Origin of the sequence: Paenibacillus sp. CFBP13512 (assembly GCF_005233705.1) — a bacterium.
Lineage (GTDB): Bacteria > Bacillota > Bacilli > Paenibacillales > Paenibacillaceae > Saccharibacillus > Saccharibacillus nuruki.
Window position 1 is genome coordinate 288357 of record NZ_QGAD01000002.1, and the last position, 57671, is coordinate 346027.

The 57671-nt window shown below is 39.6% G+C and carries 45 protein-coding genes and 3 riboswitches (2 of these 48 cut by a window edge); of the genes, 16 read left to right on the forward strand and 29 right to left on the reverse strand.

What is annotated here, in order from left to right; translation table 11 throughout:
* The 6 genes from PaeCFBP13512_RS03590 to PaeCFBP13512_RS03615 all read right to left on the reverse strand — a co-directional run.
* A protein-coding gene (locus tag PaeCFBP13512_RS03590) for an RtcB family protein (RefSeq protein ID WP_137221195.1) crosses the window boundary here: on the reverse strand, nt 1–336 show its 5' portion. 894 nt of this gene lie to the left of the window's left edge; the window shows 336 of its 1230 coding nt (coding positions 1–336); its start codon is at nt 334–336; the stop codon falls past the left edge of the window.
* A gap of 69 nt (nt 337–405) precedes the next feature.
* On the reverse strand, nt 406–3045 hold the full coding sequence (locus tag PaeCFBP13512_RS03595) for a polynucleotide kinase-phosphatase (protein ID WP_241669261.1): 2640 nt from the start codon (nt 3043–3045) through the stop codon (nt 406–408).
* A 5-nt stretch (nt 3046–3050) separates the two neighbouring features.
* Complete coding sequence (locus PaeCFBP13512_RS03600) at nt 3051–4502, reverse strand: 3' terminal RNA ribose 2'-O-methyltransferase Hen1 (RefSeq protein ID WP_137221197.1); 1452 nt, start codon at nt 4500–4502, stop codon at nt 3051–3053.
* Nucleotides 4503–4969: 467 nt separating this feature from the next.
* On the reverse strand, nt 4970–5215 hold the full coding sequence (locus PaeCFBP13512_RS03605) for a hypothetical protein (RefSeq protein ID WP_137221199.1): 246 nt from the start codon (nt 5213–5215) through the stop codon (nt 4970–4972).
* A 77-nt stretch (nt 5216–5292) separates the two neighbouring features.
* On the reverse strand, nt 5293–6513 hold the full coding sequence (locus PaeCFBP13512_RS03610) for an acyl-CoA dehydrogenase family protein (protein WP_342671969.1): 1221 nt from the start codon (nt 6511–6513) through the stop codon (nt 5293–5295).
* 26 nt (nt 6514–6539) lie between these two features.
* Entirely contained in the window at nt 6540–7421 is an 882-nt protein-coding gene (locus PaeCFBP13512_RS03615) for an AraC family transcriptional regulator (protein WP_137221204.1), read from the reverse strand.
* 202 nt (nt 7422–7623) lie between these two features.
* Between PaeCFBP13512_RS03615 and PaeCFBP13512_RS03620 the strand changes: the two genes are divergently transcribed.
* From PaeCFBP13512_RS03620 to PaeCFBP13512_RS03630, 3 genes are read left to right on the forward strand one after another with little or no spacing between them, the layout of a single operon-like run.
* Nucleotides 7624–8685 (forward strand): Gfo/Idh/MocA family protein, encoded by a 1062-nt coding sequence (locus PaeCFBP13512_RS03620; protein ID WP_137221206.1) that lies wholly within the window; start codon nt 7624–7626, stop codon nt 8683–8685.
* On the forward strand, nt 8682–9539 hold the full coding sequence (locus PaeCFBP13512_RS03625; protein ID WP_137221208.1) for a sugar phosphate isomerase/epimerase family protein: 858 nt from the start codon (nt 8682–8684) through the stop codon (nt 9537–9539). The genes PaeCFBP13512_RS03620 and PaeCFBP13512_RS03625 overlap by 4 nt, the downstream gene beginning before the upstream one ends.
* A 4-nt stretch (nt 9540–9543) precedes the next feature.
* Nucleotides 9544–10416: a sugar phosphate isomerase/epimerase family protein gene (locus PaeCFBP13512_RS03630; protein WP_137221209.1), complete on the forward strand. Its 873-nt coding sequence runs from the start codon at nt 9544–9546 to the stop codon at nt 10414–10416.
* A gap of 82 nt (nt 10417–10498) precedes the next feature.
* Here PaeCFBP13512_RS03630 and PaeCFBP13512_RS03635 read toward each other — a convergent pair whose 3' ends face one another.
* On the reverse strand, nt 10499–11605 hold the full coding sequence (locus PaeCFBP13512_RS03635) for a GntR family transcriptional regulator (RefSeq protein WP_069326717.1): 1107 nt from the start codon (nt 11603–11605) through the stop codon (nt 10499–10501).
* A 223-nt stretch (nt 11606–11828) separates the two neighbouring features.
* Here PaeCFBP13512_RS03635 and PaeCFBP13512_RS03640 point away from each other — a divergent pair, with 223 nt between their 5' ends.
* From PaeCFBP13512_RS03640 to PaeCFBP13512_RS03655, 4 genes are read left to right on the forward strand one after another with little or no spacing between them, the layout of a single operon-like run.
* Complete coding sequence (locus PaeCFBP13512_RS03640; protein WP_069326718.1) at nt 11829–13127, forward strand: ABC transporter substrate-binding protein; 1299 nt, start codon at nt 11829–11831, stop codon at nt 13125–13127.
* A gap of 39 nt (nt 13128–13166) precedes the next feature.
* Nucleotides 13167–14024, forward strand: a complete 858-nt coding sequence (locus PaeCFBP13512_RS03645) for a carbohydrate ABC transporter permease (protein WP_069326719.1) — start codon at nt 13167–13169, stop codon at nt 14022–14024.
* The gene (locus PaeCFBP13512_RS03650) at nt 14021–14884 is read left to right on the forward strand and encodes a carbohydrate ABC transporter permease (protein WP_083243387.1); all 864 of its coding nucleotides are present in this window, start codon (nt 14021–14023) and stop codon (nt 14882–14884) included. Before PaeCFBP13512_RS03645 ends, PaeCFBP13512_RS03650 begins: the two co-directional genes overlap by 4 nt.
* Before the next feature lie 51 nt (nt 14885–14935).
* The gene (locus PaeCFBP13512_RS03655; protein WP_137221211.1) at nt 14936–15964 is read left to right on the forward strand and encodes a glycoside hydrolase family 43 protein; all 1029 of its coding nucleotides are present in this window, start codon (nt 14936–14938) and stop codon (nt 15962–15964) included.
* 125 nt (nt 15965–16089) lie between these two features.
* Here the strand turns inward: PaeCFBP13512_RS03655 and PaeCFBP13512_RS03660 are convergent, their stop codons facing one another.
* Complete coding sequence (locus PaeCFBP13512_RS03660) at nt 16090–16710, reverse strand: LysE/ArgO family amino acid transporter (protein ID WP_137221213.1); 621 nt, start codon at nt 16708–16710, stop codon at nt 16090–16092.
* Nucleotides 16711–16857: 147 nt separating this feature from the next.
* A riboswitch (cyclic di-GMP riboswitch) is annotated at nt 16858–16953 on the forward strand.
* A gap of 62 nt (nt 16954–17015) precedes the next feature.
* On the opposite strand from PaeCFBP13512_RS03660, the gene PaeCFBP13512_RS03665 reads away from it, so the two are divergent.
* Entirely contained in the window at nt 17016–17660 is a 645-nt protein-coding gene (locus PaeCFBP13512_RS03665; protein ID WP_137221215.1) for a sortase, read from the forward strand.
* 90 nt (nt 17661–17750) lie between these two features.
* Nucleotides 17751–17834: riboswitch (cyclic di-GMP riboswitch) on the forward strand.
* 68 nt (nt 17835–17902) lie between these two features.
* Nucleotides 17903–17980, forward strand: a riboswitch (cyclic di-GMP riboswitch).
* Between the two features lie 13 nt (nt 17981–17993).
* Entirely contained in the window at nt 17994–18806 is an 813-nt protein-coding gene (locus tag PaeCFBP13512_RS03670) for a transglutaminase-like domain-containing protein (protein ID WP_069326723.1), read from the forward strand.
* A 154-nt stretch (nt 18807–18960) separates the two neighbouring features.
* Here the strand turns inward: PaeCFBP13512_RS03670 and PaeCFBP13512_RS03675 are convergent, their stop codons facing one another.
* Together PaeCFBP13512_RS03675 and fdhF are read right to left on the reverse strand one after the other, a co-directional pair.
* Nucleotides 18961–19527 carry a DUF1641 domain-containing protein gene (locus tag PaeCFBP13512_RS03675; RefSeq protein WP_137221217.1) on the reverse strand — a complete coding sequence of 189 codons (567 nt, stop codon included), beginning with the start codon at nt 19525–19527 and terminating at the stop codon, nt 18961–18963.
* A complete protein-coding gene (gene fdhF / locus PaeCFBP13512_RS03680; RefSeq protein WP_137221219.1) occupies nt 19511–22504 on the reverse strand; it encodes a formate dehydrogenase subunit alpha in 2994 nt (997 codons plus the stop codon). The genes PaeCFBP13512_RS03675 and fdhF overlap by 17 nt, the downstream gene beginning before the upstream one ends.
* Before the next feature lie 346 nt (nt 22505–22850).
* Between fdhF and PaeCFBP13512_RS03685 the strand changes: the two genes are divergently transcribed.
* From PaeCFBP13512_RS03685 to PaeCFBP13512_RS03695, 3 genes are all read left to right on the forward strand, one after another.
* Entirely contained in the window at nt 22851–23531 is a 681-nt protein-coding gene (locus tag PaeCFBP13512_RS03685) for a futalosine hydrolase (protein ID WP_069326726.1), read from the forward strand.
* 1 nt (nt 23532) lies between these two features.
* Nucleotides 23533–24369 (forward strand): 1,4-dihydroxy-6-naphthoate synthase, encoded by an 837-nt coding sequence (locus PaeCFBP13512_RS03690; protein ID WP_069326727.1) that lies wholly within the window; start codon nt 23533–23535, stop codon nt 24367–24369.
* Nucleotides 24370–24648: 279 nt separating this feature from the next.
* Entirely contained in the window at nt 24649–24813 is a 165-nt protein-coding gene (locus PaeCFBP13512_RS03695; protein ID WP_083243389.1) for a DUF1540 domain-containing protein, read from the forward strand.
* 206 nt (nt 24814–25019) lie between these two features.
* Here the strand turns inward: PaeCFBP13512_RS03695 and PaeCFBP13512_RS03700 are convergent, their stop codons facing one another.
* The 13 genes from PaeCFBP13512_RS03700 to nrdI all read right to left on the reverse strand — a co-directional run bounded on the left by PaeCFBP13512_RS03700 (nt 25020) and on the right by nrdI (nt 41884).
* Nucleotides 25020–26771 (reverse strand): methyl-accepting chemotaxis protein, encoded by a 1752-nt coding sequence (locus PaeCFBP13512_RS03700; protein WP_137221221.1) that lies wholly within the window; start codon nt 26769–26771, stop codon nt 25020–25022.
* 252 nt (nt 26772–27023) lie between these two features.
* The gene (locus tag PaeCFBP13512_RS03705; protein WP_275094480.1) at nt 27024–29723 is read right to left on the reverse strand and encodes a rhamnogalacturonan lyase family protein; all 2700 of its coding nucleotides are present in this window, start codon (nt 29721–29723) and stop codon (nt 27024–27026) included.
* Between the two features lie 223 nt (nt 29724–29946).
* Nucleotides 29947–31716 carry a CotH kinase family protein gene (locus tag PaeCFBP13512_RS23415; protein WP_241669279.1) on the reverse strand — a complete coding sequence of 590 codons (1770 nt, stop codon included), beginning with the start codon at nt 31714–31716 and terminating at the stop codon, nt 29947–29949.
* Nucleotides 31717–31842: 126 nt separating this feature from the next.
* Complete coding sequence (locus tag PaeCFBP13512_RS03715; protein WP_137221223.1) at nt 31843–32574, reverse strand: DUF4956 domain-containing protein; 732 nt, start codon at nt 32572–32574, stop codon at nt 31843–31845.
* Between the two features lie 3 nt (nt 32575–32577).
* Entirely contained in the window at nt 32578–33300 is a 723-nt protein-coding gene (locus tag PaeCFBP13512_RS03720) for a polyphosphate polymerase domain-containing protein (RefSeq protein ID WP_137221225.1), read from the reverse strand.
* Nucleotides 33301–33490: 190 nt separating this feature from the next.
* Nucleotides 33491–35524, reverse strand: a complete 2034-nt coding sequence (locus PaeCFBP13512_RS03725) for a hypothetical protein (RefSeq protein WP_161594199.1) — start codon at nt 35522–35524, stop codon at nt 33491–33493.
* The gene (locus tag PaeCFBP13512_RS03730; protein ID WP_137221229.1) at nt 35499–36404 is read right to left on the reverse strand and encodes an ABC transporter ATP-binding protein; all 906 of its coding nucleotides are present in this window, start codon (nt 36402–36404) and stop codon (nt 35499–35501) included. The genes PaeCFBP13512_RS03725 and PaeCFBP13512_RS03730 overlap by 26 nt, the downstream gene beginning before the upstream one ends.
* Nucleotides 36397–36786, reverse strand: a complete 390-nt coding sequence (locus PaeCFBP13512_RS03735; protein WP_069326734.1) for a GntR family transcriptional regulator — start codon at nt 36784–36786, stop codon at nt 36397–36399. Before PaeCFBP13512_RS03735 ends, PaeCFBP13512_RS03730 begins: the two co-directional genes overlap by 8 nt.
* A gap of 200 nt (nt 36787–36986) precedes the next feature.
* Nucleotides 36987–37466, reverse strand: coding sequence for a hypothetical protein (locus tag PaeCFBP13512_RS03740; RefSeq protein WP_069326735.1), 480 nt, complete (start codon nt 37464–37466; stop codon nt 36987–36989).
* Nucleotides 37467–37507: 41 nt separating this feature from the next.
* Complete coding sequence (locus tag PaeCFBP13512_RS03745) at nt 37508–37834, reverse strand: thioredoxin family protein (protein ID WP_137221231.1); 327 nt, start codon at nt 37832–37834, stop codon at nt 37508–37510.
* A gap of 527 nt (nt 37835–38361) precedes the next feature.
* Nucleotides 38362–39330 (reverse strand): class 1b ribonucleoside-diphosphate reductase subunit beta, encoded by a 969-nt coding sequence (gene nrdF / locus PaeCFBP13512_RS03750; protein WP_069326737.1) that lies wholly within the window; start codon nt 39328–39330, stop codon nt 38362–38364.
* Nucleotides 39331–39444: 114 nt separating this feature from the next.
* On the reverse strand, nt 39445–41529 hold the full coding sequence (gene nrdE / locus PaeCFBP13512_RS03755; RefSeq protein ID WP_137221233.1) for a class 1b ribonucleoside-diphosphate reductase subunit alpha: 2085 nt from the start codon (nt 41527–41529) through the stop codon (nt 39445–39447).
* Complete coding sequence (gene nrdI / locus PaeCFBP13512_RS03760; protein ID WP_069326739.1) at nt 41516–41884, reverse strand: class Ib ribonucleoside-diphosphate reductase assembly flavoprotein NrdI; 369 nt, start codon at nt 41882–41884, stop codon at nt 41516–41518. The genes nrdE and nrdI overlap by 14 nt, the downstream gene beginning before the upstream one ends.
* Before the next feature lie 649 nt (nt 41885–42533).
* On the opposite strand from nrdI, the gene PaeCFBP13512_RS03765 reads away from it, so the two are divergent.
* Nucleotides 42534–43910 (forward strand): glycoside hydrolase family 64 protein, encoded by a 1377-nt coding sequence (locus tag PaeCFBP13512_RS03765; protein WP_137221235.1) that lies wholly within the window; start codon nt 42534–42536, stop codon nt 43908–43910.
* A 124-nt stretch (nt 43911–44034) separates the two neighbouring features.
* Here the strand turns inward: PaeCFBP13512_RS03765 and PaeCFBP13512_RS03770 are convergent, their stop codons facing one another.
* The 3 genes from PaeCFBP13512_RS03770 to PaeCFBP13512_RS03780 form a co-directional block, all read right to left on the reverse strand.
* Nucleotides 44035–45333, reverse strand: coding sequence for a galactokinase (locus PaeCFBP13512_RS03770; protein WP_137221237.1), 1299 nt, complete (start codon nt 45331–45333; stop codon nt 44035–44037).
* A gap of 167 nt (nt 45334–45500) precedes the next feature.
* On the reverse strand, nt 45501–47222 hold the full coding sequence (locus PaeCFBP13512_RS03775) for a helix-turn-helix domain-containing protein (protein ID WP_137221239.1): 1722 nt from the start codon (nt 47220–47222) through the stop codon (nt 45501–45503).
* 186 nt (nt 47223–47408) lie between these two features.
* Complete coding sequence (locus PaeCFBP13512_RS03780; protein WP_137221241.1) at nt 47409–49868, reverse strand: rhamnogalacturonan lyase; 2460 nt, start codon at nt 49866–49868, stop codon at nt 47409–47411.
* A gap of 485 nt (nt 49869–50353) precedes the next feature.
* On the opposite strand from PaeCFBP13512_RS03780, the gene PaeCFBP13512_RS03785 reads away from it, so the two are divergent.
* From PaeCFBP13512_RS03785 to PaeCFBP13512_RS03795, 3 genes are all read left to right on the forward strand, one after another.
* Nucleotides 50354–51676 carry a nucleobase:cation symporter-2 family protein gene (locus PaeCFBP13512_RS03785; protein WP_137221243.1) on the forward strand — a complete coding sequence of 441 codons (1323 nt, stop codon included), beginning with the start codon at nt 50354–50356 and terminating at the stop codon, nt 51674–51676.
* A gap of 203 nt (nt 51677–51879) precedes the next feature.
* A complete protein-coding gene (locus tag PaeCFBP13512_RS03790) occupies nt 51880–52665 on the forward strand; it encodes a Cof-type HAD-IIB family hydrolase (RefSeq protein WP_069326745.1) in 786 nt (261 codons plus the stop codon).
* A gap of 114 nt (nt 52666–52779) precedes the next feature.
* Nucleotides 52780–53862, forward strand: coding sequence for a hypothetical protein (locus PaeCFBP13512_RS03795; RefSeq protein ID WP_137221245.1), 1083 nt, complete (start codon nt 52780–52782; stop codon nt 53860–53862).
* Between the two features lie 87 nt (nt 53863–53949).
* Here the strand turns inward: PaeCFBP13512_RS03795 and PaeCFBP13512_RS03800 are convergent, their stop codons facing one another.
* From PaeCFBP13512_RS03800 to PaeCFBP13512_RS03810, 3 genes are all read right to left on the reverse strand, one after another.
* Nucleotides 53950–55509, reverse strand: coding sequence for a cellulase family glycosylhydrolase (locus tag PaeCFBP13512_RS03800; RefSeq protein WP_137221247.1), 1560 nt, complete (start codon nt 55507–55509; stop codon nt 53950–53952).
* Nucleotides 55510–55805: 296 nt separating this feature from the next.
* A complete protein-coding gene (locus PaeCFBP13512_RS03805) occupies nt 55806–57089 on the reverse strand; it encodes an MFS transporter (RefSeq protein WP_137221249.1) in 1284 nt (427 codons plus the stop codon).
* Nucleotides 57090–57328: 239 nt separating this feature from the next.
* A protein-coding gene (locus PaeCFBP13512_RS03810) for a restriction endonuclease-like protein (RefSeq protein ID WP_137221251.1) crosses the window boundary here: on the reverse strand, nt 57329–57671 show its end. It continues 2105 nt past the right edge of the window; 343 of the gene's 2448 nt are visible here — the last part of the coding sequence; its start codon lies off the right edge, out of view; the stop codon is at nt 57329–57331.

Below are 57671 nucleotides of genomic sequence, written 5' to 3' on the forward strand. Positions count from 1 at the left end.
ATCGACTTTGTTCTTATTGTTACGTCCGACTCCGAAAGAAATCGTGTTTGCGATGTGATCCATAATGTTGCTAATATTCGGTAAGACATCTGCCGCCATGAGATTGGTACGGACAGCTTTATTACCACAGGCGATATCATAACCTACACCCGATGGAGAGATTTGCCCATCATAAGCAACCACTCCACCAATCGGTTGACTGTATCCTTTATGATGATCCGCCATTAATAATGCTTGAACAACTTGACCCGTTTGCGCACAGGTTACCGCCTGACTCAGTGCACCTGCATCCGGTTCACCCCAGACTCGTACACCCTCTATCACTTGAAAAGCCATTGTATTCACTCTCCTTAAATAGTTCATTTGAGATGATTTCAATCTATAATTTATGACTACAAAAATCATCTATAATCGTGGATCAACTGCATCCGATTCTAACGATAATGCAGCCAATACACATTCATGGATCTGCTCCAGACGATCACGCCTTACAAAACGCTCTACCGATTCTATACTTAGCGCAAATTCCATCAAAGCATGACGTTCTTTTTTACGCGTTTTACGTTGTTTGAGACGACTTAAGTTATTCGGATGCAAATAATCGATGCCATAGATCATATGCAGATATTTCTGTCCTCGCACTTTGATCGCTGGTTGAATTAACTGTTTGCGATGATGCATTGTCATCTTCTCTGGCTTGATTACAATACCTTCATGTCCGTCTTCTGTTAATTCTTTCCACCATTGTATAACGTCTTGTTCACTATTCTCATCGGTAATCATTTTATACTCTGTCGCCATAAACCAGTTACTACATTGAGCTAATTCTTCAGCATGCTTCATATGCCACTCATGTGTCTGATCCATAAAAGCTCCTGTACTATGTGCCAAAATATGAAAAGGAGCGATCCGTATCCCTTCCATGCCGTCGGTATCCCAACAATACTGCTGGAATGTTTCTCGGAAAATAGTGGCATTTTGCTGTTTGACCGTCCATTCAGCAATCCAGTCACTCACTGTAGCACCAGTACTTTGAGCTTTGCGTAATTGATTAACGATATAATCTCGATCCATTGTAGCCGCTTCAGAGACATGTCCATATTGAGAAGCAATCAACTCACGAGCTTTCAGATTCCATGGCACAATCTCTGTATCCATAAGAACGAAATCGGTCTGATACTTTTCAAAATAACCGGCTTCTTGTAGTTGCTGTTGCAAAGTTAATAACACTTCACGTTCTAACTCCATCTGGAAAAATGCTCTGCCTGTCCGTGTATAAATCGTTCCCTGCAGAGGTCTACCTATATAAGGAATAGCCGCTTGTTCATCACGGAATAGTAATACAATCGCACGACTGCCCATATGCTTTTTCTCAGCGATCATCGTACTCACTTCTTGCGCACGATAATAAGCGATCGCTTCGGCTGGATGTTCCAGATAATTCTCTGCGACTGCCGCCAATGGAGGTGGTGTCATCGTTGGTGGAATATAGATTAATTCTTCTAACGGAATCGTATAATGTGAAATTGTATCTAAAGCTGTTTTGACAAATTCACTGCGTACTTTCACTTCTCCATAAACCTTAGTCTGAACGGTATATCCGTCAATTAAACGTGATAACGAAGGCGGAGCAAATCGTCCTTCTTCCCAGCGAACTAGCGGACTATTCGGGTCTTGTGCATAATCAGCATATGCTTTGACACTTATAAAAGTCTGCTCAGGATAACGATATCCTGTTAGCATGCCACCAAATACAGCACCTTGATCAATATTGATCGTCTGATTGACGGTTGTAGGCTGTGGACGAGGATCATGTCCCCATACAATCCATTCCCCTGATGTATGATCGGCAAACCAGTCTTTACGAATCGGTTTGCCAGCTTCATCTGTTCCATCGATATCACCATAACGGCAATAATCATCAATACGTTTGGAATCTTTACCGATAAAATCATCTCGAATCCCGGCATGAGCAACGACTAATCGTTGGACTCCATGTTGTGTAAAGACTAGATGCGAAGGTGTGGATAACAACATGTCTTTCAATTGTTCTTTTAATATCTTTGTATCCTCTATACCATGAATCGCTTCATATTGTTGGAATGCTTCAATAATCTGCTCATCTCCATGACTCATTGTTACCTGTCTACCTTCCAAATAACGAGCGATTTTCCAACCATGATTACTATCGACCATCCATGCTAACTTCGCGGTCAAATGATTATGCCAAAATATCATTGTCTCTAGCGACTTCGGTCCACGGCTCATAATATCGCCAACAGATACTAACTTGCGTCCTTCCGGATGACGATATAATCCTGCTGAATCGGCAATATATCCTAAGCGCTCGATCAATTCGATCATTTCATCATAACAACCATGAATATCGCCTATGATATCAATCCCTGTTGTCAGTTCGATCAGCATATGGTTAGCAGACCGTTTCCATTGTGAATCTGCATATTTATGCTCTTTGATAATATATACAGAGCTGAATCCTTCACTTCGCAATCCTTTGATACTTTTTCGGAATTGATGAGCTTGTTGCTTGACCCGTTGTCGCCCTCGTGGATGTTCACGATGTTGATCCCGTTCCATCAATGTCTGTTCAGAAATATCCAGTGCAATCAGTATCACAGGTACATGATATCGCTTGCCCAGCGTAATATAGACTGCTCGATCTTCAGGTTGTAAATGTGTAGCATCAACAATCGTTAATTTATTTAAGCGACAGCGCGCGATTAATAGATCTTGCATCACTTTAAAAGCTTGATCGGAAATGCGTTTATACTGCTGATACATCACTTCTCCTTCTTCACGAGAAGGTCGCCGCCAATCAATATAATCTGTATCGCCAACCATTTGCCTAAATTGATCAGAGGACAGACTTTCATGCTCTCCAATATATTGTTGTTGCTTGAGTTGCTCAATTAATGTACTTTTCCCACTGTTGGATGCACCCATTAAGAGCACAATCCCAGCATGAGGAATCATAATCGTGCTGGAAGATGAATCACTACGTTCTTCTGTCATTTGCGTGTTCATAGGTGCTATCCTCCTATTCTATGAAATACAACCATTTGGGTAGGTTGTCCATACTGTTCATGTTTTTCCCCAATACCTGAAAGGGTAAATGTATACGGTCTATCTTGAATCCACTGTGTGCAATATTGCTCCAATTCTGCTCGTGTCCATTCAAATCGGTGATCGGTATGACGAATCTCATCGTTGCCCATCTGATAGACTTCATTATATTCCCGATTCGGTGTCGTCATAATTAAGGTCTGTGGACGGTAATCTGTGAATAACGTGTGGATGACTTGTGGCAATCGGACTTCATTGATATGCTCGATCACTTCACATAAAATGATCACATCTTGATCGACCCAACGTTCATCACGATAAAATAAAGACCCTGTAGTTACCACCGGAATAACATAATCAGTACGTCCTTCTAATTTGGCAAATCGGTCAATCGCTCGTAATTGAGACTGCATCGAAGGCTCTACCGCCCAGATCTGCTCTACCCCTTCGATCTCTCCAAGACGAACAGACAACTTCCCTTCACCTGCACCAAAATCAACAATTTGCTTATGCTGTGGCAATTGGCTAACTTGTTCGACGATTGCCCGATAACGTAATTCATTCAACCGAATCACAGGAGGTTCTGTCTGATGTGGATCATATTGTTTGTCCTGATCTTCAGATAGTTCTGACTTCATTTCACTTGCTTCTGCTTGATTTGTGGACAATTCTGTTGATACATTGGTTATATCTTCATTTTTTGCTACTTTTTGCTCATATTCTTTAATTAACGGAGCAAATCGTAGACTGCGTTTGATAATGAGATCATGCTGTGGATGTGTGGATAACCAGCCTTCACCGTAACGTTGCAATCGCTCAATCTCATCATCACTAATATAATAATGTTTATAATTATCAAGAACTGGAATCAAAATATATAATTGGCGTAGCATGTGTTGTAATGTCTGTTGCCCGCTAATCTGGATATGACGTACAGTACTTCGATTTTTGAGATCAAATGAATAATCGATCTCACCACGCTCCATCTGCACTTCATAACCAAGCGGTTGAAATAACGATTCAATCACATGATCAGGCAAATCGGAAGCGACTGGACCCAGACTCATGTGTAAAGTAAAAAGATGTTCAACCCAATCTATATAATCCGCTTTGGGCTTACCGTTAAGTGCTGTACCTAATGCTGGACGTATATAACTACAAAATAAGCTACTCACTACCAATTCACGATCGTTAATATATTGAGTAATATCATAATGATCGGGGCTTCCTTTGACCAAATCAATCGGATCAGGAGTCACAAATAACAACACTTCGGTTTCTTCCGGCTGGAAAGACGTATACACCAGTCGTATTCTTGCACCTTTTTCGGTACGATCATAAAGATTGTTTGGATTTTTGGCTAATAAATGCGAGATCATACTTGCATGTGTTCCAGTAGCTTTGATTGTTAAATACATATGTATTCCCTCCTTCAAATTCAGCTTTGTGGTTGTCTGGCTACGATTTCTACATAAAAAAAGACCGCAGACTTATTCGTCTACGGTCTCGACAGTGCTATTTACACTGGAATCATTATACGGTAAGACACAACTTGATCCATCTGCCACGTATGAGCTGGCAAAAGGTACAAGCGGTAATCTATAAGCATATGTATTCAGCAAGAAAACAAATCTTGCGAGGTCCGATCAGAATGATAAGTCGTTATAATACGTATCCAATGATGCTGACTCTGATAACGTGGTTCGTCTGTATATAGATCTAATAGCGTCAAATTGGGATTATAACTCATCTTCTCGCGACCTCCTTTTCATGTATGGGTATTACCTTATTTTTGTGGTGTATAGAATACATTCAGGTCTTCCTGCCTGAATTGTGACCATCATATAACGTTTTTCCAGACAATGTCAACATGATCTTTATTACGTTATCCTACAGCGTAAATAATAAAAACCAAAATATAAAACACAACAGCTACGCCAAAACTTCGAATCGCCCACTGAATTCTTTTCCTTTTGCGCTCCATATATGCTTGTATTTCAGCATCATCATTACGCCTTCTAACACCAATTTCTCCAAATCCTCGACTGCTTAATATAACAGACAATACCATAAACAATGTGCCAATCCATGCCAGTGTGTTAATTAACAAAATATCTCGTCCTTTTCGCAATTACGCTTTATTTGGTATACATTATTTCAATTCCCTGTTTAACATACGTAGATACTATTCACTTGGTAACCATTTTTTTAAAGTTGTGTTCGAATCGCTCGTTGTGCCAGTTGAGTGATCGTTACATCATCCATCGGCGGGTTATGCAGTCCAAAACGTACATCGCGATATAATCGTTGCAATGGATGACTCATCGCTAGACTATGAGCGCCGACAATACGCATTGCTTGATCGGTTACAGAGATAGCGGCTTGAATCGCTACTGTTTTGACTGCTGCAAGATCAGGGCTAATCCAATTCTGGTAATCCGAAAATGATTCTTTTCCAGTTGATGCCGCATGCTCTTGTTCTCTATCCCAACGATTCGCTACAGCATACATAAAGTGACGTGCTGTGGTGAGCTCAAGCTCTAACTGCCCTAATTTCTGCTGGATATGAGGTAAATGAATAATCGGCTCATTGACACTATTCGGTTGATACGTCGATGCAAAATCAAGCGCATGTTGTCGTGCTGCTATCGCTATTCCTAGATAACTGGCTGGAATATTCATCATATATGCACTTAATTCCCATTTACGCGGTTGATTGGGATTCACATTCGGACGTATACCCACACAAGCTTTAGCAGGTAATATAACGTTTTCTAATACTAGATTGTGACTAGCCGTTCCTCGCATCCCTACCATATCCCAGACAGGATCTATCGATACACCTTCTACAGTACGTGGAATCAGAAAATCAGCTACATTACCATCCGGTTCAAGCGTGGCTGAGATCAGAAAATAATCAAGCATCGGTGACATCGTCGTAAACGATTTTCTGCCATTCAATACATAACTTTCTCCTGAACGATTCGCTTGGGTCTGGGGCTTACCTCCACGTGAAGGACTGCCTGTTGCCGCTTCCGAATCCGCTCGATTGATTAAAGCACCACGCTCAACCACATCACGGCATAGATCAGCAAAAACCTCTTCATCCCAAGCCCGACTTTGTGATAGATTAAACATCGAAATATGATGCCAGCCTATCGCAATCGCTGTCGGTGCATCCACCTGTGCGATCCGTTCCTGACAGAGCAAAAAGTCAGTCAGTGAAATGCTTTTCCCACCATACTCTGTAGGAACCGAATATGTATGATATCCTGCATCTTTGAGCGCTTGAATCAATTCTGTATTTAACTGATTATGTTCATCCGCTTCTACTGCTCCATCTGCATACTGATCTGCTATATCTCCGATCCATTGAACCAATTCCTGTTGCTCCGCAGTCACAGCAAAATAATTCTGTATATTCATCATCCTATGCACCTCATGTTCAGATTGTATTATTCCACATTTGCAAATGATGCACGTATTTCAGTAGGTGAACCGTTGCGATATTTTTTAAACGTACGACTGAAATAAGAAATATCGTTATATCCTGAAGCCATCGCGATCTCGGCTACCGTCATACTGCTATTGAGCAATAAATATTCGGCTCGATTAATACGTACACGATTGATATATTCAGTCACTGTCCGATTCGTTAATTCGTGAAAAAGACGGCTAAAATGAAAACGACTTAATCCTGCCATTTGAGCCAATAGTTCTACAGGAATCTCCTCTGCATAATGCTGTTCGATATGTTGCAAAATGGGTGTAAATCGTTCTAAATTCTTAATTCGACTGTGATGATTTTGCCAGTTTGAATCTTCAATTACATATTGACGTACAAGCATCGCAAGCAAGCGATACATATTGGATTTGATCGATAATTCATACCCCAAATGACGTGTTTTGAATTCATGTATAATCTCGGTCATACACTGATCAAGTGCAGGATCTTCTGTAATATAACTTTGAAAAAGCAAACGATTCTGCGTCATCGGTGTAATAAATTTGGTCTCTACCGCATCTTGAGAAAGACTTTGTAATGAAGACAGATCCGCAATAAGCGCATAATAAACCAGATGATTACATAGACTCATTCCATGATGCAGATCGTTACTATTCAGCACAATTATATCTCCTGCGTGTACATGAATGGGTACCGAATTACATTCTATAATCGCTTCGCCTTCTTCAAAATAAAGAAACTCCATATGAGGATGCCAGTGATGCGGGAAAAGAATCTGCCCGTATTCTGAAGAATGGCAAAAATTCATTTTGATTGGAAAATAAGGATCAGGCATATTCATCGGTTCTTGCAAATCTACAGGCCAGTTCATGTCCCTACTCCTTTACCAGCAAAATGCACATTCACATTGCTTTTCTTTCTTTATTGTATCATTTCAAATCGCACAATAGTACAAACAAACCGCACACCGCTTCATGACCACTGTGACGATCCATTATATAATTTCAACAAAGCATTATCTTTTACCAGAGAAATACATATTTCGTACTATTTCAACCTAAAGGAGACTATCTATGACAGCCAAAATTGGAATCGGTGTAATCGGTGTAGGCAGTATCTCAGAATTTCATTTAAAGCCTTATCACAAGCATCCAGATGTACAGATTATCGGTGTCTGTGATCTCAATGCAGAACGTGCAGAGACAGTCGCTAGACAATATGAAGGCGCTACCGCTTATACAAACTATCAGGATCTGCTGGATAACCCGGCTATAGATGCTGTCAGTATCTGTACATGGAATAACAGTCATGCCGAAATTAGTATCGCTGCTCTACAAGCAGGCAAACATGTACTGGTCGAAAAGCCTCTTTGTCGTACGGTCGAAGAAGCAGAACAAGTACAAGCTGCGGTAAAGGCATCAGGCAAATTACTACAAGTCGGATTTGTACGTCGCTATGATGCTAATGCACAGATGTTGAACCAATTTAGTCAACAAGGAGACTTCGGTACTATTTATTATGCCAAAGCTTCTTATATTCGTCGTCTTGGGAATCCGGGCGGTTGGTTTAGTGATATTGAACGTTCCGGTGGAGGCCCTTTGATCGATATTGGTGTACATGCCATCGATCTCTGCTGGTATCTCATGGGGCGACCTGAACCGTTATCGGTGAGTGGGAATACGTATTACGAACTCGGTAATCGAGCCAATGTAGAACATCTATCCCGTTATCAAGCTGCGGATTACGATGCTACTCAGAACAATGTTGAAGATATGGCAAATGCAATGATCCGCTTTACCAATGGCGCTTCATTAATAGTAGATGTAAGCTTCAGCCTGCATGCCAAGCAAAATGAAGGCATGATCAAATTGTATGGCACTAAAGGTGGTTTTGAAGTCGATCCTGCGGTTCATATCACCACTGAAAAATACAATACAGTTCTCAATATAGAACCTCAGACCGATCATAAAGATTTTCAATTTGAACAAGCTTTTGATAATGAAATCAAGCATTTTATCGACTGTATTCAGACAGGTAAGCAACCACTAAGCCCTGTTGAAGATGGTGTACAGATGATGCGGATGCTTACAGCTATCTACGAATCTGCCAAGCTTGGCAAGGAGGTACGATTATGAAACTTGGACTGAGCACCTATAGTCTACACGGGCAATTAAGTTCGGGCGCAATGAATGTAGTGGATGTGATCGATTTTGCCGCAGATCATGGAGCTGTTCATGTCGAGATTGTACCGCTAAGCTATAATTTGACCGAACAGCCTGAACTGATCGAACACATTGTTCAGCGAGCCAAAGAGCGAGATATCGAAATTTCTAATTATGCTGTTGGAGCTAACTTTCTAACCGATAGCGATGAAGCCTATGAGAAAGAAATACAGCGTGTGATGGATGAAGTCTATATCGCCCATCAATTAGGAGTCAAATTAATGCGTCATGATGTAGCTTCATCCACAGACGTATCGATTCAACACTTCAATCAACAGTTAGATCGTCTCGCTTCAGCTTGTCGACGTATCGCAGATCATGCACAGCAGTATGGCATCACGACCAGTGTCGAAAATCATGGTTTCTTTATTCAACAAGCTGATCGTGTACAAGCACTTATCCAAGCTGTTGATCGCCCCAATTACAAAACAACACTCGATATCGGCAACTTTTTATGTACCGATGAAAATCCAATCGCAGCTGTTCCTCAAAATTTGCCATATGCTTCGATGGTGCATGTGAAGGATTTCTATATTCGTCCTGCTTATCGTCATCCAGGTGAAGGTTGGTTTACCAGTACAGCCGGACAATATCTACGTGGAGCGATCATTGGTCAGGGTGATATTGATATGTGGGAAGTACTGCGGATTGTAAAGCAGTCTGGATATGATGGATATGTTTCTGTGGAATTTGAAGGATTAGAAAATGACTTGCTTGGCGCTCGAATCGGACTTGAGAATGTACAAAGAATATGGGACGAGGTGTAATGACATGGTCACAACATTAGGTAAGATTGGTGTTATCTCTGATAGCTTTAGTCTAGGACTCAAAGCCGATTTGCAAAAAGCAAAAGAAGTCGGTGCAGATGGTGTACAGATTTGGGCAACACAAGGTGAAATGGACCCTGATCACTTAGATGCACAAGCTCGTGTTGAACTCAAACAATATTTGGCTGAACTTGGACTGGAAGTGTCTGCTTTATGTGCAGATTATGGAGGCCACGGATTCCGCAATGAAGCAGATAATATCTGGAAAATCGAAAAATCCAAAAAAGTCATGACGCTGGCACTTGAGCTAGGCAGTCCGATCGTAACGACTCATATTGGGATTGTGCCTGAAGATGAGAACGATCCTATGTATAAAGTGATGCAATCGGCGTGTAATGAACTGGCTGCTTTTGCTTCTGATTTAGGCGGTTATTTTGCCATAGAGACTGGCCCTGAACCTGCATCACGTCTCAAATCTTTTCTCGATTCTTTAGAAAGTAAAGGCGTTGCAGTCAACTACGATCCAGCAAATATGGTGATGGTTACAGGCGATGATCCGGTGCAAGGTGTATATACATTACGTGACTATATCGTGCATACTCATGTCAAAGATGGGGTTCGTACACGTGAGGTCAATCCGCATGATGTGTATGGTGACCTGAGTCATGAACAGATCGCTGCGATGAATGATGGAAGTATTGGATTTAGCGAGGTTCCACTGGGTGAAGGAAGTGTTGATTTCCAAGCTTATTTTGCCGCCTTACAAGATATCGGGTATACCGGTTATCTGACGATCGAACGTGAAGTCGGTGACCAACCGGAGCAAGATATTCGTCAAGCCGTTTCGTTTATTCAACAATACAAATCAACTCAATAATTATGCTTGATTAGGATAAATATGAAAGCCTTTAAATGATCGATTAATGATCTTTTGAAGGCTTTTTTCACCTTTTAGACGTTTAGATCAATTGTTGCAAATTCAGACTCACTTGTACCACTTTATGCTGCGGTTCATGATTGCCTTTGATCTGTGCATGCACTAACTCTACAGCTAATCTCGCTATTGTTCGTTCATCTTGCTTCAAGTACCCGATACCCGGCAATTCTGGATTATCAAAAGAAATCAATTCTACATCCTCTGTCTTTCCCAGTTCTACCAGTGAAGCATATGTTAATTTGGCTGCTTCTGCACTTAAAGCCAGTACAGCAGTCACCTGTGAATGGTGATTCATGAAATGGGTAATATATTCTTTTCCCTGCTCATTACGCAAAATATCCAACGGAATATGACACCATAGATTTTTGTCGATTGAAATATGATGATCGATATATGCTTTTTCAAAACCCGATGTACGATCTTCAATGACGGTATTCGTTCGATCCGGTGAAATTAACGCGATATGACGATGCTTTTTGCTCAATAAATAAACAATCGCTTCATAAGCAGCACTCAAATTATCTGAAGTGATTCGGAACGTCTCTATATTGCGTAAATAGCGATCCATAAACACAAATGGAAATTTATCCAGTGATAACCTCAATAACGATTCATTGTATTTCTCATCCTCTGTTGGAAACACAATCATCCCTTGCGCTCCGATCGACAACAGCCGAACGATAGCTTCTGTCTCATTGCTCGACGATTCACGTGTAATATGGAGGATCAATTGATAACCCAATTGCCCTGCATAATATTCTGTATAATCAATCATTTTCTGGATGACACTGGTCTTCATTGTAGGAATAATCAGACCAATCAATGGTAAATGGGCAGTAGGTACACTGGATGATCCCTGTTGATGATGCCCGGAAAGATATTCTGATTGCGTATGATTACTCTCCTCTTGCTCATTCCAACATACAAATGTCCCCTTTCCTTGAATACGGGTCACCCATCCTTCTTCAGCCAGTCCAATCAACGCATTTTTCACTGTAATCTTACTCACTTGATATTCATCCATAATCTCTTGCTCGGAAGGCACACGATCTTTGTATCGTAATTCCCCTGAAATAATCTTATCTTTGATCTGCTGTTTGATCTGCTTATACAGTGGCATTTTCTTCATGTCTATTCTCACCTCCGCCATCAAATGTTTACATTTTTTATAGCATAGCACTTTTATTGTAAACGTATACATTTTTATTTGGAGCTGATTATAGCACATAAATATACTTTTTATATAAAACATATTTTTATTAAATTTATAACCAATTGAGTATATAAATTCTAAAATTTGAGCCGTATACTACAGGAATAAAGCGTTTACATTTTAAATTTGGAGGTCAATTATGAAAAAATCAGGTATCTTACTTTCTTCTTTGCTACTGGTGACGACCCTTTTATCTGCTTGTGGTAACTCTACTGATTCTTCTTCTGCTTCAGGTGGAAGCGGAGCCAATGACAAAGTAACGTTAACAGTTACCCACTATATGGTGGAGAAGCCCAAAGTCGATACATTTAAAAAATTAACCGACCGCTTTACGGAATTGAATCCTAATATTACGTTCGATGTGCAAGTCATGCCTGTAGATAAATACAATGACAATATCAAAATGAAAGTGGCTGCAAGCGATGTACCTGATATCATTTTTGGTCGTCCGCAAGGTATGGTCGATATTACCAAAGCAGGTGCTTTTCTAGACCTTACCAATGAACCTTTTATTCAAAAAGTAAATAAAGATTATCTCCCTAACGTTTCCTACGACGGCAAAGTATACGGATTACCTACTGACCTAATGACCAACGCTGTCATCTACAACAAAGATTTATTCAAAAAAGCAGGCGTAGAAGTTCCTAAAACATACTCTGAATTAGTGAAAGTAGCACAAACGTTACAATCCAAAGATATCACTCCTTTTGCCGCTTCATGGAAAGATGGCGCTTCATATATGAGCTTTATGTGGCCTGATATGTGGGGTAATTTGCTTAAAGACAATCCTGATTATGCAGGCAAAATGATGGCAGGCGAGACTACTTTTGCAGCGATTCCAGGTTACAAAGATTTCTTGACTCGTGTGAATACACTTAGTTCTTTTGCTAACAAAGATGCTGCTGATATTGATTACGATCGTTCGCTTCAGTATTTTGCTCAAGGTAAAGCGGCAATGGATATTATGGGTAGCTTTGCTATTGGAACGATTCGTAGCTATAACCCTGAAGGCAATTTCGGTGTCTTTATGTATCCAGCAACAGATACGCCTGAGAACAATGTCATGACTTACTCTACAGATGATACATGGATGATCGGTGCTCAATCCAAAAATCTAGATGCCGCTAAAAAATTCTTAGAATTTATGGCATCTGATGAAGGTGCTCAAATCTGGGCAGATGGCGTACAGACACTAAGCGCAATCTCAGCAGATATCAAACCAGCCAAACAAGATCCAATCTCTGAAGAATTTCAAACGATCTTCAAAACCGGCAAAGTTGTCAATAATCAGGTTAAACCTCTCTGGTACGGACAATATGATGATACGTGGCAAAAAGATTTAACATTCTTCCTTGTCTCTGATCCTGCAACACGTAGCGTCGATGAATTGCTACAAAAATTAGATGCTGATTTCGCTCGAATCAACAAAATGAATTAATCGTAAGTATCCTATTCTAACTAATCTGGTGGTGATCTCGTGACCCGTAAGTACAAAGACGAACTGCTCAAGTTCACCTTTATCGTTCCTGCTTTACTGTTCTTCTGCCTTGTAGTTGTGTTCCCTTTCTTTCGTGGAGTCAATATTGCTTTTACTAACTGGAACGGGATTGATATGTCTTACGATTATGTAGGTTTGCACAATCTCAAATTATTATTTACCGATACAGAGCTATTGAATCCGATTAAAAACACACTGTTTTTTGCGATCTTTACGACCGTATTTATCAATGTGATCGGACTTGGTCTGGCAGTTGCGCTAAATACTAAGTTCCCGGGCGTTAATTTGCTCAAAAGCTTTATATTTATGCCGATGGTGATCAGCCTGGTGCTAGCTGCTATTATCTGGCGTTATATTTACAGCGATATTTTCCCAACGATTTTCCATACCGATGGAGGATTATTGGGAAATCCGACTACCGTTATGCTAGGCATTTCGATTATTAGTGTCTGGAAAGAAGTCGGTCTGGCAATGGTCATCTATTACGCAGGACTACAGACCATTCCCAAAGATATGTACGAATCAGCGCATATTGATGGAGCTGGCAGTTGGATTCAATTTTCCAAAATTACAGTTCCTTTGTTAATGCCTGCTTTCACGTATTGTATTCCGCTCTGGATCGGTACAGGATTACGACAATTTGATTATCCGATGGTCGCTACGAAAGGCGGCCCGGGTACATCATCCGAGACACTGGCTATGTATGTGTATAATTATGAGTTTCCTTATTTCAAAGCCGGTTACGGGCAGATGGCAGCTCTTATGTTATTCTTCTTTATTTTGATCGTAACTGTGTTTGTCACTAACTATTTTCGGAGAAGAGAGGTGGAATATTGAATACTTCGGTTCCGATTGTACGAGTCAAAGAAACGTCAAAACGCCGTTTTCCCAAGTTAATCCGAATTATTATGTTGTATATTATCGCGATTTTGTTTTTATTTCCGTTTTATATCGCTATCGTGTATTCGATTAAGACACCCATCGAAACGGCTCAAAGTCCACTAGCTTTTCCAACACATATTGCATGGTCCAATTACAGCGATGCCATAGCCGCTTCTAACTTCTTTCTTGCTTTACGCAACAGTGTGCTGACGACTATTGGCACCGTATTATTAACGATCACCGTCTGTTCGATGGCGGCTTATATGATCGCACGTAACAACAATCGCTTTTATAACTTTTTCTACTATCTGTTTATGTCTAGTATTATGTTGCCTTTTCAAGTATTAATGTTTCCTCTGTACAAAACGTGGACAGAACTGCATTTATTGAACACGATTCCCGGTCTAATTATTGCATTAACCGGTGTACAGATAGGCTATTTCGCTTTCTTGTATGTAGGTTTTATTAAGACAGTTCCACGCGAATTAGAAGAATCAGCCATGTTAGATGGCGCATCCAGATATCGGACATTTTTCAGTATTATTTTCCCGCTACTGAAGCCGATTAATTCAACGATTCTGGTATTAAGCGCGCTTGGAGCTTGGAATGATTTTGTCGTCTCGATGATTATTGTGCAGAAAAAAGAAGCTTCCACTTTACCATTAGTTCAGTTCCAATTTTTCGGAGAATACACATCAGAGATTAATATGGCATTTGCAGCCATTATTTTATCTATGATCCCGATTATGGTGTTCTATCTTTTCGCACAGAAATACATTATCGGTGGCGTCACCGCTGGTGCAGTCAAAGGATAATCAGTGCATATCAGTCCCAACACACTATAGATTATATAAAGGAGTCTTGAGATGGATACTCAATCTTCACCTACTTCTTCATCCACAACCACTTACCGCAATCCGATTATTGAACAACGTGCTGATCCGTGGGTGTATCGACATACCGATGATTATTATTATTTTACCGGCTCTGTGCCTTCTTTTGATTATATAGAGCTTCGGCGGGCTACCCATATTCAAGGTCTTGCAGATGCAGAACCTGTTATCGTATGGCGTAAGCCGGATACAGGGCCGATGAGCCATTTAATCTGGGCTCCTGAAATTCATTATATTCATCAGAAATGGTATATCTATTTTGCCGCAGCCGCTACAGACGAGATTGTCGATGGGCTTTTCCAGCATCGTATGTTTGTACTGGAAAATGATCATCCTAATCCGCTGGAAGGTACTTGGGTAGAAAAAGGACAAATCATTACGCCTTGGGATACATTTGCTCTAGATGCGACTACATTTATACATCAAGAGCAGCAATATCTATTATGGGCGCAAAAAGAACCTGAAATCGATGGTAACTCTAATCTCTATCTATCTGTAATGGATAATCCTTGGACGTTAAAAGGTACGCCGACCAGACTCAGTATTCCCGAACTATCATGGGAATGTATCGGATTCAAAGTCAATGAAGGCCCTGCTTTTTTACGCAAACAAGATCAATTATTTATCAGTTATTCTGCCAGCGCTACTGATCATCATTATTGTATGGGACTACTTACTGCTGATATTCATAGCGATATTCTAAATGCAGCATCATGGATCAAAAGTGATCAACCCGTTTTTGGTACAGCCGAAGCCCATTCTCAGTATGGCCCCGGACATAATTGCTTCACAGTATCAGAAGATGGACAACAGGATGTCATGATCTATCATGCTCGTAATTACAAAGAAATTTCAGGTAATCCATTATACGATCCGAACCGTCATATGCGTGCTCAGATCATTCATTGGAATGCAGACCATACCCCGAATTTTGGTGTACCTGTAGCCGATCACATCTCTACAGATCAAACAGCATCTGTAGATCACGCTAAAGAAAGCTAAATAAATATCATTCTTGTATTCTAAGTAAAACCAGTCTCCTCTATATTACTGAGAGTATGCAGTGATATAGAGGTTTTTGGTGATTTATTGGCACGCCTTGAATCTTCGATAGTAGTATCTCTGATCTAAAATGCTCCGAATACATAACGATACAAAAGAAACAAAGCAATTCCCCAGATCATCAATGCTGAACATTTATTCAACAAAGGCAACCACTTCCCTGATTGATCCAATCGACCTACCCAATGCCCACTAACTGCTAAACCTACAAACCATACCCATGACACGATAATACATGTGATTGTAAAAATAAATTTATCGCTTCCTTCATAAGGTAGCGAGCTAATACCAATCACACCAATGGTATCTAACAACGCATGTGGATTGAGTAAAGACACTGATAAAGCAAAAACAATCTGTTTGCGGATGGATAAGGCATTACGATTCCCTTGTTCAGCCTGAATACTACTCCTCCATGTGATATACCCCATATATAGAAGAAACACGATTCCACCGATCATTAATACATGCTTAATCCACGGCAGACCAAGCACTAATAAGGAGACTCCACCTACAGCCAGACTGATCAGCAATGTGTCACATATCCCTGCTGTAATCACCGCTGGCAAAGCACTCCAGAATCGACGTTGCACCATTCCTTGTTGAAAAATAAAAATATTTTGTACACCTAAAGGCAAAATAAGCCCTAATGCTAATAACAAAGCATGCATGATAATCCCAACCATATTTAATCTCCTTTCGCTTGCCAATTGAAGTTTACCAATGAGTAAGAAATATTTTATTATATTAACCCTGTTATTATCTCACTTACTTATTTACTGTGCCTACCATCAATGATACTATTAGCAGTAACTTCAATTTTTAATGATATCTATGGAAAAAAGCAAACCATTCGAAAGAATGGGACGCAAAGTGTGGAGTCTAACGAGTATAGATCACTATACTTCTATGATTGTCCTACCGCCCCGAACATATATCGGGGCTTTTTCTGCGTTTTATTATATACAACTAGAGATACGGAGTGATGATAATGAAAAAGTGGTCTTATGTATTCATTTTGCTAGGGATTATAATACTTGCTTATCCACAAGTGAATGAATGGTATTCGGATTGGCAACAAAGTCGCTTATTAGATGAAGCTGAAAATGAAGCTATGGCACAATCGACTGCTCAACCTACTAATTTACAAAGTGGATATGCCAAAGTCAATCATCTGCTCAATGAAGAAAGCGAATCATCAACTACCGCTCCAGCACCGGTACAAGGAGAGATCCTCGGTATTATTACTATTGATAAGATTGATGTAAAATTACCGATAGTAGAAGGAGCAACTCGTGAGAATATGCGTAGTGCAGCTGTACACATTTCCGAAACCGATCAATTAGGTGAAAAAGGAAACTTCGCCATTGCAGCTCATCGTGCTCACAAATATGGACGATTATTTAACCGTTTAAATGAAATAAAAGTAGGCGATATTATAAAAATTGAGTCTAGGGGTACACTTTTCGAATATAAAACCGATAATATAAGTATAGTGGAACCTACTGACGTATCAGTATTAGAAAGTAATCCGAATCGTGAAGAAATCACGCTGGTCACTTGTGATCCTCTAGTCAATCCGACTCATAGACTTATTATCCATGCCGAGCGCATATCGACAAATATTTCTAGTTGATTTTTCTTGATTTAATGATATTATAGTAAATGTGAACCACAAGTAACTTTTAAGGTTTAGGATTTTTTAACACTAACCATAAAAGCTTCAGCACGATAATGGCAAACCTGTCGAAAGACTGGGACGCAAAGCTAAAGGGCCTTACCTCTTAGAGGTTGGCAGCCAGCCACCGAATGAAGAAGCTTTTTCTTATACTCTCAATATCCTTTTTATGTAATATATGCAAATTTAAACTAAAATTCAAACGATAACGGCAAACCTGTCGAAAGACTGGGACGCAAAGCTAAAGGGCCTTGTATACATGGCAGCCAGCTACCGAAAGGAATAATTCTCATGAAAAAACTTTTGCTAACTTGCTTGACAGCATTCACTCTTATCTCTTTCGCTCCGACGCATACTTATGCATCTACAACAACTACTACTGACTCTTGGTTAGACACTTCAACAGTAAGCGAAGGCTTTATCGCCGTTCACTATAATGCACCTTCTCACACTCGTACTAAATTAATGATCAGCAAAAACGATGTGAACTACACTTACGATCTTAATGCTTCTCAATCCGATTCTTCTTTCCCTTTACAACTAGGTAATGGAACATACAATGTAACGATCCTTGAGAACACATCAGGTAACAGCTACAAAAAAATCCAAGGTGATTCTCTTGAAATGAACCTTGACGACTCAAATGCTGTCTATCTTGCTTCCACTCAAAATGTAGATTGGAAAAATGCTCCTGCTTTAATCAGCAAAGCACAACAATTGACTAAAAACGCTACAACAGACGAGCAAAAAGCTCAAGCCATCTACAACTACATTACAACTAACGTAAAATATGATTATAAATTTGCTAGTGCATTACCTGCTGTATATGTACCTGATGCAGCAAATACATTAGTATCTAACACAGGCATCTGCTATGATTATGCTTCTCTAAATGCAGCAATGCTTCGTAGCGTAGGTGTTCCTACTAAATTGGTTATGGGTAATTCGACTAACGTTAAAGAATACCATGCTTGGAACGAAGTTTTCTTGAATGGTCAATGGGTAACAGTAGATACAACCATCGATGCAACACTTAAACAAAACGGTAAAACAACTACTTTGACTAAACCTGCTTCTCAATACAAAGCAGTTAAAACGTACTAATCCTACAAATACAATATTCATCCTAAATGAATATTCATACAGTATAAAAAAGAGGAACTGATCTCAACAATGATCAGTCCCTCTTTTTTTCTTGTGTTATTTACAGGTTTATTTGCATTTATTTAACGATTATTGATGGATGAAAATTTATCTATTATGAGCTTTGAGGCGGTTCTTTTTTACTGAGTTCTCCACCCATCGCTTTAAGAAACTGTAATCCCACTGATAATGACGATCGAACATCAGGATCACGCATCATTCCGAGTAATCCTAGCACCCCTGGTGGATGATCATCTGAATGACTGTTCTTTTTACCCACTTTAGAAGGTTTATCAGTCTCATAGATTTTTTGCGAAGGATCAGCTTGTAGGTCTCCAAGGTGATCTAATCCAGCCCCTAAAGCTTTGATCAGCTTCTCTAGTTCTTTTGGATCAAGCTTTCCTAATACTTGAACCAGTGTAAATGCATTTTTGATCAGTGGTGGTAAATTCATACCTTCAATCATATCGATACCTATAGCTCCAATAGGGACTCTATTTTTGAGTGCAGCATCTGCGATATCCAATACACCGGCTCGATCGAGTTCTTTGACAATCTCTAGCATTTTCAAGATTGATTCTGTATTTTCAGTTAATGCTTTGATCAGTAGACCTAGTGATTGGGCTTGAATTTCGGCTTCTGTTGGAATATGACGTTCGATCTGCTTAATAGGTCTCGCCATGGGACTCACGCTCCTTCTGGATCGTTGTAGCAATCGGTTCGTAGTCTGATCGATTCCACTTATCTTCTACGCGTACACTAATCTGTGGGCGCCGTGTAGCGAAGCGTGGATTCACCTGTGGTAAAGGCGACACCTGATGTTCCACTTGATCTGTCAGCACTTCCATCATCACATTAATTTCTTTATAACTTGGTGTATGGGTGACTTTATCTGTATAGCTACTGGTTAAACGGTTGATCGCTTCCTCTTCATTCGAAGTGTTCATAGGCAAATACAATTCTTTCCCTTTGACACGATCTGTAACCAGTACTGACAATTTCACTTTACCAAATGGAGAAATTAAGCGAACTTTACTGCCATCTTGTATGCCTCTTTCGGCAGCTAGTTCTGGTGACACTTCAAGCCAAGTTCCGGATACTTTATGGCGAATTCCTTCTGATTTGTACGTCATATTGCCTTCATGGAAATGTTCTAATAGTCGTCCATTATTTAAATGAAGATCATACATCGCTTCCGGCTCATACGGCTGTGTCCACTCTACCGGATACAATTTTGCTTTGCCATTAGGAAAATGAAAAGACTCTTCATACAATAAATGTGTGCTTGTTCCATTAGGATGTACAGGCCACAATTGACTATTCCAACCTTCCAATAGATCATAATGAACACCTGCAAATAAAGGTGCTAGACTGGCGGCTTCTGCCATAATTTCACTTGGATGAGTATAGTTCCAATTCGCACCCAGAGCATTCGCTACATCTTGAATAATACGCCAGTCTGGCTTGGAATCACCCAAAGGTGCGAGCACTTCATAGAATCGCTGAATACGGCGTTCTGTATTGGTAAATGTCCCGTCTTTTTCAAGACTTGGAGAAGCAGGCAAGATCACATCTGCATATTGAGCTGTATTGGAGAAGAAAATATCTTGCACTACGAAAAAGTCTAATTTACCTAACATATCCGCTACAAAGTTGGAATTAGAATCGACCAATGCCATATCTTCGCCAAACAGATACATCGCTTTCAGTTTACCTTCTTCAATTGCATCAACCATCTGATGATTATCGTATCCGGGTTCTGATGGAAGTTCTACTCCCCACGCTTGCTCATAACGATGACGAACATCATCATCCGATACTTTTTCATACCCGGGGAAGAAATTCGGCATTGTTCCAAAATCACAAGCTCCCTGTACATTATTATGACCACGCAAAGGATAAGCGCCTGTACCCGCCCGACCAAAATTCCCTGTCGTCAACAATAGATTACATAGAGCGGTTGACGTATCGGTTCCGCCGCGATGTTGAGTCACACCCATCGCCCACAACACACATACTGATTTGGCTTGATGAATCATTTCAGCGGTTGCAATCAATTCAGCTTGAGAGATGCCAGATACTTGTTCTGCGTACTCTAACGTATATTGATCTAGCGATTGACGGAACTCTTCATATCCATCTACACGTGCTGTTAAGAATCCATGGTCTTCCCAACCTTGATCAATAATATATTTGGTCACTGCCGATACCCAGACCAGATCAGAACCCGGACTTGGATGCAAATGAATATCCGCACGTTCAGCCATTTCATTTTTACGTAGATCAGATACGATTAATTTCTGCCCGTGAAGTTTATGTGCTCGTTTCACTCGTGTGGCTAATACAGGATGCGATTCCGCAGGATTAGCACCGACAATCATCACTAGATCGGCTTGCTGAATATCTTCGATTGTGCCGCTATCTCCACCCATACCGACAGTACGCATCAATCCCGAAGTCGCTGGAGACTGACAATAACGTGAACAGTTATCTACATTGTTCGTTCCCATAATCGAACGAACGAATTTTTGGAAAATGTAATTTTCCTCATTAGAACACTTCGATGAAGCGATATAACCGATCGAATCTGCACCATATTCTTCACGAATACTGCCTAATTTGCCAGCGATTAGGTTCAATGCTTCTTCCCAGCTTGATTCTACAAATCGATCCCCTTTACGAATCAAAGGCTTGGTTAGACGTTCTTCGCTATTGACGAAATCCCAACCCCATTTACCTTTGATACATGTCGAAATACCGTTCACTGGTGCATCGATAGACGGTTCGATTTTGAGAATATCACGTCCTTTGGTCCACACTTCAAAGCTACACCCAACTCCACAATACGTACAGACTGTTTTGGTGCGTTGAATTCGAGAGTGACGCATAGAAGCTTCGATCTCAGACACTTTGAAAATCTCTCGATAGCCTGGTTCGATTTCTTTGGTTAATTCAATCATTGGCTCCATCACTTGATTATCGATGCCTGTTAGGAATCCCGCTTCACCGACCATAGTGGTTTCCATCAACGCATTACAAGGACATACAGTGACACAATGACCACAAGATACGCAAGACGATTGATCGACAGGAACATCATCATCCCAGATCACACGGGGCTGATCACGACTCCAATCGATGGTTAACGTTTCATTGACCTGAAGATCCTGACAAGCTTCTACACAACGTCCACATAAGATACATTGATCAGGATCATATCTATAAAAAGGATTGGTATTATCGATTTGGTAAGGTTTCGGTTGGAAAGGATAATCCTGATGTTCAATTCCTAATTTTTCAGTAGTATTATGAACAACACAATTGCCGTTATTGTTATCACAGACCGTACAATATAATTCATGATTTTTAAGAATACGAGACATCGATTCTTGCTGAGCTGCTTTGACCAGTGAAGATTCAGTAGAAATCTGCATACCTGAACTGACTACAGTACTACAACCACGAACCAACTCTCCATTCACTTCGACCATACATGTATCACATGTTTCGATAGCACCTAGTTGTTCGTTATAACAAATTTGCGGAATGTAAAATTCATCTTGTCCTTTGGCGGCTTGTACAATAGTTATGCCCGGCTCTGTAACGACCGATTGTCCGTTAACTTCAATCACGATATGTTCTGTATGGTCTGTCTTCATCATGTTGTTCACCTCTACCTCAAAATTAATAACTCATTCTCTTATCCTTCTGATTCCACTGACTGCTTACTTTTACTTATTGTTGCTTGATTGATATATCACAAAATCATGTATTATAAAATTGATGAATCATATTTACCCAATCCGTTTTTAAAGTAAGCATCTTTTTCCTTTATATGGTTATCTATTATTTATTTTTAGACATAATTAATATTTATGTAATGACATATAGATATAAACGTTAAATGTATCCATTTGAGCTGACTTTACATTATGGTTTAATGAGAGTAACGTTAGGATGTAGCTTGTAATGATATGCTTGTAAACAAGTAAGGAGACTCAATGTATGAATACTTCGATTCATTCTCATTCGTCTTCTCGACGAATATTGATTATGACAGCCGTTGAAGCTGAACGTGAAGCGATTCTTCGAGGATTGCCAGCGCTTAGTGAAGATCGCTTTAGTGTACAATTAGCTGGTGTAGGTCCTGCTTCTGCAGCAGCACGAACAACAGCGATTCTAGCAAAAGAATCGTTTGATATGGTGATCAGTGCAGGTATTGGCGGTGGATTCGCAGGATATGCTGATATTGGATCTATTGTTCTTGCGAGCCAGATGATCGCAGCAGACTTGGGTTCAGAGACACCGGAGCATGGATTTATTTCTGTAGATGAATTGGGATTCGGCTCTTCAATGATCCAAGCCGATACCGTCTATAATGGAAGTCTTGCTTCAGCTATTCAACAGATTGGACTTGCTGTGCATATTGGCCCTGTTGTTACGGTATCTACAACTACAGGCTCAGCTGAATCAACAGCTATGCTTGCAGGACGTATTCCTGGTGCTTCAGCAGAAGGTATGGAAGGATACGGTGTTGCTTTGGCTGCTCATTATTTCCACTTACCTGTACTCGAAATTCGGGCGATCTCTAATCGGGTCGGGCCACGTGATCGAAGCAGTTGGCGTATTCCTGATGCTTTGCAAGCTTTAACCAAAGCAAGCTCCATATTACCGGAGGTGCTATAAAATGAAAATTGCTTTTTCCCCATGTCCTAATGACACATTTGTTTTTCATGCTTGGGTACACGGTCTTGTGCCAAATGCTCCTGAGCTTGAAGTGACTTATGCTGATATTGATATTACAAATAACTGGGCAGCTACAGGCGAAGGCCCGGAAGTCTTAAAAGTATCTTATGCCGCTTTACCGTGGTTGTTGGAAGAGTATGCATTAATCCCTTGTGGTGGCGCGCTTGGTCGTGGTTGTGGTCCATTGGTGCTTACAGCTGATCCTACCGATACCGATCCTGCTAGTCTATCTGGTAAAAGAGTAGCTGTTCCAAGTGAACGGTCTACGGCTTATATGCTTTTCCGTCTATGGGCAGCTCAAAATGTTCCCGGTGGTGTAGGCGAAATTGTGGTGATGCCATTTGATGAGATTATGCCTGCGGTAAGAGACGGCAAGATTGATGCTGGTCTGGTTATTCATGAAGCACGCTTTACGTATCCTAATTACGGGCTTACTCTTATGGAAGATATGGGTAGCTGGTGGGAAGAAGATACGGGATTGCCGATTCCTTTGGGGGCTATTATTGCTAAGCGTTCATTAGATGCTAATCAGATTGCCGATTGGGTACGTTCTTCTGTCGAATATGCGTGGGAACATCCTGAAGCTTCACGTCAATATGTACTGGAGCATGCTCAAGAAATGGACCCGAGTGTTGCTGATTCTCATATTAATCTATATGTAAATGAATTTACCCGTAATCTAGGTGAAGATGGTTATGGAGCGATCGAAGCTTTATTAGGACGTGCTGCCAAAGAAGGGCTTGTACCTGAATTCGATCTTTCATTGTTACGTAAATAAAGTACAACATTAGTCTTCAACATAGGGATATTAAAAAAGCACAAACTCACTAAGATTTCATAGTGAATTTGTGCTTTTTGGTATGGATATATCAGTCTTTTTGATTTTTTTATAGATATTGCAGATATTTGTGAGCAAAATGTTTGCCAATTCGATTGCTTATCTGGTACACTGGCATTATCACTATAAGATTTGTAGTGATAACACAAATAGCCCCTTTTCACAGAAGGAGCTGCTTATTTCTAATTCCTAATTATATACAATAGGAGGTGAATCACCATGGTACAAAACGTACTTTGCGAAGTAAATTCTTGCACACATTGGGCTCAAGAAAACAAATGTACTGCTGAATCTATTTTCATTATCAACCACGCTCATCAAAAAGCGACTGAATCTCAAGAAACAGATTGTCAAACGTTTGATAAAAAAGATGCTGTAAACTAATTTAAAATGTTTTACAACTGAGAAGGGACTTTGCCGAGTTCCTTCTTTCTTTTTATATTCTACCAACAATGATTATTATTATCAAGTAGATTTCAAAAAAAATTATATAAAAGCTCATTTTACCTGTCATTACACTGATCGCATTTCTCATTCTCAATACAATCAGTATAATGTTATGGTATAGGTACTAATCCATCATTTATTTATTATATTTTGAATCTGGCTACAGATGTTAGTAATTCATCAATCCCTTGTTTGGATAGATTCATACTTTCGATTACTTCATGCGTCTGCTCTACGATCGTCTCCGTTTTCTCTGCAATCGTCGAAGTTCCTTCTGCACTTTCATTCGAAGCTACTGCAATTTCATGAATTGATTTCACTTGATTCTCAATCGAAGATAACAATTCTTCAGATGTGCTGCTTAGATCTGTAGCAATATCATCGATTCCTTTCGCACTCTCTGCATATTGATCTGCTGAAGATAACATCATATCGTAATCTTGCTTGATTTCATTAACAAATAGTTGTAAAAGATCATTTGAATTCGTGGATAGGTTACTCACCGATTCGATCACTGTGCGCGTAATTTGATCAATCTGATCTGCCGCTTGTTTGGAATCTGCTGCAAGCTTACTGATTTCGCTAGCTACGACAGCAAATCCTTTACCTGCTTCTCCTGCTCTTGCTGCTTCAATACTTGCATTTAAAGACAATAAATTGGTCTGGGCTGCAATCGTAATAATGGTAGATACTAGACCATTGATTTTGGATACAGATTGCGATTCAACTAATGCTTTCTGTAGACGTTCTTTGACATGAGTATAGATTTTCAGGCTCTTATGATAGGAAATTCGGAATTCTTGACTTAATTCTTGTGCACGACGAGTCAGTTCATCGGCTGATGTAGCACTATCTTGCGCTTTTGTAGCCACAGATTGTACTGCATGTTCTAGTTCACGAGAAGTTACATTCATTTGCTCTGTAGAAGAAGCCGTCTCTTCTGTACTTGCAGACAATTGTTCGGTTGTTGCAGAAATATCTTGAACACTATCTTCTAAATGAGACATATGATGATGAACCGTCTGAATATGATTTTGCAAATTAGAACTTTGGGCGATAACTTGTTCAAACACTTCTCTAAACTGCTTACGTGCTCCACCCATCGCTGCTATAATCAGCGCAAATTCATCTTTTTCTGTTAAATATTTTTCATAACCTTTGCTATATTTCAGATCAAGCGCTGCGGTTTTGTTAATAATTTCTAATGTGACTTTAGTACGGCGACTCACATTACGAGCGAATAGTATACAGATCAGTAAAGAAACCAGTAAAATGACAATCGTTGCGATAATCAACGTTTGGGCTAATTGATCTTGTAACTGTTGACTTTCTAGTAAGACGGCTTGATTATAATCGTCTAGAATCTCTTCGGCCTGATTGATATCATCGCGTGCGGCATCAAATCGAGCTGTGCTATCTGCAAGATTGGCTACTGTATTGGTATTGATATCAAATCCTTGTTGCCATGCAGCGAAATTAGTATCAAAATCAGCAATCAATTCAAAGACTGTTTTATTCGAATCAGCGTGTTGATATTGAGCAAATTCGGCTTGATGTGCAGTGAAAATAGCTTCGGCTTTGTGCACACGATCATAGGCTTGTTGTGCATTTTCAGTGTAATCAGCTTTGGCTGCTTCTAAAATGGCAGGATCATTCGAACTGGTCAATGTCATTTGAGCGACTAACGCTTGATAATAATCACGATCTGCATTTAATAACCAATAATTTGTCATATACGATTGATCATAAATTTTAGTCGTTAATGTTTGAGCAATAGACTTGGTATGGCTCAATGAGAAGATAGCGATTCCGATCAAAGCGATCATTACGAGTGCCATAGGCAAAAACATTTTCAGACGTAGATTCCAGTTGTTAATATTAAAGATGGTTTTCATAAAATGGTCTCCCTGCTACATTGTATTATTCGAATAAAGGGAATATAGAAAGGCTACTATTACCTATTATTTACATAATATTTATATCGGATTTGAACACTCTTTGTAATAGTATAAAAATCGACTTTGTGTATCATTTCTACAATCTGATATGGTACAAAAAAAGACTGCTGACGCATAAACGTCAACAGCCTTTGGAAATGGGTATTATGAATCTATGATTAGACTTTCTACAAATGATATCAATCTTATTTATTGTACATAATAAATATCAGGTACTGGAGGTTGCTTCATATCTGCACCCAGATGAAATCCTGGATGTGGTGGCTGATTGTAGCCAGCATTTTGCCAAGCGACAGATAGACGATAGACAGGATCATGCATCAGTGTACGTAAGCGGTAATCGGTCATATCTGTTGTGGTATAAATACGCAATTCATTATTATCGCTTGAACGTAATACTACTTCTTCCCGCCAGTCTCCATATAGATCTGCTTGTAGATTAGGTGTAGCTTTGGTTCCATTATTCGAACTACTTCCTGTAGCCGTTAACAAGTTAGTCGTCGTATTGTTCATATAATCCCATTTATCAATACGATTATCATCTAACAACTCGCGCAATAGATCACCATCCCACCAGATTCCAAAGTTCGTAGACGAAGGGATGTTTTTGCTAATGACTTCACCTGTAATACTGTATAATCCCGTAATTGGAACATGTTGAGCATTTGTAATCGTCGCTGCCCATACTTCTTCTCCGGGGAAACGTGGATCGATATCCGCAGACATTCCACGTCCTGTATCTAGCCCTGTGTATACGCCCCACAAGACTTGCCCTGTATTCGCATCATGCACTTCCATACCATACGGAGAATCTTTGTGTTCATGTACGCCGAATACTTCTAGTCCTGCTCGGTTCGGATTCAGATCGCCTAGATGTTGAGCATCTCCATGTCCCAGTCCTGTGGTATAACGTGGGGTGCCATTATCATCAATAGAAATAGAACCGAAATTAATCTCATCTTTGCCGTCTCCATCGACATCTGCTACGTTGAGAGCATGATTACCTTGCGCAGTGTAGGTCGTCTGATTACCTACATTGGTATCGTACGTCCAACGCTTAGTGATTTTGCCATCACGGAAATCATAAGCGACAAGTACAGTACGTGTATAATATCCTCTGGTCATAACAAAGCTAGGACGTTGTCCGTCTAAATAAGCGACTCCTGCTAAAAAGCGATCAACTCGATTCCCGTAATTATCGCCCCATGAAGCAACTGTTCCGCGGGGTGGATCATAATTAACAGTGTCTAAGGCAGCTCCTGTTGTTCCTTTAAATACCGTCAAAAATTCAGGCCCTGTCAGCACATATCCAGCACTATTGCGATAGTCTGCTTTGGCATCTCCGATCACTTTACCTTGACCATCAATCGTACCATCTGCTGTACGCAAAGCCACTTCAGACTTCCCATCTCCATCTAGATCATAGACGACAAATGGAGAATAATGAGCACCTGCACGGATATTAGGTCCCATATTAATGCGCCATAAGCGAGTGCCATTTAGTTTGTATGCATCCAGATACACAATCCCTGTATATCCAGATTGAGAATTATCTTTGGCATTGGAAGGCGACCATAACAGCACAATTTCATACTCTCCATCCCCATCCAGATCACCTACACTCGCATCATTTGCACTATAGGTGTAAGCTACTCCGTCTTTGGTTACACCATCAGCAGGCTTTTGCAAAGGAACCGATTTGTATTGCTGTTGCCATACGGATACAGGTGTCGATACCGATGTTTCTTTACCATTCTGCACAGTAAATAAGGTATAAACAGAAGTCACTGTTCCTTTAGCATCTAATACATTGGTAGCTCCTGTTATCGGCTGACTGTTCACCAGTACACCGTCGCGATATAGATTAAATGCGATATTATTGGCATCCAATCCAAGCATTCTCCAACCTACATAAATACCATTTTTGCTTTTGACGGCTACCAGTCCACGATTTAATTTTTCCATTGCACGTTGACCGGAAGCAACAGCTGTATTTTCAGTGACTGTTAGATTTTGCACGTGTTCAGACAAAGGAATCTGTACATCTGCTATCCCTTGGGCTACCAGTCTTGCGATCTGGATCGCTCCATATTCCTGAAAATGAGTATTGTCTACAACTCCATCAGGAAAATTGGGATATACACCTGCTGGTACATGCAAAAATACTTTTTTAGATTCTTCTGCACCAATCGAATTGTAATAAGCTACACTACGAGTACTGAGATCGATAAGCTTGGTGTTAGTCTGAGTGGCGACTTCTTTCATCGCTGTCACATAATTGGGGAAACTGATATTGAATTGTCCTGTAGTGGTATTGAAATCACGTCTACCGACCGGAGTCACTAGAATAGGAGTGGCTCCATGTGCACGAGCCCCATCGATATACTGCTTGAGGTATACTTTATAATCCGGTACAGGTGTGTATCGTTCGGGTTTCGTATCGGCATCATTATGACCAAATTGAATCATCAGATAATCACCGGGTTGAATCTGATTTAAGATCGTATCCAATCGGCCTTGTTCGATAAAAGAACGTGAACTGCGTCCACCAATCGCTTGATTGCTGATCTTCACCTTTTCATCCAAGTAACGGTCTATCATTTGCCCCCATCCTGCTTGTGGTTGTTTGGATGTTGCATAGGTCTGTACAGTTGAATCTCCTGCCAGATATACCGTGGGTTTCGAGACCACCACAGACTCCTGTTCATACGTGTTATTGATGACACTTTGTACTTGTTCTACTTGCTCTGTCGTACTTGGAAAAGAAGTATGATTCTGCTCTGCTTGATCCTCTGCTGCTATTGATCTGTTCAAAGGTAATAACGTACACACCATAACCATAATAAGCACAAGCGATACCCATCGACGATACTCAAGCGAACGATTCAAACGTACCCCTTCTTTCTCCTTCAAATTTATAAAGCGCTTACATTATTATCGTACATGGAATATTTAGGTGTGAATATTCAATATACAGTGGTGTTTGTGTAATATTCCGACCTCCTCTAGAGTTGATTTCGATATGTTTATGTAAGGTAATACAAAAAGGACAGAGTCTAATAACTCTATCCTTTGAATGAATATATTTTATGTCTATATGGTACTCTTCTGCTTAGACTCGCTTGCGACGGAATCCTAATACAATACCTATCGCTAGCACCAACATGCCTACACTAATCGCTGTGTATTTAGCTTGAGTCGCTGTATCGATTGTCGGCGTCATCGGTTCTCCGAAACCTCCACCTCCCGGGCCTCCACCCATACCCCCAGCTCCATCTGGAGGAGCCATCATTCCACCATTACCTCTACCTTGATCTGTTGGAGCACCTTCAGGACGTTGACCACGATCTCCGCCACCTCCACCCATGCCACCGCCCATTCCACCATTTCCAGAACCATCGCCTGACGAAGCAATTGTTCCATCGAGTTGGCCTTGTATATTGGTAACATTGGTCTGATTCCAAGCGATCAATGAGGTTACACCTGCTTGATATTCTTCATACGTGTAGAAAGCAGTAGGATCACTTTGAACATCCACTGCGATCATATCATTGAGTGCATTGACTTTAGCTGTGAAAAGATCATTGGCTAAAAATTGAGTAAGCACCTTTTGGATCATGGCATGATATTTTTCCTTATATTCATCAACTGCTAATAATTTGGCAACTAACGGACGCTCTGCTAAAGCTCCAGATGTAGGCTCATCGATCATCAAAGAAGTAGAACTAGCAGTGTCTGTTACATTTGCAGTTGCATTTGCTTTTGCTTTTTTTGGAGTTGTATTATTTCCAGTTGCGTTATTAGTATTACCAGTTGCATTGTTGGTATTACCATTGGTTTGATCTGTTGCTGTTTGTGGATCTTTCGCATGGGCTGTATTGGACGGGGTCTGGTTGGTTGTTGTCTCTGTTGTGTTGGTATCTGTATTCTCACCGCCACGCCCGCCGAAGCCACCCATGCCCCTTCCCATACCACCCATTCCGCCAAATGCCATGTTGTAATCCCATGGAATCATTGAAAATATACCATCATGTTCATACAGATAATAATTCTGCTTATTCCCACCAATGTAGCTGTCTGTATTGTTAGTGACCACATTTAACGTTAGATATTCTAGAATACTATCAACATCAAGATAATCGGTGTATGGTGTGGTGCTATCATGATTGAGCTTATCCAGCATATTGATTAATGCATCTTTGTCCTGAGTTTCTGACTTCACTTCAAGACCTGTATACGAGTCTGCATCATTATCAATCCATTGTAGATCACTACCACTACCGGTCATCAGCCCTTTATACAATGTACCTGTTGTATCTTCATAATGACTCTCTATAAATGAATCATCCACTTGCTCTACAGCAAGATACAAACCTTTGTATTCACCATTAACATAGATACGGACAAATGAATGCTTAGGTGTAGGCAACCCTAGCATTTCAGACATTTCATAGGTCAAAAATTCACGCATATACGAAGCATCGCTGTAGTTATTATTGAGATTAATTTTGTCCAAGCCATATAGATTCTGTCCAGAAATGTATTCGTCAAAGCTTAACTTGAAGCTATACCGATCCGAGTCATCCATCTGTACTACACTACGCAAAGACAGATTACCTTTGGTACGAATCCCGATATTTGTAATGGTTTTGCCATTATAGTCTACACTGGCTGAATGATATTTTTCATCAGACGCATGGTCTAACATATCTTGAAAATCTGAATCAGAAATCGTTATTTTGACATCCACTACTTTATCTTCTACAAATACATTTGCATCCTGTGCACTTTGCTCTGTCACTGTTCCTGCATGAACTTCTTGCGTTGATACCCACGGTATAGCAACAAGACATAGTATACCTGCGAAGATTGCTTTTAACATCCACTTCACTTCATCACCACCAATTTTGAAATAAAAAACCTTTGCATATATCGGTATATTGACTTGTGCAAAGGCTCTCTATGCGCTTTAATTTCGATAAACTTCAGCCATATATATTAGTTTCTATTATGAAACGTAATCACCGTTATAGCTGATGAGAACTGCATTTTTCACACCTGCGATTTTAGAGATTTCATTTACAAATGTAGGTTCATTGTTTTTGAGACGTACTTCAAGTGTTAATTCGATATTGTCTGCTGTGATTGTTTTTTGTCTGACTGTATGACGTTTGACCAACGCATTAAGCTTGCTGTTCACCTGTTTCTCAGCATCATCCCCTTGAGCATTAACCACCAATAGATATGGCGTTTCAAAAGAAGATCCTTTGATAAATAAAAACATGACCAGACCTACAATTACAGAACCTGTAATCGCTAATGTATAAAAACCTGCACCAGTTACAATCCCTGCTGCTGCTGCCCAGAATAAGAAAATCAAATCAGTCGGGTCTTTGATCGGTGTTCTAAAACGAACAATACTGAGTGCACCCACCATCCCTAGAGACAAGATCAAGTTCGAGTTAATCGCAATAATGACCATAGAAGTTACCAGAGTCATGCCGATCAGTGAAATATTGAAGCTTTTGGAATACAAGACACCACTGAATACACGTTTGTACAGGAAATAGATAAACAATCCAACGAGAAAAGCGATTCCCATACTCAGCAAAATATGTGTAATACTAATATCCGATGTGAAGCTTTCTAGTACTGAATTTTTGACGATATCTGAAAAGTTCGTTGTTGCGTCTGTCGTGGTTGCATTTGCCGCCGCTGCGACTGCTGTTGTGGTTGCCATGTGTTATTGATCCTCCCAGGAATTTTCTTTACCGAGTTTACGGCAGATGACGTATTTTGAATTGGATTGACGAACGAGCCCTTCGAGTTGTAGCGCAGTCTTAATATAATCTGGCAAATACTCATCATATTTCACTTCAAGCACAAAAAATTTATGATCAATCGCATCGACCATCGCTAGATGCGGATCAAATATATCGTGGTTGTTCAGACCTGTTTTCATATATTTATCAAATGTAATCCGTACATTACCTAGCTTAGATGTGTAGGCTTCACGAACATAATCTACAATCACCTTCGGACGTAGTAAAACATTGTTAGCCGCATGATAAATCTCATACAATAAAGGTTGATGAGGTAAGTTCAACACTTCATAATTGCCTTTTAAGATTTCAGCATACATTTCACGAGTAATCGGTTCTTTGACTTTGGCAATAACATCATTCATTTTTATTTTCTTTTCAAAATGAATGATGCTGTCTTCGCCATTGTAAATACGAATCCGGTATTTCACTCGATCTCGTACACCGCCTAATTTCTCATGTAGAGCGGTATTATTGATATCATCGAAATACAGACTGCGAATCAGATACTCTCCTGCTTCATTGGCGTTGGCATCCTGTGTCATCAATGGACGTAGCCGTTGCCGAATCGTAAAATATTGATGATAATTCACATAATGCTTCAGCTCATGCCGGTATTTCAAATCCAGATTTGGATAATACATCGTTTTATCCCCTTTCTACTTAATCTGCTATCTATCGGGTTCATGTTTCACACTCCGTTAACATCCCGTTTACATTTTTGATTATATCTATGCAGTTTGAACTTTATATGAACAGATAAAAAAAGCATCAACATGATCGGAGACAACATTTCTGTTGAATCTGATCACATCGATGCTTTGGATAACTCTATTATTCAGGTAACACTTTATATATTTCTGGAGTAATCTCTGAGCTAGATAATACACGATAAGCAATAGACTTATCTTTGAATTTTAACTTTAGGATATAATTTGTATTTTGAAAACTGGTCTCTTGTTGACTATGATCTAATAACTCTTGAATTACTTCTACTTTCTTAATAGTTGCTAATTGGGAATTATGAATTTGCTGGCTGAATCTATCAGTTAATGTTTGATAACGAATATTTCTATCCATACTTTCTTTAGCTAATACTATTGATTCGATATCTTTGGACTGTGTGATTACCGTATCCCAATAACCATTCGCTTTGAGCCATGTCGCGATAGGTTCATAAGAAGGATCCCAGTGGTAATTACGTTCTTCTGTATTTAATCCTGATGAATCAAGTGAGAAATAGATACTAAATAAAACACTATTCCCTACAATAGACCGATTTAATGGATTCTGAATAGCTAAATGTTCTTGTAAAATCAATTTTTTTAATTCTTTTATTTTAGCTGGATCTGTGATTACTTTTGATCTCTTATTTACATCATTATTTGTAATACGAATCTTACCTTGGTATTTTTCAAGGTCATCTAACTTATAATAGACTGTTTTATACTCTTCTGTATTGGTAATTTGTTGTAGATCAGATGCATACATCTGATAAGGTACCGTATATGATCTATACATTATTGTGCCATTATTTAATCGATAAGCGATTTGAATAGGTTGGTTTACTATATCTGTATTTCTATAATCAAATTCAGGCTGATCTTCCACGACTTTAGCCTGTAATGCAAGGATCGATTGAATATAGTCATGATTAGTAGAGAATTTATCTTCTTTCAGCTCATATTTACCACTTCTATAATCATGAGCAAAAATCTGCCCCTGTGCATTATCGCCTATATAGACACTTTGAACCTCAGACAACTCAGGAACTCTTTTTTCATAACCCATCAGATTCGTGATCGGAAGATAAATAATTAAACCCACGATAATACTATAACCTAACATTCGTACTATCATTTTTTTTTCAAAAATATACCATGTTTTACGAATCAACATCTCAGATATAATGAAGCCAATAATAACACCTATAATATAAATACTTATCGTTAATATGGTATTACCAAAGGACGTTACTAGTCTCCAATACGTTCCTAATGTCATCGCTGCACAGAGCATAACACCTATACGGAAGATCGGATTAAAGTAACGGAAAACGATAGCCTGGCTTGCTGCTTCAGAAGGACGTAATTTATAAAAAATATAACTTAAAATAATAAATACAAACGCTAGAAGAGCATATATCCAAACCTCACGCTGAGACAAAGCTTCTCCTGATATTGCTCCAATCCGAACAAGTGGAGAAGAATAATCGTAATTCGATACCAAAGAACTCTCTTGCATATACCCGTATAGATAAGCCATAAAATGCTGTTCAAAGAACATAATAATGACTACAGGTAAAAAGAGTAAAATACCAGTAATGATCACCTGCAAAATCGATTGTCCAATACATATACCTACAAAGAAGGTGAAAGCAAATATAAAAAGACTAATAACAAATACAGTAATTCCCCATTGCCATATTTGTGCTCCTGTGTAGACCATATACATTAAATTATTTTTCAACATTGCTAAGACGATCATCGTAATGCCTACAGGAATTAGATTTAAAATAATTCCGACTAATACATGGGCAGTTAACAATTGTTCACGGCGAAATGGAAGACTATGAAATAAATCAGATGCTTTTTTAGTCTGCATATAGCGTGTTAAAAATACTGCTATAAATGCTGGAAAAATCATCATACAGAAGGGTTGAATAGTCTCTCCAAAATCAAATAAATCATTCATTTTCCATACATCATCTAATGTACGAAAATTTCCTTCATCTCTCTTATCTTGCGCAATTAATATAAACGGTACAGCTATTAATAAGCCGATTAAATAAAATACACCAAGCCAGGCACTCTGCCTGAATGCTTGTTTCCATAACCCTCGGTTAAAGAAGAATCGGTTGAACATCATAACCGGCGTCCCCCATTTCATAAATAAAGATTTCTTCGAGCGTCATGGGTAAAATATCAAATACATAGGGTGTATAGACGCTAAATACTTCTTTGATTCGCTCAATCTCACCTTTGATAATATAAATACCTACACTGCCTCGTTCTTCCTTATACACTACGTCCAGTAGACTAGAAATAGCATGTTCATGGCGCTCATCACGGAAAGCGACTTGTATTTTATGTGTATCGGCTTTGAGATCGTCCAGTTCTTTTTCAACTAACAATTTGCCTTTGTGCATAATACCTACATAATCACATAAATCTTCGATTTCACGTAAATTATGCGAAGAAATAATGACCGTCATTTCACGTTCAGCAGTTTCTTGAAAAAGAAGATTTTTCACTTGTCGTCTCATCACTGGATCTAATCCATCAATCGGCTCATCCAAAATCAATACATCCGGTTTGCAGCTCAATGCTAACCACATCGAAGCCTGTCGTTGCATCCCTTTGGAGAGGCGATGTAACTTACGTTTCATATCAATACTTGCGAATGCTGGAGCTAACTGTTGAAATCGTTCTTCACTCCAATGCGGATAGATCGCACGATAAAAGGAAGCCATTTGCTTGATAGACGTTTGTGGAAAAAAGTACGGTTGATCGGCTAAAAAGATCATCCGATTTTTCACTGCTGGTTGCTCATAGACTCCTTGCCCTTCTAAAGTAATCTCTCCCTGATCCGCACGGTAAATGCCTGCTATCGTTTTGAGCAATGTTGTTTTGCCTGCTCCGTTAGAGCCTAGTAATCCGAAAATAGAACCTTTATGTACGTGTAATGATAGATTGTCGACTGCTTTCTCACCATCAAAGTATTTGGTAAGTCCTTTGACTTCAATCATGATGATGCCCCCTTTCTTGTTCTTGTATCGCTTGTTCATACAACTTCTGCAAATCTTCTTTTGTAAATCCTAGATAGATCGCTTCAGCAAACAATTTGAGCAAGCGTTCACGCATATCTACCTGTTGTGCTTGAGTCGGTTGCTGTTGTTCAGGCGAGACAAAGCTTCCTTTACCCGGCTGAGAATAAATATAGCCTTCTCGTTCTAATTCTCGATATGCTTTCTGAATCGTATTCGGATTGACGGTTAATTGAGTAGAAAGTGAACGCACCGAAGGCAACTGTTCTTCCGGCTTCAATATGCCATACATAATCATTTCTTTAATTTTGTCCATCAACTGCTCATAGATTGGCTTGCGACTACGTACATCTAATTCGAACATAAAGAGCCTCCTTTCTGTATTAACTGTATTACTATTATTAGTACAGTTAATACAGATTGTCAATTGTTTTTTATGGTGGATATTGGTAAAAACATAAAAGAAGCTGTTACTCCCCAAGTCTATCAAAGGAATAACAGCTTCTTTTGTATTTCGATACACTATATATTTTGTAGCATATAGACCATCTTAAATTCGTATCGTTAAACAATCATAAAGACTAAACCATCCTGCTGAGCAAAAGCTTTTTCAAAAAGTTCAAATACGGATTCCAGATGAGGAAGTAAGTAACCATCGACCAATTCTTCATAGGTCTCATCGCTTTGCATTGGAAAAGCAAGCATAATCATTGCTCGTTCATCCAATTGCTCGATGTCCATCTCAGGAATGTTTTTCCACTTTTCAAAATCGATGCGCTTCGTGAGATTGTCAGTCTGCTTCAATTCAGGAATCTGTTCGGCAATCTCAGCTACTTTCTCAGCAGATAAATAAAAAGAACCGTATTCAGTCGCCTGACTGTCTACCTTATACTGCTCCCCTACTGGAACTAACGGAATATCTGGAAACATATCTACAATCAGACTCCACGTCTTATCAATATCTAAGGCTGGCTCTTCTACACGCCCAGCCAAGATGTCTTCCAAATTACCATGTTCTTGATAATACACACCCGTAATACCCATATCCAACATCTCCTTTAACAAGCATTACCCGATTATAAGACTTACGATTGCAAAAACGCTTGATACCGATCCAATTGAGCTGCTAATTCTTCAAATAAAATAAAACGAGCCGCCCGATACACTTCTTTCCCTTCCATCATTAACAACAATACCGGCGAAGTAAAAATCATATACTCTCCTGCCAATTCAGGCACATCTTCCATATACACAAATGCACCTGCAATATGCTCATATCCTTCTAACAACGTAGTTACTTTCGGCTGAACAGCTTCACAAACACTGCAATTCTGCGTTTTGAGCATTAATAACGTTAATGGATGCTGACGAACAAAATCATCTACCTGCGCTTTCTCAAAAAGTCTTTCCATTTCTATCCCTTCTTTCCCACACTATTTATAGTATATATTTCTATCCTTCTACTCACTTCCACCATTATACCTAACCTCTACTGCATTACGGATGACACTTAAACAAAATTAGATCGTTATTGCAGAGTCTATAACTCCTTATATGTACTCAACGCACATCATTCCCAACCGAAAAAAGGCTGCCTTTCTGCTAAACTCCGCAGAAAAACAACCTTTACTTCACCCTTTTGAACACATATATACGTTATCTTTATCTCTCTAATTATCTCTATTCTCTCTCTATTATCCCTTACATACTATATTTCCTTCACAATCCCAACCTACTACCACACTATGTCTAATCTTTTAAAATCCTTGTTTTGTCACTCCCCCGCCTGAGCGAAGGGAAAGAAATCAATTCGAAAGGAGCGAAGCGTTCGCCTTGTAAGACTCGGATTTTGACTGCAACGCAGTCGTTCAAAAAATCCGATCTTACCAGCGACCGACCGAATGATTTCTTTCCCATAGCGGTCTCTCACAAAACCATTTTAAAAATCAAATTTAAAATCATCATCAGTCAAACGCTCAACGTTCATCGCACGCACATAACCATTACCTTTTTTCGAGAAAAAGTCATGTTGTTTCGTATGTGTACTGATACCGTTGAATACGATTGGATTCACTTCTTCTTCTGCAAATACAGGATCAAATCCCAAGTTCATAAATGCTTTATTTGCATTATAACGAAGGAAGACTTTAACATCTTCAGTCAGACCGATTGGATCATAAATCTCTTCGGTATACTTCTCTTCATTTGCGTGAAGGTATGTCAGTAGACCTTCTAAGATTTCATACACGTCTTTTTGCTCATCTTCTTCCAGATCATTGTAGATTTCTTGTGCAAGTACCCCTACATACACACCGTGAATACTTTCATCACGTAAAATCAAATCAATAATCTCACCACTACACGTCATTTTACCTTGTCCTGCTAAATAAAGCGGATAGAAGAACCCACTGTAGAACAAATAACTTTCTAGCAATACAGAAGCCGCCATTGCCAAAAATAGCTCTTTTGGCGAATTAATATTCAAATAGTACTGACGGATCGTTTCTGCTTTGGTTTGTAGACGTGGATTATCTTCAACCCATTGGAAAATCTTATCGATTTCTTCAGTGGAAGATAGTGTTGTGAAGATACTGCTGTATGATTTCGCATGAATCTGCTCCATCATCGCCATAAAGCCAAGTACCGCTTTACGTTGCATGCCTTCAACGTGCTCCAATACTTTAGGCATCCCTACGCCACCTTGAATCGTATCAAGTAACGTCAATCCTCCAAGCACTTTCATATAGGTGTCACGTTCAATATCGCTTAATTGAATCCATGACATTTTATCATCAGACAACGGAATCTCATCATCCGTCCAGAATTGCATAATATTTTGGTTCCAGAACATCATTGTGAAATCATCATCAGGACGGTTCCAGTTGACAGCTTTGATAGGTCCACTCATAAATCAAAATTCCTCCTTGGTAAACGTTTAAGGCATACAAAAAAGCCTAAAAAAACAGGCTTTCTTGTACAGTCCATTACAGTTATATTGCTATAGCATTAGATTAAAAAAAGATTACACCGAACAAGTAATACATTCTTCTACGCTAAGCAATTTGGTACGTGTATAGTAAAGTGATTTTAGACCTTTTTGAGCCGCATACAGGTAATAACGAGCCAATTGACGAGTCGTTACATCGCTACCTACATGAAGAACTGTTGAAATTCCTTGATCGACATGATTTTGAATTTCAGCAATCAGATCCAATACTTTAAATTGATTCATTTGGTAAGCTGATTTGTAGTAGAAATAGTTATCCTGTTGCATATATGGCATAGGATAGTAAGTCGTTGAGTTCGCATACGTACGTGTCTCAATTTGTTCTACAATCGGCATTACACTGGATGTTGCATTTTGGATATATGAAATACTTGCTGTTGGCGCGATTGCCAAACGGTAAGCATGATAAAGACCGTGTTTCATCACATCAGCTTTCAGGTTTTGCCAGTCTGCTGGTGTTGGGATATACATATCACCGAACAAGTCACTTGCGCGCGTCGTTGCTGGGCGATAATCGATTTCTAAATAACGATCAAAGTAGGTTCCTTTTGCATATTCGGATTTCTCAAAATCAGCAAAAGTCGTTTGACGCTCACGAGCAATCTCCATACTTTTCTCTAATGAATAGAAGTTCATCATCATAAAGAATGTACGTACAAAGTCTCTTGCTTCATCGCTCTCATAAGCAATTTTGTTCTTCGCAAGATATCCATGCAAGTTCATTACGCCTAGACCGACTGAATGCATTTCACGGTTTGCTTTAGCTACACCTGGTGCATTTGCGATATCTGTCATATCACTTACAGAAGTTAGACCCATAATACCTTCATGAACCGATTCACGAATTTTGCCAAGTTCCATCACGTTAACCATATTCAGTGAACCCAAGTTACAGCTAATATCACGACGAATGATATCGTCTTGACCATAATCAGTAATCTTAGAAGTTTCTTGCAATTGGAAAATTTCAGTACACAAGTTAGACATACGAATAGAACCGATATCTTTTAGTGCATGACCGTTATTCGCATTACTTTTGTTCATAATGTACGGATAGCCAGATTCCAACTGTACACTTGCGATTTTGGTTAACATATCACGAGCGCTCATAATGGCTTTCTTTTTGATACGATCATCTGCAAGCAATGTATCGTACATTTCATCGATATCTAGATCATCCAGATATTTACCATAGGCTTTGTATACACTGTAAGGAGCGAATACATGCAATAGTTCGTTATCTGCTGCTAATTTGTAGAAGCGATTCGGTACAACAAGACCGATTGACAATGTTTTGAGACGTGTACGCTCATCGGCATTGATTTTTTTGCTATCCAAGAATTCCATAACGTCCCAGCCAAAAATATTGTAATATGCTGCGCCAGAACCTTTACGTTGACCCATTTGATCTGCATAGGAGAAAGCATCTTCCATCAGTTTCAATACAGGCATAATTCCTTTAGCTGCACCTTCAACACCTTTGATCGGTTCACCACGTCCACGAAGTTTGGACAAGTTGACCGCTACACCGCCACCAATTTTGGATAATTGCATACAAGTGTTCAATACATGGTTGATCGAGTTCAGTGAATCATCCATTTCAAGTAAGAAACAAGATACCATCTCACCGCGACGACTTTTACCTGCATTCAGGAATGTAGGTGTTGCTGGTTGTAGACGTTGTTCCATCATCGACTTAGCAAGCGTCTTGGCATTCACTGCATCTCCGCGTCCCAAATGAAGAGCTACAACTGCAACACGATCTGCATAATGCTCTAAGTATTGACTACGGTCATTTGTTTTTACTGCGTAATCCGTATAGAACTTGGATGCCGCCATGTAAGATGGAAATTGGAAATCATAGCTATGTGTAATCGCATAGACTTCTTCCACATCTTGCGAAGTATAATTTTTGTACATATCTTCATAGTAGTCGTTATCAATCATATAACGTACTTTGGTTGCTGTATCCGGGAAGTTGATACTTTTACGAGCTACCTCTTCCATATATTCTACAACTGCTTCTTTATCTTTATCCAAACGGAAAAATCCACTCTCATCCCGTTGCATCAGTAAGTTGTTCAATTCAATATGCCGCAATTTTATCTACCTCCTGTTGAAATCGTTGTGCGTCTCCTGTTGTACCTGCTAATTCGAACTTGTACACCACCGGTACATTATAACGTTCAGAGATCAGATCAGCACTGCGAGCGAATTTGTCACCCCAATTACGATTGCCACTTGCTGCAACTCCAATCAAGCGATTGTGATTTCTCTCCAAAAAGTGAACTACCTTATCAGGAATCTGACCAAATCCAGTTGTGTACGTAACCAGTACAAAAGGTTCATTCAACGTCAGCGCCTCATCAATCTGTACAGCTTGTACAGCAGGTAATTTCAATTTGTTGATAAATCGTTTCACATTGCCTGTTTTGGAATCATAAGCAATTAGCATGGTGTGACATCTCCTTCTCGGTTCAATATGTAGTACCCTTCATCCGTTCAATCACTATATAAATACAGATAACAATGCTCTAATATCATCTCAGTGTTATCTGCTCTAGTGCGTATAATTAGCTATAACCTATATATTCTCTGCTCAAACATCGCAACCGCAATATATAGAAGACTTTATCAAAGATATACGCTATATATAGTGTTGTCAATAGGAACTGAAGGTCTACACCGCTGTCCAAACATGCCTTAAAAACGGTCTAATTTTTCAAAAATCCAAGTACAACGGGGACTTATTCGAACACGTATTTTACATACATCTCGATAATCATTTATAAAAAAATAATTTTCTTGACATACTAGATATAGTGCATTCTGTTTTTCTTTTTCCCGAACATTTCCAGATTATGCAATGAACATAAATTCACTTTAAAATGAACATAAATTCCGGTCTATTTAGACGCTCAAGTATAAAACTTTAGCTGTTCTTGAACAAAAAAGCAAATAAAAGTTTCTTTAAATTAAGAAAGTTTGGCATAGAAATACACATGAGGATTACACATGGTTTTTGTCTTGTATTTATTACCATATATTGAAATAATTAAAAGCGAAATTGCAATCGCATACAATTTGAATAGGAGGATATACGTATGAAGAAAATGGTTTACTTCTTGCTTTTATCTGTACTTGTTCTGACAAGCAATCTCTTCTCCCCTGCTTCATCATCTGTATCTGCGGCTGATTACACCCAAGGAGCCACCACTTCAGGTACAACAGCAACAATCTGGTTCTCTTCGAGTGTAAATACATCATGGGTAGATATCCATTACTCGGTGAACTCGGGTAATTTGCAAAATCTGCGTATGACGTATGATAGTGGATCTAAGCGGTATATTCAAAATGTATCCAATGTAGCTACCGGTCAAGTGATCAAATATTCATTTACGTACAATAATGGAACTTCTGCTTATGATACCCCTAGCTTTAGCTATACCGTCACATCCGGTTCAACTACACCCACTAATCCCGGAACAGGTTCTGATTCAATCTACAGTATACCTGCGGCTTCTATTCCTACAGCTACAGGCAATGGCGTACTATCGTTCAAAGTACTTAATGGTACCAAAGGTGCGTATGCAAATAATCAGATTTACTGGGGCATTCTCGGAATCAATCCTGCCACTAAACAATGGAGTTATCTCGATAATAGCGGTCAGCTCAAGCCTATCTCTACCGCACTCAACAATGCTACAGGGCATCTCACCAAAAATGGAGTCAATTACGCCAATATCTACAGTACGCTGGATCAGATCAATTGGGTGAATATGCCGAAGATCGATTCCGGTCGAATGTTTATCTGTGTAGGTTCACCTTGTTATATCAAAACATATGATGATGGATTTGCAGGCCCGGATATCAATAACCCTGCTGACCCTAACCGTAATATCTATTTTGATTTTGTAGAATTCACTGTTGATGGTACTGGATATCATGGAAATACGACACGTGTAGATGGTTTTGGTTTTCCTTTACAGCATCGCCTTGTGAATCGTGCAGGTAACTACGATCAGACGGTAGGCGAATTGGAATCAGAAACACGATCAGGTCTATTTAGTAAGTATCGCAGTGAAGTACCTTCAGCATTCCAATCTCTTGCCGACGTACAAGCGCCTTACCGGATCGTAGCACCCATTCATGGAGCATTCGGGGTAAATGGTACACAAGCGAATTATTTTGCTGGATACAGCAATTACAGCACGCAGGAGATCTTGTTATGTAATGGTAGACTTGCAGAGGATTCAGGTACATGTTCAGCGATCAATCGTCATGTCTATGACAATCAAGCGAACTGGAGTAATCCTGCTCAATATTACAAAGCTGCACCTGCTAATTACTATGCGAAGTTCTGGCATGATCATAGTATCAATCGCTTAGCGTACGGATTCGCTTATGATGATTACAATCAACAAGCTTCGTATCTCGAAGTCGGTGATCCTAAAGGATTGATTATTCGGGTCGGCTGGTAAAACGATATACGATAATCATATACAAAAAAGCCTGCTTCTACGGTCAAAGTCATTTTGACAGTGTAGAAGCAGGCTTTTTTCTGTTCAATCATGATGCCTTGTATATGTTACAAAAATGTATTCTTTAATTTAAGTAGTTATTCAAGCAGATCGATCCATGTTGACGTACATTGATGATATACGTAGATGTATTCAATGTTTTTTGAATAAGTGCTGTGTATTCGCTGACTAATTCTTTAGGTAAAATCGTCAAAATAACACCTGCAAATCCGCCACCATGTACACGACATGCGCCTGCTTGTTTTTGCTTCAAGAAGATCTCAGTAATCGCCAAAGCAATCGAAATACTTTGCTCACGGGTATGGGAATCTTGATATACGTTTTGGAGCCATTTCCATGATGAATTACCAGAACCAGTTATTAACTCTAGGAAATGATCCCATTCGTTGGCTTGTAGCGCTTTGACTTGCTCATCGACACGATCATTTTCTTCTAAGAAATGAAGTGCACGTAATACTGCACGATCTCCTGTCTGTTCGCGAAGACGTGCCAAATTGCTATACACTTCTTCCAGACTAATCTGACGACACACTTCATGACCTAATGCTTCCGCAACCGCCTTCATTTCTTCCGGTACAGCCGCATAATCAGCAGTTAGATCGGCATGGTTGCCTCCTGTGTTTACGATAACCATTTCATATCCTTGTGCATTGAAATCATAAGGAACGTGTTGAATCGCAGGTTCTTTGGGATTAATGAAATCGATTGCAATTAATCCACCGTGTGCGCAAGCCATTTGATCCAATAGTCCAGAAGGTTTATTCCAGAATTTATTTTCAGCATATTGTCCAATTCGAGCCATATTGACGATATCGACTTTGCTGTCATTGTAGAACGTATTTAAGATGCTTGTGATCAACATTTCGAACGAAGCAGAAGAGCTCAATCCAGAAGCTGCCAGTACATTTGTAGAGACATAAGCATTGAATCCGCCTACATGTAGTCCCCATTTCACAAAGCCCGCAACGATACCACGGATCAACGCGAGTGTACCGCCTTCGCCTTCAACAGGTTCTAATTCAGACGTATGGATTTTGTATACACCACTATAGCCTTCAGACACAATCGTAATATAAGGTTCATCTACAGGTACTGCTGCACTGATTGTATCTAGGTTGATACTGGTTGCAAGCACTTTACCGTAGTTATGGTCGGTATGATTACCACCAATTTCACTTCGACCTGGAGAACTGAATAATTGAATATTACCATCTCCAAATTGTTGGTGATAACTATTCATGAGTTGTTGGTAACGATCCAATTGGTGCTGTACTTGTTCTTGTCCGTACATAGCTACAAGTAATTGTTGCATCTTGTCTGTATTGTATTGTTGCAAGTTTTCTGTAACCGTTCTCAATTGCATGTTAAATATCCCCTTTAATATTAAAAATAGTTTCTCCCATGTTGCTTATATCTGTTCCTATATTGATTGTACTGAAATTTTGCGGAATTGTCAGGGTATTGTTGCAATCATTCTGCACTTTTTGGAATAGAATCGTTTTTGATTTCCATTTATAGAATCATCTTAACTTAATTTGTTAAATAATTAACTTGAATACGCAGCTGTCTTTCTAAAGCTAAGCCGTCATCATAACCGAATTCTTCTAATTTCAATCCATAGATTTGTCCATTTTGTACAGCAGGGAGTTGGCTCCAAATAGGATGTTGTTGCATCATCGATTCCATACCTTCCAACCAGTATGCCGGAGCAACAATAAACATATGATCTGCTGCATACTGTGGCAAAAGATGTTCTGCAATCAATTTAAACCCTCCTGCTTCCAATATATCATGACGAATAGGACAAGGTGGATTTAATTTGAGGGCTCGATACAAGTTATAACCCGCTCGTGTCGTTTCTCCCCAGATCGCAATCTGATGATCACCACACATCTCATACAAACCCACAGTCTGCTGAGTGACCTGTTCCAGTTCTAATTGTTGTCTAGCGACTTCGATCTGATATTGATACTGTATGACCCACTCTTCTGCTTGATGCTGACGATTAAGAATTTGCCCCACATACAACAATTCATCAATAGGACTGCGTACACCCCGTTCGATGATAAATAGCGGTGCAATCGATTTTAATTGTTCAAATAATTTGGGATGATCTAAGATACAATCAGCAATAATAATCAGATCCGGTTGCACATCGTCAACTGTACATTCAGGTAACTGTAGTTGCCATTCTGTTGGTAATTGATGAGCTCCTTTATCCAGATTCCATATCGGAACCGAAGATAATTCTTCTTCTAATAACTTGGAGTGTTGATTGATCTCAAACACAGTCGCAAGTGGAGTAATACCTAGTGCCAATAATGTACCTGCAAATGGAAAAGCAGCAATACGTTGTGTTCCTTTGCGTGCTCGAAAAGCTCCGGGAGTCATGCCGGTAAATGAACGGAATTTTTTACTTAAATAAATACCATCACTATATCCTATTTCTTCTGCAATATGATGTAAGGTATTGTCTGTGCATAACAAATGTTCTTTCGCTTTATTAATCCGCCAGATCGCAAGATAATCGGAAAAGGTATACCCTATTTCTTTTTTAAACACTTCGGAAAAGTAATGTGGATGCAGATTGGTCTGCGCTGCCACACTTTCACGTGTTAACATCTGCTCTGAAGCATAACGAATATAACTGGCGATCTGATGCATAGAACGGGTTACATATTTATCATTAGACCCATCCGATGAACAATCGATCCGTTGCAATAATTTGTGCAATAAGACATGAATCTGCTCTGTGTCTTGATCGACGTATAATAACATTTGTTGAATTAGCTCAAACGAATAGGCGGTATTACGACTCACGATCGTTCCATGCTTAGGCAAGCTTTGATAACATAACTGGTAGCTCATCTGATTCATGCAATCTTGTACTAGATTATAACGCTCACAAGTGATGATATGTAGACATCCTTCTTCACCATAAGAGAGCTGTAGCTCTGTGTCCGGGTGTACAAATAATAGCTCCCCTGCTTGCAAATACCATGCTTCAGGTTGATCCTGTATTTCTATAGTTGCATTAGACTGAGGTCTAACGGTTACGGTTCCTTTTTCTAAAGCCAAAATTAGAAGATGCTCTGAGCGTAAAGGAGTCATACAAGCAGCACGGTTATTCATAACAGAATGCGTAGGAGTAAGATGAAAAGAGTAGATCGATTTGCATAGATCTAATATCGGATGCATGGCTGGCTGAATCATGAACGAATGATCACGCTGGCTACTCTGGTAAATATCCATACTGCAAACCTCCTCTGTAAATGATACCTTTTATCATTTATCTGTTAGCATTATATAATGTGAGAGAACTGTTTGTATAATGTAGTCATAATATCTATGCTAAAAAGCCTGCTACTTTTTAGGGATTATCTAAATTCTAATCCATAAAAGCAACAGGCAGTTAACAATTATTTAACTATTTGGACTTTACTTTCTTTTTCCAGCGGTATAAAAGTTCGGTAAAGGTACGGTCGACCAGTCAATATCAGAACCAAAATAAAAATCAGTATATGTCGGTTGATTATACGTTGTATTCTGACGAGCCACTCCTGTACGATACTGTGTATTATGCAATAATGTATACAATTTGTGGTTGGTGACTTCTGTACTCAGATAGATACGAATCGCTGAACTATCGGTTGTACGTACCAACATTTCTTCACGCCAATCGCCAAAGATATCCGCTACCAGTGAAGGTGTGCCTTTTGTATCATTATTGGTTAGCGTGCCTGTTGCTGTAAGCACTGTTCCTTTGCGCCAATCTTGAATGGTAGGTGTCACTTCACGAGCACCATCAATAATCTGAGTAGTTAGATCAGCGCCCCATTTAATATTCATATTGGTTGCGGGGATCTTGGTACCGATCTGCTGACCATCGGCTGTACGCATATCTATTGACCATGCTTCAAGACCCGGGCGAGAAGGATCAATATCGCCAATCATGCCACGTCCTGTATCTTTACCACTATAGGCTCCAAAAATCACTTTGCCTGTTTGGGCATCACGCATACTATATCCATAAGGCGCATATGTTCCACCTTCATGCACCATATAGATTTCCATCCCCGGACGGTTCGGATCAATATCAGTGACATGCATCGCATCTCCATGTCCAAGCCTTGCTATCACTCCCGGTGTTGCGCTGTTAGCAGGCATCATATCCATTGAACTATAAAGTAAGCTACCATCATCATCTACTGTAGCAGAGCCGTATACAATCTCATCTTTGCCGTCTCCATCTACATCTGCCATCGTCAATGAATGAGCACCTTGTGTAGTCAGTGTACCCAATTCAGGATCGGTTCCATTAACACCATGAGGGCCATCGTTAAATGGATTGCTCATCGGCGTCCATCCACTATCTGCATTCCACACTTTTTGCAAATGACGTCCATCCCAATTGTAGGATACAAGCACAGAGCGTGTATAATATCCACGTGCAAATACAGCTGAAGGTGTTTTACCATTGAGATAAGCTACACCTGCTAGAAAGCGATCTACACGGTTGCCCGGTTCGATTCGTGACATCGCATAATCGCCCCACATCAATCCATCATCATGTCGATCGGGTTCATAAGCTATCGTTTCAAGTTCTTTCCCTGATTCGCCTTCAAAAACAGACAAGTATTCTGGTCCGTCCAAAATAAATCCTTCAAACGTCCGCAGATCATTCCGTGCACTACGTGAAGGAGCATACACATCCATAAAGTAGTCGGTCAACGCTTCTGCATCAACACGAGATAATGGATAATTGTATTTAGGCGCAATCCCAAAACATTCTTCAAGTGTCTGTGGCCAGTGACCGTTCTTCACTTCTTCTTGATCACGCCATCCCATAAACATATCCACCACATGATCATAGTAGCCACTACTGCTTAAGCGATAATCATCGGTATTCGCATACCCTGCTTTTTTATCGGCTTTGGGTAATGTAATGTATTTCTCAGAAGAGACTTTACCGCGTGAATTATAACGAATAATCTTAGTGCCTGGCGCTGTTTTGAACATCATTTCTGCTTTGCCATCTCCGTCAAAGTCATACACCATAAATTGTGTATAATGTGCGCCCGAACGAATATTCACCCCTAAATCAATACGATACAACAGTCGACCATCTAACTGATAAGCATCGATATACGTATTGCCTGTGTATCCTTTCTGCGAGACATCTTTGGCATTGGATGGGCTCCATTTCACAAAATATTCGTAAGCTCCATCTCCATCGACATCTCCTACGCTCATATCATTCGCAGCATACGTATAGGCTTCACCCGCAGGCGTCACCCCATCAGCCGGTTTTTGCAAAGGCAGATCATAATAGGTGTCGTTCCAGACTGTTGCAGGAGCACTTAATTTCTTTTTGTCAGGCTTGCGTAAATCTTTAAGATCGTAGTTAGTGCTATACGTAGTTAGATTGGATTCTTCTATGTCGGTCGTCTGTGTAGATGATTCGTTATAAGCAGATTCTGTCACTGTCGCTACTGAATGATCGGTACGAGGCTTTTTCGGTTTGATTGGGGCTACCGTGTATTTAGCAGTTGTTGTTCCCTGACGATCCAGATAATTCGTGCTATCTGTCACCACTGTTAGAAATGTACCATTGCGATACAAAGCAAAATCAGTGCCTGTGAGCCCTGTCTCTGAATAACCGTTGGCTTCATCTCCAAGTAAGCGCCAGCTTAGAAAAATACCTTCTGCTGTTTTGGCTGCCACCAATCCTCGATCCAGATATTCCAATTGAACACCTTTATTGGCTTTACTTTTAGAAGATGCAATAGACATATCTGTAGAATCAGCTGCGAATAATCCACTTGTTGGTAATATCAGTACGATGCCTAAAGCGGCAGCTACGATTTTAGTTGTTAACGAATATTGCTTGTCTTTCATACCCCTTCACCATCCTTATCATTTTGGTAACGCTTACAAATGTGAATAAGTGAATATTACTATGCAGGTTATGCCCTGCTTGAACCGTACGCTACACTCCTCCTTTTCTATAACATTCGCTCCATGATCTTGTTCTATTATTTATTACAGGTAGCTCTTTTATTATAAATTTGTGATGTTCTCAAAGGTGTACACAAATCAGAGACATCTGTTTAAATAACAGTGCCGTTGTATACGCTTATTTTTTTGTATAATCGGTTCTGTTGGTATGTTTTGTTGTACTGATCAGCTGTATATCTTCTTTAATGTTATATTAACTTACATATAATTTATAAATGTGCATAAATTAAAGTCTTTAAATTATATTTCTGCACAAATACATATAATATCTATCGTCAAAATAGAGATATAAGCGATATTATTACGTTAATTCATTGATTTGTTAACGTGGTATGTCAAACTATATTCAAAAAGGGGCGAATAGTATGGACAGCAAACCAAGTGGTGGTAAAATTTTATCTTTAGGATTACAGCATGTACTAGCTATGTACGCAGGCGCTATCTTGGTACCTTTGTTAGTTGGACGAGCATTGAATCTGACAGCAGAACAATTGTCTTATCTGGTCGCTATTGATCTATTAACATGCGGGATAGCTACCCTGTTACAAGCGTGGAAAAACAAATATCTAGGTATCGGACTGCCTGTGATGTTAGGAAGTTCTTTTGTAGCGATCACACCTATGATCGGGATCGGCAATCAGTATGGACTTAATGCGATCTATGGTGCGATTATTGCTGCTGGATTATTCGTCTTTTTATTCGCTGGCTTTTTCGGCAAAATTATTCGCTTATTCCCTCCGGTTGTGACTGGAACGGTTGTAACTGTGATTGGTCTTTCCTTAATTCCCACAGGTATTCGCAATATGGCGGGTGGAGCTAATAGCCCTGAATTCGGTAGCCTCACTAACTTTCTTCTTTCATTCGGCGTACTATTACTCATTTTAATCATCAATCGCTTTTTCACCGGATTTATGCGTTCGTTATCGGTATTGATAGGCATTGTTGCAGGTACCGTTGTTGCTTTTATGATGGGCAAAGTCAATTTTGCCAGTGTAGGCGAAGCTTCTTGGTTTCATTTACCACAATTCTTCATGTTCGGCACTCCGGAATTCAAGTTGGCTCCGATCTTGACGATGATTATTGTATGTATGGTTATCGTTGTCGAATCCACCGGTGTTTTCCTAGCTTTAGGTAAAGTATGTGATCAGAAATTAACCCCGCAAGATATGACTCGTGGTTATCGTACCGAAGGACTAGCGATTGTACTGGGAGGAATGTTCAATGCTTTTCCATACAACACTTTCGCTCAAAATGTAGGGCTTGTAGAATTATCCCGTGTTAAAACACGTAATGTGATCGTTGCTGCGGCAAGTATTCTTATTGTGCTTGGCTTGGTTCCCAAAATTGCTGCACTGGCTACTGTTATTCCTGCTGCGGTTCTAGGTGGAGCTACAGTCGTATTATTCGGAATGGTTGTCGCTTCAGGTATTCGAATGCTAACCGAAGTGAACTTCAAAGATCAACGCAATCTGCTAGTCGTCGCTTGCTCGATCTCGCTCGGAATTGGAGCAACTGTCGTACCGGAGTTGTTCGCAGGGCTTCCTTCAGCACTACGTATTATTGTAAGTGATGGTACGATCACAGGTAGTCTATCCGCTATTCTATTGAATCTATTTTTCCATTTACCTATGCGATTCAAACGTCCTTCCACCTTACCTGCCAAAGTCGAAACGATTGAGCAACATTAATACCGTATGACTATCTATAGAAGAATGTAATATGTACTATAAAAAAGCTACTTTTTATGGGTTCAATCTATCCTAAAAAAGTAGCTTCTTTTGCTTATTTTGCTAGGCATTCTCCTGAAAGGCAAGACATGGATCTAGTTTCACGGTTATAATAGAATCATACTGTATATACCAAAAATAGATAAACACGATAGGAGCTGCTCATGTCTAATCAAAGTATTATCTTTTTCGATATTGATGGAACATTATTAGATTTTGATAAAAAGTTACCCGAAAGCACTAAAAAAGCGATATTCGATCTCAAAGCACGGGGTCACGAAGTTGCGATTGCTACAGGTCGTGCGCCTTTTATGTTTGACGATATTCGTGAGGAACTTGAGATTGATACGTATGTCAGTTATAACGGTCAATATGTAGTGTTACGTGGAGAAGTAATCTATACCAATCCGCTGGACAAAGACGCTTTACTTCAATTGACGCAGACGGCATTAGAACAGAATAATCCACTCGTCTACATGGATGCTGATGATATGAGAGCAAGTGTACCGGAAGAAGATGAAATGATCACAACCAGTATTCATACGCTCAAAGTCAATAAGTTCCCAACATATGATCCTTTATATCATCAAGGTAGAGAAATGTATCAATGTCTGCTGTTCTGTATTGGTGATGCTGAGAAGAAATATGAGCAAGAATTCAAATCATTTGATTTTATCCGCTGGCATCCGATGTCTGTCGATGTTCTACCCAAAGGTGGTTCCAAAGCACATGGCATCGCCAAAATCACCGAAAAGTTAGGCTTCCCTGAAGAAAGACAATATGCGTTCGGTGATGGACTTAACGATGTGGAAATGCTCAAACAAATCTACAACAGTGTAGCGATGGGCAATGCTGAACCTGAAGCCAAAGCGGTTGCTCGCCATATTACCAAGTCTGTAGATGAAAATGGAATTTTACATGGACTGCAAATGGTCGGGTTATTAGACTAATCATTTAACTTTTATATCAACTATCTTCATTTATTCCCCTTTTTCTCCGATATTTGAAAAGGATGTAATTTTACATCTTTGTCAGATCTATAGAGAAAAAGGGGATTTTTCACAATGAAAAAAGGATTGTTATGTCTGTTGAGCTGGATTATGATATTTGTCGTCATTATGCCTAGCCATACCACTCATGCTGTCAATGTAAAAGGAAGTACATATCAAAGCGTATTTTTATTTGTAAATGGTACATTTCAGATCACCCAGCAATACACCCAGTTCGTGAACAACAAACTGTATATTCCGATTAAGATCATGGATCGGATTCCAGGCATCACGATTCAATATGGGAGTCCGCTTACGATTACTGGTAATAAAGGTAGTATTACGGTCAATGAATCCAATTCATTTGCTTATGCAGGTGTAACTTATGTGATGTACAAATCGTTGTTAGCGATTACCGATTTGGATGGAAAATATGCGTCTAGTGCTCAATCCTTATTTATTTGGAGTGATGATGAAGGCAAGCGTGCATCCAGTGAGATTTTGACTAACATTAGTCAGCTTCCTGCGAAGTACGGTTATTTTATCGGTCAAAAAATATATCCATTCTATTATCCGGGAGCCTACTGGATCACCAATATACGCTATGCTTCTTCCAGCTTGTATCTAACGATTCAAAATAAATCAGGTGATACGTATGAGTTCAATAGTCCAGTATCTGATTTGGACTTTCTGTTAGATAGCGAACTGACATCATTTAACCAGAACTGGCACGGCAAATTTGTCTGGTTCGACAATCGCGCATATAACGGAAGCGATCTTAACCATTTGGAAAAGTTAACATTTATCGCTGTGCGAGTAAATGATCAAAATGATGCTTTTGTTACGTTGCAAAAATCCAATGGCAAGCAAGTCCAGATCAAACTCAATCGACAATATGATACGGGTATGATGCTAAGTGATATCTTATGGGCCAAAAATCCACGCACTGTGTACAATTGGAGCAATAGTGTCTGGACAGCTATTAGTAAAAATAAATTATTAAGCAATATGACCCGCGAACAGGTCACATTATCCTGGGGCGAACCTTCTGATAAAAATACGTATCAATCATCTTCTTTAACGTATGAGCAATGGATCTATTCTGGAGCTTATCTGTATTTCTGGAACGGTCGCCTTAGTTCAGCACAAAGTCATTAAGATCCATTGATGTAACAACAAAAAGGAGAGCTATCTATAGGATAGCTCTCCTTTTTTAATCTCATTATAATAATAATGACTTCTTCATTATGGAGTTGTGCCCCATACTAAAGTACCTTTATTGTAAATACTTGCTTTGTTCCAATCGGTTAGCGTAGTCTGATTAGCTCCATAAGAGTAATCGTTAGCTTCATTATAATTACTCCAATCGGCTGGATGAATACGAGCTTGGATATCTCCGCTTTGTCCTCCAGCTGGAATAGAACCCGCTCCACTCCCAAAACTGAACTCGACATAGCGATTAGCTGTCGTTTTGGATGCTGTCGGTGTACCAAACGCACCACTAATATGAGTTCCGCCTACACTCGCCCAGTCGATAAAAAATTGTTGCTTTTGCTGACTTTCGTCACTGTAATAGTAACGAATTTTGAGATCACTTAGATCTACAGCTGTACTGCCATTGTTTTTAATATTGAAAATAGGTCGAATGGCATTATCGGTCGGATTACTATCACCATTACGATATTGCAATACCAGTTTGCTTTTAGTATCTGTTGGTGTCGTTGTACCTGTATCTCCACTGCCTGTAGTCGGAGGCGTTGGAGTGTCTGTATCTGGTTCTGTTGTACTCGTAGTTGTAGTTGCTCCTAGACGAATCTCATCACGTACAAATTTGCCTGAAGTCGTCAGATTATTCGCTGTCCATCCACCGCTAGAATTGGCTCCGGCTACAAGTGCTGCTGAAGCTTCATTTTTATCTGCGAGTGACCAGTTTGCCCAACTAATCTTACGATTGGCTAAGAAATTGGTCCATACTTTCGATTCGCTTAAGAAAGGTCCACCATTCCCTGAAGCGTCGCTAGTTCCCCACTCGGTGATAAACACAGGGGCTTTTTTGCTAAGTGCATAATCGATCCGATCTCGTAAAAATTGTCCATGGGTCCCTGCATAAAAATGGACTGCATACATCGTATTTTTATCAGGTAACTGGTTGTCTGCTGCATCGTGCACATCCTGACTCCACGTACCTGTACCTACAATAATAATATTATCTGGATCTTTGGCACGAATAACCTGCGTTACTTCTTGCGCATATGGACGAATCTGCCCATTCCATGTCACTCCACCGTTTGGTTCATTAGCTAACTCATAGATCACGTTCGGTGAATCTTTGTACAGACCTGCCATTTCACTGAAAAAGGCTTTGGATTGCGTTTTGTAAATATTCGGATCATTATCTGAAAGAATATGCCAATCGATAATCACATAGACGCCAAGATCCTGCGCTGCTGCAACCGCTTCTTTCACTTTATTTTTAAGTGATGGATTTGAAATGTATCCATTTTCTGCGGTATACATCGCTACACGGAATACCGTAATTCCCCAGTCATCTCGTAACCATTTCATCGTATCTTTATTCACATAGTTGCCGAACCATTGAATACCGTGAGAACTCATTCCTTTTAATTGTACAGGCACGCCATTTTTATCGACCAATTGTCCGTTAGCAATCGATAATTGACCATACTTCTGCACTGGCGTTGTCGCTGCACTTGCTTGTGGTACCCAGACGGAAGTGGTTAGCGATAACGTCAATACAGCAGTTAATACCGAAGCGCTCCACTTCTTAAACATCGTCTTTTTCATTAATTATCAGCTCACCTTCTTAATTAATGTAAAATTATGTTATTTTTAGATATTCACCTATTATAGAGTAACTTTAGTCATAAATATAGTTTTTTGTGTAAAAGAGACTAATTAATACCATAATATAGGTGATAGTATGTATTACCTTATGCAGATGATCTGAATCTGTTTTAACGCCATTTTCCTTATTGTTATACTGTTGCTTTTTAAGTATTTCAAAACAATACAAAAAGCCAACTCACTTCAGAAAAATGCTCTGAACATAAGTTGGCTGAAAGCTGTTAAAGAATGATTTGTTATTTGATAGATCCTTCTGCATGTGCAAATTCGTTCTGTTCGACCTGCATATTGGATTCTTTGGCATATAGTACATAAGTGATCAGACTCAATAATGCGACAATTGCCATCATCCATTGCACATACGAAGGAGAGACTGTATCCAGCATACGCCCTGCCACAACAGAGAACAATCCTCCGCCAATCGCACAACCTGCCATGACTATACTGGTATTGCGGGCTATATTTTTGGGCATTAACTTTTTCATATAGACCAGTGTAACCACATAAAGACCGGATAACATTAACCCTAACAATACGATCAATATATAGCTCAGTACAGGATTGCGATTAAGAGCAAATAAAGACAGTAACACAATCATACTGCTCCAATGAATAAATAGGTAACGACGATAGCCGATCCGTTCTGCTTCATAACCGGCAAACATCCGTCCTACAATCATCGCCGCCCAGAACACTGTGACACTGATCGGTGCTGTTCCTGCATCTGCCATACCTGTTTCTAACATCAAAGATGGCAAATAATTGACCAGCCCAATATCAGTCGCTCCATATAAGAAAAAGAGAAATACAAACGATGGTAATAACAGACTTCCACCTACCCACAATCGTTTAAGTCGAGCAGAAGGATGATTTGTTGCCGCTGCTGCAACTACAGCACCGACAGGCCCTGAAGAAGCGGCTGTTGCTGGAACGACATGAGGAAGATCGGTTAGATGACGTGGTAAAAATAACGATTCCACCCCTTCAAAACGACTGAATCGCACAAACAAAGATAAAAAGATACAATATACTGCTATACCTAATAAGGCATAATTCCATAATCCAGAACGAACTAACATTCCAATCGCTAATGGAAATAATAATGAACCTACACCAAAAGCAATTTCCAAACGACTCATGGCAATCGCCGCATTAGACTGTAACCCTTCCAAAATAACTGCGGCAATCACCGATTCAATAATGCCTCCAAGGAATCCTGCTATCGCAATACCTACAATTAAGATCGACCATGGAGGTAAGAAAGCAATCAAAATATAACAAGCTGCTACACCGATTGCGCCTATATGTAACATCGTTTTTTTCGATATCCGATTGGCTAACCATGGCTGAATTAACATCCCAATAATCGATGCTCCAAATTCAATAAATATCAATGCCCCTGCATCGGTATAATCCCGATCATAGAGCGGCAATAATACGGTGACAATCGCTGCCACGGTAACTTTAATGGCACCCATTAATAAATAAAATAAACTTCCCATCCAAATCAAACGTTTCAAAACTGCCTTCCCTCCTTCATCAGTCTGCTCCTACTCTATCAAGCGCACTGCTAACTGCAAGAATTATACTTCTTCTATAGTGCAGATGCATTCAATTTTCATCATTTCTTAAATTTTCATGAAAAATGTTGTTATGCGCTATTCTGCTTACATATATAGACAATACAAAAGTCACCTGCATACTCTCATTCGGAGAGTATGCAAATGACTTTGATCTATTTTCCAAGTTGAAAAACGGTTCACTCTTCTTCTACGCTCACATCTAACACATGCTTCGCTAGATCCACATACGTGTTGTCTAGCTTCACTTTCACTTTGCCTAATCTGCGCTTTTCACGCCACTTGGCTAGATCAGCTTCAGAGTCTAATCGCAATTCAGCCAATTCTTCGGCACGATCGAACATGTATTTACTGGTGTACAGCAATGTATAAATACCTTGTCCTGCCAATGCAATAGGTTCTGTTCGTTCTTGCCACTCGGTAACTGTAAATTTTACATATAATAAATGAGCTTTCTGCGGTTCGGCAGGAATTTCGGTAATATTGGATCGCTTGACGATATCCCATCTGTCTACTTTGCCA

Coding starts and splice junctions, on each gene's coding strand:
- nrdF (WP_069326737.1), bottom strand. CDS start 39,330: ATGAGTGGACCTATCAAAGCTGTCAACTGGAACCGTCCTGATGATGAT.
- PaeCFBP13512_RS03660 (WP_137221213.1), bottom strand. CDS start 16,710: ATGGTTGGGATTATCATGCATGCTTTGTTATTAGCATTAGGGCTTATT.
- PaeCFBP13512_RS03600 (WP_137221197.1), bottom strand. CDS start 4,502: ATGTATTTAACAATCAAAGCTACTGGAACACATGCAAGTATGATCTCG.
- PaeCFBP13512_RS03765 (WP_137221235.1), top strand. CDS start 42,534: ATGAAGAAAATGGTTTACTTCTTGCTTTTATCTGTACTTGTTCTGACA.
- PaeCFBP13512_RS03655 (WP_137221211.1), top strand. CDS start 14,936: ATGGATACTCAATCTTCACCTACTTCTTCATCCACAACCACTTACCGC.
- nrdI (WP_069326739.1), bottom strand. CDS start 41,884: ATGCTAATTGCTTATGATTCCAAAACAGGCAATGTGAAACGATTTATC.
- PaeCFBP13512_RS03775 (WP_137221239.1), bottom strand. CDS start 47,222: ATGGATATTTACCAGAGTAGCCAGCGTGATCATTCGTTCATGATTCAG.
- PaeCFBP13512_RS03725 (WP_161594199.1), bottom strand. CDS start 35,524: ATGATGTTCAACCGATTCTTCTTTAACCGAGGGTTATGGAAACAAGCA.
- PaeCFBP13512_RS03625 (WP_137221208.1), top strand. CDS start 8,682: ATGAAACTTGGACTGAGCACCTATAGTCTACACGGGCAATTAAGTTCG.
- PaeCFBP13512_RS03665 (WP_137221215.1), top strand. CDS start 17,016: ATGAAAAAGTGGTCTTATGTATTCATTTTGCTAGGGATTATAATACTT.
- PaeCFBP13512_RS03630 (WP_137221209.1), top strand. CDS start 9,544: ATGGTCACAACATTAGGTAAGATTGGTGTTATCTCTGATAGCTTTAGT.
- PaeCFBP13512_RS03745 (WP_137221231.1), bottom strand. CDS start 37,834: ATGGAAAGACTTTTTGAGAAAGCGCAGGTAGATGATTTTGTTCGTCAG.
- PaeCFBP13512_RS03735 (WP_069326734.1), bottom strand. CDS start 36,786: ATGTTCGAATTAGATGTACGTAGTCGCAAGCCAATCTATGAGCAGTTG.
- PaeCFBP13512_RS03720 (WP_137221225.1), bottom strand. CDS start 33,300: ATGTATTATCCAAATCTGGATTTGAAATACCGGCATGAGCTGAAGCAT.
- PaeCFBP13512_RS03670 (WP_069326723.1), top strand. CDS start 17,994: ATGAAAAAACTTTTGCTAACTTGCTTGACAGCATTCACTCTTATCTCT.
- PaeCFBP13512_RS03640 (WP_069326718.1), top strand. CDS start 11,829: ATGAAAAAATCAGGTATCTTACTTTCTTCTTTGCTACTGGTGACGACC.
- PaeCFBP13512_RS03620 (WP_137221206.1), top strand. CDS start 7,624: ATGACAGCCAAAATTGGAATCGGTGTAATCGGTGTAGGCAGTATCTCA.
- PaeCFBP13512_RS03635 (WP_069326717.1), bottom strand. CDS start 11,605: ATGAAGAAAATGCCACTGTATAAGCAGATCAAACAGCAGATCAAAGAT.
- PaeCFBP13512_RS03730 (WP_137221229.1), bottom strand. CDS start 36,404: ATGATTGAAGTCAAAGGACTTACCAAATACTTTGATGGTGAGAAAGCA.
- fdhF (WP_137221219.1), bottom strand. CDS start 22,504: ATGAAGACAGACCATACAGAACATATCGTGATTGAAGTTAACGGACAA.
- PaeCFBP13512_RS03690 (WP_069326727.1), top strand. CDS start 23,533: ATGAAAATTGCTTTTTCCCCATGTCCTAATGACACATTTGTTTTTCAT.
- PaeCFBP13512_RS03790 (WP_069326745.1), top strand. CDS start 51,880: ATGTCTAATCAAAGTATTATCTTTTTCGATATTGATGGAACATTATTA.
- PaeCFBP13512_RS03795 (WP_137221245.1), top strand. CDS start 52,780: ATGAAAAAAGGATTGTTATGTCTGTTGAGCTGGATTATGATATTTGTC.
- PaeCFBP13512_RS03785 (WP_137221243.1), top strand. CDS start 50,354: ATGGACAGCAAACCAAGTGGTGGTAAAATTTTATCTTTAGGATTACAG.
- PaeCFBP13512_RS03800 (WP_137221247.1), bottom strand. CDS start 55,509: ATGAAAAAGACGATGTTTAAGAAGTGGAGCGCTTCGGTATTAACTGCT.
- PaeCFBP13512_RS03740 (WP_069326735.1), bottom strand. CDS start 37,466: ATGGGTATTACGGGTGTGTATTATCAAGAACATGGTAATTTGGAAGAC.
- PaeCFBP13512_RS03770 (WP_137221237.1), bottom strand. CDS start 45,333: ATGCAATTGAGAACGGTTACAGAAAACTTGCAACAATACAATACAGAC.
- PaeCFBP13512_RS03715 (WP_137221223.1), bottom strand. CDS start 32,574: ATGGCAACCACAACAGCAGTCGCAGCGGCGGCAAATGCAACCACGACA.
- PaeCFBP13512_RS03610 (WP_342671969.1), bottom strand. CDS start 6,513: ATGATGAATATACAGAATTATTTTGCTGTGACTGCGGAGCAACAGGAA.
- PaeCFBP13512_RS03615 (WP_137221204.1), bottom strand. CDS start 7,421: ATGAACTGGCCTGTAGATTTGCAAGAACCGATGAATATGCCTGATCCT.
- PaeCFBP13512_RS03685 (WP_069326726.1), top strand. CDS start 22,851: ATGAATACTTCGATTCATTCTCATTCGTCTTCTCGACGAATATTGATT.
- PaeCFBP13512_RS03700 (WP_137221221.1), bottom strand. CDS start 26,771: ATGAAAACCATCTTTAATATTAACAACTGGAATCTACGTCTGAAAATG.
- PaeCFBP13512_RS23415 (WP_241669279.1), bottom strand. CDS start 31,716: ATGTTAAAAGCAATCTTCGCAGGTATACTATGTCTTGTTGCTATACCG.
- PaeCFBP13512_RS03675 (WP_137221217.1), bottom strand. CDS start 19,527: ATGGCGAGACCTATTAAGCAGATCGAACGTCATATTCCAACAGAAGCC.
- PaeCFBP13512_RS03695 (WP_083243389.1), top strand. CDS start 24,649: ATGGTACAAAACGTACTTTGCGAAGTAAATTCTTGCACACATTGGGCT.
- PaeCFBP13512_RS03780 (WP_137221241.1), bottom strand. CDS start 49,868: ATGAAAGACAAGCAATATTCGTTAACAACTAAAATCGTAGCTGCCGCT.
- PaeCFBP13512_RS03595 (WP_241669261.1), bottom strand. CDS start 3,045: ATGAACACGCAAATGACAGAAGAACGTAGTGATTCATCTTCCAGCACG.